This is a genomic window from Streptomyces sp. NPDC020747 (assembly GCF_044334695.1).
GTDB lineage: Bacteria > Actinomycetota > Actinomycetes > Streptomycetales > Streptomycetaceae > Streptomyces.
Genome location: NZ_JBIRTJ010000021.1, coordinates 113603 through 171273, shown reverse-complemented (window position 1 = coordinate 171273; position 57671 = coordinate 113603). Strand labels below are relative to the sequence as shown.

Below are 57671 nucleotides of genomic sequence, written 5' to 3'. Positions count from 1 at the left end.
CGGGCCAGGAGCCGGGGACCGCGCGCTCCGCCGTACGGCGACAGTGAGGGCAGTCGTCGACGTGCCGGACCAGTTCGCGGCGCAGGGCCGTGCTGAGGACGAGGTGGTTGTCGCCGGTGAGCCGGGTGACTCCCGGGCAGGTGCCGGTCTCGACGACGGCGAGCGCCGCGCGCGTGCGCTCGACCTCGCAGGCGGCCGTGGCGAGGAGTTCGCGGGCGGCGGCCAGGTCCATGCCGAGGACCGCGGCGACCTCGTGCGCGGCGAGCTGGTGCCGTACGGCCAGTTCGAGCGCCTCACGCTGCTCGGGCGTCGTGCCGGCGGCCTCCGGCCAGGCCAGCAGGGCGAGTTCACGACGGCGGCGGTCCTCCTCGGCGGCGGCGAGGAGGTCGGCGTTCGGGTCGGCGGCCTGGTCCGGGATCCGGTCGGCCGTCCGGCCGCCGGGGCGGTCGGCGGCCACGGCGGTGGCGGCGCGGAGGACACCGCCGTACGCGCCCTGGGACCGGCCGTCGGCGTACGCGCCCTGGGGGCGGCCGGAGACGTGCGGGCCCTCGGAACGTCCCAGCGCATGGGCGCCATGACGTTTCTGCTTGGCCTCGGCGAGCTTGCGCAGGCACGACCAGCGGGCGAGGGCGTACAGCCAGGCCCTTCGGTCGTCGGGCGTCTCCGGGCCGCGCTGGCCGCGGCGCTCGGCCAGCGCGAGAACGTCTCCGAGGGCGGCGGTCGCCGTGTCGTGGTCGCACAGTACGGACAGGCAGTAGGTGAACAGACCGTCCAGGTACGGCTCGTAGCGCGGAGGCGGGCACTGCGCCAGCGTGCGCGCCGCCGCCCGGTCGCGCGCCTCACGGTGCGCCCGGTGTGCGCTGGTGGTGCGGGTCGAGGTCTCGGGACTGCGGCTCATCACCCGTGCGACCGTAGGGGCCCTGTGGTGGCCCCTACTTGTTGCTTGAGCACATTTAATCCGTACGGGTGAAACGATCCCTCATAAGGGGACAGGAGCCCTGAATTCCATGGCGTGTCCCTGACGAGCTGTGACCGCTTTGCGAAGCGTGCCCGGTTATCGGCACCGGGCACGGAACTGACCGGCACCGCGCTGTCAGTGGCGGCGGTTACGGTTCGTGTCATGGCTGCCCGTACGAAGACCGCGAAGGACCGGCCGTCCTACCGCTGCACCGAGTGCGGCTGGCAGGCGGCCAAGTGGCTCGGTCGCTGCCCCGAATGCCAGGCCTGGGGGACGATCGACGAGTACGGCGTGCCCGCGGTGCGTACGACGGCCCCCGGCCGGGTCACCACGTCCGCGCTGCCCATCGGCCAGGTCGACGGCCGGCAGGCGACCGCCCGCTCGACCGGCGTGCCCGAGCTGGACCGGGTGCTCGGCGGCGGCCTCGTACCGGGCGCGGTCGTGCTCGTGGCGGGCGAGCCGGGCGTCGGCAAGTCCACTCTGCTGCTGGACGTGGCGGCGAAGGCGTCCAGCGACGAGCACCGCACGCTCTACATCACGGGTGAGGAGTCGGCGAGCCAGGTCAGGCTGCGCGCCGACCGCATCAAGGCGATCGACGACCACCTGTATCTGGCGGCGGAGACCGATCTGTCCGCGGTCCTCGGCCACTTGGACGCGGTGAAGCCGTCCCTGCTCATCGTCGACTCCGTACAGACGGTGGCCTCGCCGGAGATCGACGGCGCCCCCGGAGGCATGTCCCAGGTCCGCGAGGTGGCCGGCGCCCTGATCCGCGCCTCCAAGGAGCGCGGCATGGCCACCCTGCTGGTGGGCCATGTCACCAAGGACGGCGCCATCGCGGGACCGCGGCTCCTTGAGCACCTCGTGGACGTCGTCCTGAGCTTCGAGGGCGACCGGCACGCGCGCCTTCGGCTCGTACGGGGCGTCAAGAACCGGTACGGGACGACGGACGAGGTCGGCTGCTTCGAGCTGCACGACGAGGGCATCACGGGCCTGACCGACCCGAGCGGTCTGTTCCTGACCCGGCGTGCCGAGCCCGTCCCCGGCACCTGTCTGACCGTCACGCTCGAAGGCCGTCGCCCCCTGGTGGCCGAGGTCCAGGCGCTCACCGTGGACACCCAGATCCCCACCCCGAGGCGTACGACCTCCGGTCTGGAGACCTCCCGGGTGCAGATGATGCTCGCCGTCCTGGAGCAGCGCGGCCGGATCAGCGCCATCGGGAAGCGGGACATCTACACCGCGACGGTCGGCGGTGTGAAGCTCACCGAGCCCGCCGCGGACCTCGCGATCGCGCTCGCGCTGGCCAGCGCCGCGAGCGACGCCCCGCTGCCCAAGAACCTCGTCGCGATCGGCGAAGTGGGCCTCGCGGGCGAGGTCAGACGGGTCACGGGCGTCCAGCGCAGACTCTCCGAAGCCCATCGTCTGGGCTTCACCCACGCCCTCGTTCCGGGCGATCCGGGCAAGATCCCTGCCGGCATGAAGGTCCTGGAAGTCGCCGACATGGGGGACGCGCTGAGGGTCCTCCCGAGGTCGCGTCGGCGAGAGGCCCCACGGGACGAGGAGGAGCGCCGGTAGACTTTGCCCAGGTCTCGCCCGTCCGTACGAACTCAGGGCGCCCCCCAGACACCTGCGACCGGAGGAGTGCAGTGGCAGCCAACGACCGGGCAGCAGTTCCCGGCAAGTCCGCCGGGAGTTCCGGTGCCGATGGCCTGATGCGCACCTCACTCAGCGCCGTGGCACCCGGCACCGGGCTGCGTGACGGCCTGGAGCGAATTCTCCGCGGCAACACCGGCGGGCTCATCGTGCTCGGCTGGGACAAGACCGTCGAGGCGATGTGCAGCGGCGGTTTCGTGCTGGACGTCGAGTTCACGGCGACCCGGCTGCGTGAGCTGTGCAAGCTCGACGGCGGCATCATCGTCGACAAGGACATCACCAAGATCCTGCGGGCCGGTGTGCAGCTGGTGCCCGACCCCACCATCCCCACGGAGGAGACGGGCACCCGGCACCGCACGGCGGACCGGGTGAGCAAGCAGGTCGGCTTCCCCGTCGTCTCCGTCTCCCAGTCCATGCGGCTGATCGCGCTCTACGTGGACGGGCAGCGGCGGGTCCTGGAGGACTCGGCCGCGATCCTCTCCCGCGCGAACCAGGCCCTGGCCACCCTGGAGCGGTACAAGCTCCGGCTCGACGAGGTCGCCGGCACGTTGTCCGCGCTGGAGATCGAGGACCTGGTCACCGTCCGGGACATCTCGGCGGTCGCCCAGCGGCTGGAGATGGTGCGCCGGATCGCCACCGAGATCGCCGAGTACGTGGTCGAGTTGGGCACGGACGGGCGGTTGCTCTCGCTTCAGCTGGACGAGTTGATCGCCGGGGTCGAGCCCGAGCGGGAGCTTGTCGTGCGGGACTATGTGCCCGAGCCGACGGCCAAGCGGTCGCGGACCGTCGACGAGGCGTTGTTCGAGCTCGACGCGCTCACCCATGCGGAGCTTCTCGAACTGCCCACGGTGGCTCGGGCCTTGGGGTACACGGGGTCGCCCGAGGCGCTCGACTCCGCCGTTTCGCCCCGCGGGTTCCGGTTGCTGGCGAAGGTGCCGCGGTTGCCGGGGGCCATTATCGACCGGCTTGTCGAGCACTTCGGTGGGCTGCAGAAGCTGCTCGCCGCGAGCGTGGATGATCTGCAGACCGTGGACGGGGTGGGGGAGGCTCGGGCTCGTAGTGTGCGGGAGGGGCTTTCCCGGTTGGCCGAGTCCTCGATCCTGGAGCGGTACGTGTAGCCGTCCGGCGGTTTGGCGGGGCCGGGGGGCCTTGTGTTTTGGGTGGGGGTGAGTGGGGGCTGAGTGCGCCCACTCGGCGGAGCCGCACAATGTCACAGCCCCGCGCCCCTGGGTGAGTGGGGGTCGGCCGTGTGATGTGGGTGCGGCTCTGTGGGGGTTGAGCGCGCCGTTCCCCGCGCCCCTAAAAGACTGCGCAGTTCCCCGCGCCCCTTATGGGGCGCTAGTCCTTCTTCAGGACGAAGGACGTCTGGGTCTTTGTGAAGCCCGGGGCCTTGGCTTCCACCAAGTAGGTGCCGGCTGTTGCCGCGATGGCCGGTGGGGTGGCGCACTCGGGGGCGCTGGACTTGCGGTTCCACTGGACGGTGTGGGTCACGCGGTCGTCGGCCGGGATGCGGATGAGGATGGAGGCGGCGCCTGTCGGGCAGTCGGCCGAGGACCAGATCTCGTCGTCGCTGTCCGCCTGGGTGATGGTCAGGACCGCGTTCTTGGGGCCGAGATCGAGCTTGCAGTCGCTGCCGGAGGAGTTCCTGGCGATCAGTTCGAAGGTGGGCTTCTCGCCGGGCGCGTACGCGTTGTTGACGCTGCGCAGGGTCAACTTCACGGCACCGGCGGTGCAGTTGGGCAGGCTGGAACCGGCCGGGAGCGTGTCACCGGAGCCTCCGCCGCCCGCGCCGTCGTCCACGCCGCCACCGCCCGAGGCGGATCCCCCGGACCCCTCGGACCCCCCGGAGGCCGAACCGTCCGAGTCCCCGGAGCCCGCCGAGCCGCCGGAGGCGCCGTCGCCTTCGTCGCCCGACTCGTCGCGCCCGCCCGGGGCTTGGCTGATCGCGGGATCCGAGCCGGAGGGGCCCGGTGTGATCGAGGCGGTGGGGTTCTTGTCGTTGGACCCGTCGGCGCCGTTCTTGCCGCCGCCTCCGCCGCCCGAGGTCACCACCCACGTGACCAGCAGCGCCAACACCGCGACCATGGACACGAGAATTGCCCTCCGTCGCCAGTAGATGGAGGAGGGAAGCGGCCCGACCGGATTGCGCATAGATCCCACGGCGCAAACTCTACGAGAGATCGGGGAGTTCACCGTCCCCACCCGCCGCCATGACCATCATCTTTTACAGATCATCGGCCCGCCGCACACGCATCGCGACGCCCAGCCCCGCCAAACCGCCGCAGGCGCCGCCTCATGGGAGGATCGGAACTGCCATGACTGCGCCCACGAAACCCACATCCCACGCCCAGGCCGACGCGCGAGAAGCCGTCGGCGACGACCTGCACGCCCCTGTCATCGACTGGTTCGAGGACAACGCGCGCGACCTGCCATGGCGGCGGGCCGACGCGGGACCGTGGGGAGTGATGGTCAGCGAGTTCATGCTGCAGCAGACGCCGGTGAGCAGGGTGCTGCCGGTGTACGAGCAGTGGCTCGCCCGCTGGCCGCGCCCCGCCGACCTCGCCGAGGACGCGCCGGGCGAGGCCGTCCGCGCCTGGGGCCGCCTCGGCTACCCGCGCCGCGCGCTGCGACTGCACGGCGCCGCGGTCGCCATAACGGAGCGCCACGGCGGCGACGTACCCACGGAGCACGCCCAGTTGCTCGCGCTGCCCGGGATCGGCGAGTACACGGCGGCCGCGGTGGCGTCCTTCGCGTACGGGCAGCGGCACGCCGTGCTCGACACGAACGTGCGGCGCGTGTTCGCGCGGGCCGTCACCGGTGTCCAGTACCCGCCGAACGCCACGACCGCCGCCGAACGCAAGCTCGCCCGCGCCCTGTTGCCCGACGACGAGCGCACGGCCTCGCTCTGGGCCGCCGCGTCCATGGAGCTGGGCGCGCTCGTCTGCACGGCGAAGAACGAGAGTTGTGTGCGGTGCCCGATCGCGGCCCAGTGCGCGTGGCGGCTGGGAGGCAAGCCCGCGCACGAGGGGCCGCCGCGGCGCGGGCAGACGTACGCGGGCACGGACCGGCAGGTGCGCGGCCGGCTGCTCGCCGTGCTGCGCGAGGCGGTCTCGCCGGTCCCGCAGTCGGTCCTGGACCGGGTGTGGGACGAGCCGGTCCAGCGCGCCCGGGCCCTGGACGGGCTGGTCGCCGACGGACTCGTCGAGCCCCTCGCGGGCGGTCTGTACCGGCTGCCGCTGAGCTGACTCACAGGTTCCACCGGGGTCAGTGACAGTTCGTCTTGACAACTCCCGGTGGGCAAAACGCCCCATACCCTCCCCAGTGGTCACCCCGCCTTACCCATTCCCTACTTCCGTTACACAACCGACGGACAGCCGAGCGCTTCCCGCAGGCTCGTTCGGACAGCCCCGTGACAACTGCTCCGTAACTTCATTGCCGTACCGCGGACCAGCGGTACGGCAGGCAACGGAGAACCGGCAGCACACAGGCCGGAAAACGGGGACGGAGGCGGTTGGAATGGCGCATGGCGAGGTGCTCGAGTTCGAAGAGTACGTACGCACCCGGCAGGACGCGCTGCTGCGCAGCGCACGCCGCCTGGTCCCCGACCCCGTCGACGCGCAGGACCTGCTGCAGACCGCGCTGGTCCGCACGTACGGCCGCTGGGACGGCATCGCCGACAAGCGTCTCGCCGACGCCTATCTGCGCCGCGTCATGATCAACACACGTACGGAGTGGTGGCGGGCCCGCAAGCTGGAGGAGGTCCCCACCGAGCAGCTGCCGGACGCGAGCGTGGCCGACTCCACCGAGCAGCACGCCGACCGCGCGCTCCTGATGGACATCATGAAGGTGCTCGCTCCGAAACAACGCAGTGTCGTCGTGCTGCGACACTGGGAGCAGATGTCCACGGAGGAGACCGCCGCCGCCCTCGGTATGTCGGCCGGTACGGTCAAGAGCACACTGCACCGGGCGCTCGCCCGGCTCCGCGAGGAGCTGGAGCGCCGGGCGTCCGACGAACGCGACCAGTTCGGCGCGGGTGTGCCGGAGGGTGAGGAGCGGGAGCGTTGCGCGGCGTAGGCACGACGGTTCCACGGCCCGGCGGGGCCTTGAAGGCGGTGATCGCGGCGGTGGCCGTGCTCACCGCCCTCGGCCTTTTGGTGTCCGGCTGCGGCACGGGCGGCACCGGCGCCCGGGACGAGGGCCCCGCCTCCGACTCGGTGACCGCGGGCGCCGCGGAGGCCGGCACCCCCTCCGCCTCCCCGACCAAGGAACGCGCGGACGCGATCAGGCTCGTCCGGACCGACCCGGGTGTCAGCGCGGCGGTCAAGCGCGACCTGAAGCCCTGCTTCGGCGACGAGTACCCGGTCGACGTGTCGTACGGGAACCTCACCGGCGGGACCGCGGACGACGTCCTGGTCAACGTGATGACCTGCGGCGACGCGGTCGGCGTCGGCTCGTACGTGTATCGCGAGCAGGGCGACACGTACAAGAATGTCTTCCGGGCGGAGGAACCTCCGGTCTACGCGGAGATCGACCGGGGCGACCTGGTGGTCACCCAGCAGGTGTACGGGAAGGGCGACTCGCTGGAGTATCCGTCCGGCGAGGAAGTGATCACGTACCGCTGGACGACGAACCGCTTCGCGGAGCGGGCCAGGACGACGAACGACTACAGCAAGGTGGTGGGCGGCGAGACGCCGGTCCCGACCACGAACTAGACCGGCCGCATCCGCAACCGACCCGACCGACCGAGAAACTGAGAGCACCGGATGGCAGAGCAGACCCACGTCCTGTTCGTCGAGGACGACGACGTCATCCGCGAGGCCACCCAACTCGCGCTGGAGCGCGACGGCTTCGTGGTCACCGCGATGCCCGACGGTCTGTCGGGGCTGGAGGCGTTCCGCGCCGACCGGCCCGACATCGCGCTGCTCGACGTGATGGTGCCGGGGCTCGACGGTGTGTCGCTGTGCCGTCGGATCCGGGACGAGTCGACCGTGCCCGTGATCATGCTGTCGGCCCGCGCCGACTCGATCGACGTCGTCCTCGGCCTTGAGGCGGGCGCCGACGACTACGTGACCAAGCCGTTCGACGGGGCCGTCCTGGTCGCGCGGATCCGTGCCGTGCTGCGGCGCTTCGGGCACGCGAGCGGGCCGCGGGCCGCCGGGGAGTCGGAGGGCGGCTCGTCCGTCCCCGCCGACGGCGTGCTGTCCTTCGGTGACGGTGACGGCGTACTGGAGATCGACACCGTGGGCATGGAGGTGCGCAGGGGCGGTGCGCCGGTGGCGCTGACCCCCACCGAGATGCGGCTGCTCCTGGAGTTCTCGTCGGCGCCGGGTACGGTTCTGTCGCGCGACAAGCTCCTGGAGCGGGTCTGGGACTACGGCTGGGGCGGTGACACCCGCGTCGTCGACGTCCATGTGCAGCGGCTGCGTACGAAGATCGGCCAGGACCGGATCGAGACGGTCCGCGGCTTCGGCTACAAGCTCAAGGGATGAGGCGCCCGGTGCTGCCCAGAGGGCTGCGGATCGGGCTGCGTTGGAAGCTGAGTGCGGCGATCGCGCTGGTCAGCGCGCTGGTGGCGCTGGTGCTCAGCATCGTCGTGCACAACGCCGCCTGGGTCACCATGCTGGACAACGCCCGCGATGTGCAGGACGAGCGGCTGCAGATCGCGGCGCGGTACTACGACACCTCCAGCGGGGCGGCCCGGCTGGGCACCAGGGTGGACGATCCGGACATACCCCAGGAGCTGCTGCGCAAGGTCAAGGCCGGACGGCGGGCCACCTTCGTGCAGGACAACGCCGACGGGGTGCCCGACATCTGGGCGGCCATGCCGATGCGGGACGGCCGGACCCTGTCGCTGCACACCCGTTTCACGGACCGCAGCGCCAACGTCATGGCGGACCTCGACCAGGCCCTGTTCATCGGTTCGATCGCGGTCATCTTCGGCGGCTGCGCCCTCGGCGTGCTGGTCGGCGGCCAGCTCTCGGGCCGCCTCCGCAAGGCGGCGAGCGCCGCGAACCTGGTCGCGCAGCGGCAGAGCGATGTGCGGGTGCGGGACGCCATCGGCGGTGTCGTACGGGACGAGACCGACGACCTCGCGCACGCGGTGGACGCGATGGCGGACGCGCTCAAGCAGCGGTACGAGGCCGAGCGGCGGGTCACCGCGGACATCGCGCACGAGTTGCGCACGCCGGTGACCGGGTTGCTCACCGCGGCCGAACTGCTGCCGCCTGGGCGGCCGTCCGAGCTGGTCAGGGACCGGGCCCAGGCGATGCGTACGCTCGTCGAGGACGTGCTGGAGGTGGCGCGGCTCGACGGGGCGTCCGAGCGGGCCGAGTTGCAGGACCTCAACCTCGGCGAGTTCATCAGCCGACGGGTCGCCTCGACGTATCCGGACATCGAGGTGAGGGTGGTGCACGAGTCCGAGGTCACCACGGATCCGCGCCGGCTGGAGCGGGTTGTCGGCAACCTCATCGCCAATGCCGCCAAGCACGGCAAGCCGCCCATCGAGATCTCCGTCGAGGGGCGGGTCATCCGGGTCCGCGATCACGGGCCCGGCTTTCCGGCGGATCTCCTCGCCGAGGGGCCCAGCCGCTTCCGCACGGGCAGCAGCGACCGGGCGGGGCACGGTCACGGGCTCGGCCTCACCATCGCGGCGGGCCAGGCCCGGGTGCTCGGCGCCCGGCTGACCTTCCGCAACGTGGGGCTCGATGTGGGCGCGGGGCCGGTCGAGGGCGCGGTCGCCGTCCTGTGGCTGCCGGAACACGCGCCTACGAACACGGGGAGCCATCCGATGCTTCCTTAGCTCCGCTGGGGGGCGTGGGGTAGGTGCGGGGTGTGTGATGGCGCGGGTTCGTTTGGGCTGGGTTCGTTTGGGCTGGGTGCGCGGTTCCTCGCGCCCCTGGGTGAGTGGGGGTTCGGGTGTGTGTCGACTACGGGTTCGCTCGGGCTGAGTGCGCAGTTCCCCGCGCCCCTGGGTGAGTGGGGCTCGGCTGTGAATGGGCTGCGACCCGCATTGAGCTGAGCGCGCCGTTCCCCGCGCCCCTGGGGGAGTTGAGGTTCGGGTGTGAATGGACTGCGGGCCGCATTGGGCCGGGTGCGCGGTTCCTCGCGCCCCTGAAAGGACGGCCCGCCGCTCACCGGGTGCGCCATCAGCCGTGCCCCGTAAGGGGCGCGGGGAACTGCGCAACCAACCACAGATCGTCCGCACGCAGAGCACAACGCGAGGCCCCGCGACTCAGGGGCGCGGGGAACTGCGCACCCGGGCACGGACCACCCGCACGCAGCACATGCCGCAAGGCCCCACTCCCCAGGGGCGCGGGGAACTGCGCAACCAACCCGAGCGAACCCGCAACCGGCGAACGGCCCGCAGCCGGGAAGCGCTGCGGGCCGTTCGTCGGGGGCTCAGACCGTCTCGGTCACCGTTGCCTTCGGGGCCGGGGCCGACTTCGGGGCCGGGGCCGAGTCGCTCGGGGCGCCATCGCCGGAGGCGTCCGTGGACGGTCCCGCGCCCCGCAGGGGGACCTCCTTCACGAACACCGCCGCGACCAGGGCGACGACCGCGACCACCGCCCCGAGGAGGAACGCCGAGTGCGTACCGGCGGACACCGCGTGCTGGTAGGCCTCCCGCGCCGCCGCCGGCAGCTTCGCGAGGCTCGCCGCGTCCAGCTGGGCCGACTGCTCGGTGACCTTCGAGCCCAACGCCCCGGCCCGCTCGGCCATCACGCCCTGGACCCGGTTGTTGAAGAGCGCGCCCATGATCGCGACCCCGAAGGACGACCCGAGCGTACGGAACAGCGTGGTGGTGGACGACGCGACGCCCATGTCCTTCATCTCGACGCTGTTCTGCGAGACCAGCATGGTGATCTGCATCAGACAGCCCATGCCGGCACCGAGCACGGCCATGTAGACCCCGGACGTCAGTCGCGACGTATCCGTGTCCATGAGCGACAGCAGATACAGCCCGACGGCCATCAGCGCACTGCCCACGATCGGGAAGACCTTGTAGTGCCCGGTGTTGGTGGTGACCCGCCCGGCGACCATCGAGGTGACGAGCATCGCGCCCAGCATCGGCAGCAGCAGCAACCCGGAGTTGGTCGCGGACGCACCCTGCACTGACTGCTGGTAGAGCGGCAGGAACAGCACCGCGCCGAACATCACGAACCCGGTGATGAACCCGACGACCGACATCAGCGAGAAGTTGCGGCTCCGGAAGATGTGCAGCGGCACGACCGGCGCGGCGGCCCTGGTCTGCCAGAACACGAACCCGACGAGCGCCGCGACCCCGATCCCGATCAGCTCCATGATCATGGCGGAGCCCCAGGAGTACTCACTCCCGCCCCAGGTGGTGACCAGCACGATCGAGGTGATGCCCACGGTGAGCAGCCCGGCCCCGAGGTAGTCGATCCGCGCCTGCGCCCGCTTCCTGGGCAGATGCAGTACGGCACTGATGGCGATCAGCGCCACGACACCGAGCGGCAGGTTGATGTAGAAGGACCAGCGCCAGCCCCAGTGGTCGGTGATGGTGCCGCCGACCAGCGGTCCGCCGATCATGGCGAGGGCCATCACACCGGCCATCATGCCCTGGTACTTGCCCCGCTCCCGCGGCGGAATCAGGTCCCCGATGATCGCCATGACGCCGACCATCAGACCGCCGGCGCCGAGCCCCTGGATCGCCCGGAACCCGATGAGCTGGCCCATGTCCTGGGCCATTCCGCTCAGGGCCGACCCGATCAGGAAGAGCACGATCGAGGTCATGAAGACGCCCTTGCGCCCGTACATGTCACCGAGCTTGCCCCAGATCGGGGTGGAGGCGGCGGTCGCGAGCGTGTAGGCCGTGACGACCCACGACAGGTGTTCGAGCCCGCCCAGTTCTCCCACGATGGTCGGCATGGCAGTGCCGACGATCATGTTGTCGAGCATCGCGAGGAGCATCGCGATCATCAACGCGAGCAGGACGACCCGTACGCTCCTGGGCTGCTTGCCCTCGACCTCGGCCGCTCCCTGTTCCGCTCCTGGCTCCGCCCCCGCTTCTGTCACTGCCTCGGCTGCGTCAGCCGCCTTGGTGTCCGCCACTGTCCCCACTCCCCTGGGTCCTGCCCTGCTTACTTACTTGCCGACCGCGCTACTTACTTGCCGACCGGCAAGCTGGCTACACTGGGGAAAGTAGACCCGTAACTAGCCGGGCGTCAAGTAAGTTTTTCTTTACCCAACGACGGCGAGCACCTACGACACGTAGGGACGAAAAGGACGAGGAGCGGCCACGATGGGCGGCAGCAGGCAGCGGCGGCGCGGGGACACCCGTCAGCGCATCCAGGACGTGGCCATCGAACTCTTCGCCGAGCAGGGTTACGAGAAGACGTCACTGCGGGAGATCGCCGAACGGCTGGACGTCACGAAGGCGGCGCTCTACTACCACTTCAAGACCAAGGAAGACATCCTCATCAGCCTCTTCCAGGATCTGACGAGGCCGATGGACGAGCTGATCGAGTGGGGCAGGGGCCAGCCGCACACTCTGGAGACCAAGCAGGAGCTGCTGCGCCGCTACAGCCTGGCGCTCACCGACGCGGCCCCCCTCTTCCGCTTCGTACAGGAGAACCAGGCCACGATCCGCGAGCTGAGCATCGGCGACTCCTTCAAGGACCGCATGCTCGGGATGCTGGACATCATCAGGGAGTCGGACGCCGCACTGACGGACCAGGTCCGGTGCGTGAGCGCCCTGTTCACGATGCACGCCGGGATGTTCGCCCTCAAGGACATCGAAGGCGACCCCGAGGACAAGCGGAAGGCCGTCCTGGAGGTCGCCATCGATCTGGTCACGCGGGCACACGCCGGCGCCGCCGCCGAGTCGCACTGAGGCCTGAAAGCCTGGAAGCCTGGAAGCCTGGAAGCCTGGAAGCCTGGAAGCCTGTTAGAGGCTCACGCCCTTCGAGCGCAGGAAGGCGACCGGGTCGACAGCCGAGCCGTAGCTCGCCTTCGTGCGGATCTCGAAGTGCAGGTGCGGCCCGCTGGAGTTGCCGGTGTTGCCGGACAGGGCGATGCGCTGGCCGGTCTTCACTATCTGGCCGGCCTTCACGTCCACGCGGGACAGGTGCGCGTACTGCGAGTACGTACCGTTGCCGTGCTTGATCACGACGGCGTTGCCGTACGCGGGTCCGTCACCGGCGCCGTTGCCGCCGGCCTTCACCACGGTGCCGCCGTGCGCGGCGACGACCTGCGTGCCGGAGGCGACGGCGAAGTCCTGGCCGGAGTGGGTGGACGACCAGAGGTTGCCGGCCTGGGCGAACTTCGCGGAGAGCTTGTACTTCTTGACGGGGTCGACCCAGGAGGCGGCCTTCTTCGCCGCGACGGGCTTGGCGGCGGCCTTCTTGGCCGCTGCCTTGCTCTTGGCCTTCGTCTGGGCGGCGGCCTTGGCCTGCGCGGCGGCCTTGGCCTGCGCGGCGGCCTGCTGCTGCACCGAGACGGCGGCGGAGCCCGGCAGCGCGACTGCGCCGGCCTTGGCGTCGGCGGCGACCGCGACCCCGGCTCCGAGCGCGGCCGAGGCTCCCAGGCCGAGAGCCATGGCGGCCGCCCGGACACGGAGCTTGGGCGTGCCGGGAAGGTGGGACGTGATGCGCTGCGACATGGGGCTACCTCCGGGGGACGGACTTCGGGGGACGGGCATCAATTCACCCGGCGCGCTGTCGGCGCACCGGGCGAGGCATCCCTTGGTAACCCGCTCCCCCGCCATCCCACAAAGGCCCCATCTACGATCTCAAGTCGTACTTGACACCGAAACTTCCGACTCCTTGACAAGAGAAACCTCTGGGACGAAATCCTCCGCCTTCCATAGGTGAAGTCGGGTTTATCCCCACTTCAGGGCCGTCCGCCGCAGCCCCGGACCCATCACTCCCGACCCGCGCCCCACGGCCTCCGCGCCCGTCACCACCCCCGGGCCAAAGGTCCTTTTTGCCCGTTTCCACTCCACCACTACTCGCCCTAGTACCGGACAAATCGCCTGTGCGTCATGTCACCGGAGGGCATGATCCAGGGGCCGGGGAATGTGGCGGGGGCTACACAAGGGCCCAGGTGGTTCGCCTACGCTCGGTGCATGGTCGACGCCGGAGTGCTCGGAGCCCGTATCGCGTCCAGCGCGGTCGCACCGCTCGTGAAGAAGCTCTTCGTGAAGGACCAGCCGGGGGCCGGGCTGGTGAGCAGACCGGTACGGATATCGGCGCTGGTGTCGTTCGGCCGGGAGAAGCGGAGCGTCACGCCGAAGGACGTCGAGAAGGTCGCGGCGGAACTGGTCCGCAGGGCCCTCAAGACGGCCGGGCCGGGAGAACAGCCGGTGACGGCCGAGGAGGCCACGGCGGTCACCCACGCCCTCGGGCATTCACTCGCCTCGCTCGGGACGCTCACGATCGAGGACTACGAGGCCGTGGACCTCGGACCCGAGGAGTTCGCGCGCGCACTCCGTTCCCACGCGGCCGTCATCTCGTACGGACTCAGCGGTGACGGCGAGCTCTTCTACGAGCAGCTGCTGCACACGGCCGCGCTGCACATCCTGAACTTCTTCACCCAGCGCTCCACCTACATCGCCCGGCAGCAGACCGCGCAGAGCCGGCAGCTGGCCCGGCTGGTGCGGGCCGTGGACGTCCTGCTGGGGCGCCTGCCCTCGCAGTCGGCCGAGGACGCGGGGTTCGAGGCGCGGTACGCGGAGCACATCACCGGGCGGTACGGAACGCTGACCATCTACGGCCTGGACGCCGGCACGAGCGAGTGGTCGCTCGACACCGCGTACCTCAGCCTGGAGGCGACCCGGGAGCGCGACGGGCAGGACCGCGGACTCCAGGTCCCCGCCGAGCAGGTCCTGGCGCAGCACGACCAGGTGCTGCTGCGCGGGGTGGCGGGCTCGGGGAAGACGACCCTCGTCCAGTGGCTCGCGGTGACGACGGCGAGCCGTACGTACGACCACGGCCTGACGCATCTCATCGGACGGGTGCCGTTCGTCCTGCCGATGCGCAGGATCGTGCGCCCGGGGACGGAGTTCCCCATCCCGGGGGACTTCCTGAAGGCGGTCGGCTGCCCGGTCGCCGGGGAGCAGCCGGCCGGCTGGGCGGAGCGGGTGCTCCGGGCCGGGCGGGGTGTGCTGCTCGTCGACGGGATAGACGAGATCGCCGGTGACCGCCGGGACGCGGCCCGGCGCTGGCTGCGCGAACTGACCCGGACCTTCCCGGGAAACCTGTGGCTCGTCACCTCCCGCCCGTCGGCCGTGCCGGAGAGATGGCTGGAGGCGGCCGACTTCCACGAACTCACGCTCTCCCCGATGGCACGCGACGACGTCGCCACGTTCGTACGGCGCTGGCACCGCGCCGCCGGAGCGGACGAGAGCGAGGGGCTGTCCCTGCTCCAGGCCGTGCGGACCACGTCCGAGCTGAACCGGCTGGCCACCAACCCGCTGATGTGCGGCATGCTCTGCGCACTCCACCGCGACCGGCGCGGCTTCCTCCCCCAGGACAGGAAGTCCCTGTACGAGGCCGCCCTGACCATGCTCCTCGAACGGCGGGACCGGGAACGGGAGTTGGACCACCCCGACGGACTGCGCATCCCGTACGCGACCCAAGTGCAGCTGCTGCAGAAGCTGGCGTGGTGGCTCATCCGCAACAGCCGCGCGGAGATGGACCGTTCGGACGCGCTGCACATCATCGGGCAGGCGGTCCCCGCGGTGAATCTCGACGGGACCGCCGAGGACGTCTACCACTCGCTGCTGCTGCGGTCCGGCCTGCTGCGGGAGCCGGCGGAGGCCCGGGTGGACTTCCTGCACCGGACCTTCCAGGACTACCTGGGGTCCCGACTGGCCGTGCAGGAGCTGGACTTCGACCTGCTCGTGAACAACGCGGAGAAGGACGACTGGGAGGACGTCATCCTTCTCGCCGTCGCGCACGCCCGGCCGAAGGAGGCGGAGCAGATGCTGCGGCGGCTGGTGGGGCTGGACACCTCGCGCGGGAAACTGCTGGCCGCGGCGGGGCTGCGGTATGTGGCGGAGGTGGAGCCTTCGGTACGGGGGCTCGTGGAGCAAGGGGTGGAGTCGCTGGTGCCTCCCCGCGAGCGCTCGGAGGCCGAGGAACTGGCACGCGCCGGTGGCGATCTGGTGCTGGCCCTTCTGCCGGGTCCGGAAGGAATCGACAACGAAACCGCATACCTGGTGGCGTGGGCGGCCGCCCAACTGGGCAGCGACGCGGCACTGCACTTCCTGACCGGCTTCCGCGATCACCGTGACGCACAGGTCCAGTACGTCCTGGCCAGCTCCTGGCACTACTTCGACCGGGAGCTCTACGCGCGCGAGATCCTCGCGCACATGGTTCGGCAGACCACGGTGACCGTCCGCAACCCCGAGGAACTCCGCATCCTCCGTTCCATCGGCGGCTGGGCGCACATCGAGGTCCTCGGCGCCTACCGGGTCAAGGACCTCACGGAACTCATCGTGCCCGAGCAGCTCACCGCTCTCGTGCTGGAAGCACCGCATCCGGTCGAGGGGCTGGCCTGGCTCTCGGCCTTCCCCAACCTTGAGCGGGTCCTCCTGGACACGGAGGCAAGCGAGACCGAGCTGCAACAGGTACCCGCCGGGATAGTCGTCACCACCCTCTGATCCAGCCCCAGTTGACCTACCCTTGACTCCCACAACTGCCCCACCCCACAGGGACCTTGATGCCCATGGAGCCCGTTGTCCGCATCCCCTCCCCCCACGCCGCACCCCTCGTACAACGGCTCTTCCGCACACCGGAGACCCAGCTCTCCCCCGCCCCCGGACTGATCGCCGCGTTCACCACCTGGCGCGGCGCCGACGCCCCCGTACCCCCGGACGAAGTCCACCGCACGGCCGCCGAGTTCATCCAGCTGGCCGCCGAGAAGCACACCACGCCGACGTCCGAACTGCCCGCCGTGGTCGACGTCCTGGCCCGTACGCTGCTCGCCGTCGGGGAACTCGACCTCACCGACGTGGACGCCGTACGACTGGGGCCGCAGGACTACGCGCGCCGGCTGCGCGGGGCCGTGCCGGGCGCGGACCGGGGGCTGTCGCCCGACGCCGCGTGGTTCCACGACGCGCTGCTCGTGAACGTGTGTCTGCACGTGCTGAACCACTTCATCGGACGCTCGCCGCACATCCAGCAGCACATGCCGGAGCGCGCGAGCCGTATCCGTCAGCTCGTCGATCTCAACGACACCGAGGCGGCGGCCCGCCGGCCCGAACGCTCCCGGCAGGACGCGGAGTTCGAGGCCCGTTACGCCGAGGAGGTCGTGCGCCAGCACGGCTGGCTGACCATCGTCGGTGTCGACTTCCCGAACGCGCCGGACCGCTGGCTCCTGGAGGACACGTATCTGAGCCTGGAGGCCGAGGAGAGCACCGACGGCGGGGAGGCGGGCGCTCAGCGGACCGTGCTGCTCGCGGACCGGGCGCTGGAGGGGCACGAGCGGGTGCTGCTGCGCGGGGTGGCGGGCTCCGGGAAGACGACCCTCGTCCAGTGGCTCGCCGTGGCGACCGCCCGCGAGGGTGCGCGGGTGCCGTTCGTGCTGCCCGTACGCCGTTTCGCCCGCGAGGGCTTTCCCGCTCCCGACGACTTCCTGCGCGCCGTCCGCCACCCGCTCGCCGACCGGGCGCCGGAGGGCTGGGTCGTACGGACGCTGCTCGCGGGCCGGGCCCTGCTCCTGGTCGACGGGATCGACGAGGCCCCGGAGGCGACACGCGGCGAGCTGCGCGACCAGCTCCGCCGTCTGCTGCGCGTGTTCTCCGGCAACGGCTGCCTGGTCACCTCGCGCCCCTCCGCCGTGGCGGACGGCTGGCTCGCGGAGGAACGTCTCGCGGAGGAGGGCTTCGCCGAGCTGTCGCTCGCGCCGATGTCCCGGGACCAGGTGACCCGGTTCGTCCGGGACTGGCACACCGCGGCGATGGGCGACGACAACTGCCGTGAGCAGCGCGACCGCGACGAGCTGAAGGAGTACGAGCAGCGGCTGCTGCACTCCGTACGTATCTACCGGGAGCTGCGCCAGCTCGCCACCAACCCCCTGATGTGCGGCCTCATATGCGCACTGAACCGGGACCGCTCCGGCTCCCTCCCGCACGGCCGCAAGGAGTTGTACGAGGCTGCCCTGGAGATGCTCCTGCAGCGCCGCGACCCCGAGCGGGACGTGCTGTACGCGGACGACGTGCGCCTCCAACAGGAGCCGCGGGAACGGCTGTTGCAGAAACTCGCGCACGCCATGCTGGAGGACGGCGTCTCGGAACTGCCGCGCCGGCGGGCGGTCTCCATCCTGGAGGGCGCGCTGCCCGCGATCCCCGCCGCGCGCGCGGCGGGCGACGGGGAGAAGATCTTCGGCCATCTGCTGCACCGCACCGGGCTGCTGCGCGAACAGGCGGGCCTCTCGGTGGACTTCGTGCACCGCACCTTCCAGGACTATCTGGCCGCCAAGGAGATCGTGGCGCGCGGGCGGCTGCGCGATCTGGTCGACCACGCCCACCAGCCCGAGTGGGAGGAGGTCATCCGGATGGCCGCCGCCCACGCCCGCCCCGAGGAGTGCGGCGACTTCCTGGAGCGCCTGCTGTCCGCCGCGCCCGCGCTGCGCAGACCCCAGGTCAACCACCGCCGGCTGATGGCCGCGGCCTGCCTGGACCATGTCACCGAGCTCGACCCGTCGGTCCGGCGGCTCGTCCACGACCGTACGAAGAACCTCGTGCGCCCCACGAGCGAGCTCGGCGCCCGCAGTCTGGGCTGGGTGGGGCCCATCGTCCTGGAGCTGCTGCCCGACCCCGAGCAGGTGCCGAGCGACCAGCAGGCGCTGCTGCTCGCCCTCACGGCGACCCGGGTCGAGGACGACGCCGCCATCGACTACCTGGCCCGGCTTCGGGGGCGTTCCTCGCTCGCGGTGCGGACCGAACTCGCCCGGCCCTGGAGGCACTTCGACACCGAGCGGTACGCGCGCGAGATCATCGCCCACCTGGATCCCGACGGCGTGTACTTCCCGGTCTCCGACACCGCCGAACTCGCGGCCCTGCGTCACCTCGGCGGCCGCCCCAGCGTCCAGGTGGCCGGTGTCATCCCCGTCACCGACCTCATGGACGGCCTGGACCGCGACCGGCTCACCCATCTCTGGCTCAACGCCGAACCCACCGACCCGGACATGTCCTGGCTGTCGCTCTTCCCCAACCTCCAGGTCCTGCGCGTAAATCCACGCCTGCCACGCGTACGGAACGTGCCGGAGGGGGTGACGATCACGGCGTAGCCCAAGGCGCCCTCTGTCTTCGGTCTGCGGTCTGCGGTCTGCGGTCTGCGGTCTGCGGTCAGGGGGCACCCACCCGCCCGTCACCGCACGCGCCATCAGGCCCGAGGATGTGTGGGTGTGAAGGCGAATTCCGGGTGCGGCGTGGCACGGTCCCGTGGTCGGATGCGCCGCATGAGCGACTAGCTGCGTGCCCATATCGAGCAGTACTACGCCACCGTGCCCTTGCTGTTCTCCGACGCCGAGGAGTTCGGTTCCTTGCGGCTGTTCGTGCGCAGGAAGCCAGGTGCCCCGTACTACGGCGGCCCCAGCCATGCTCAGCCCGCTGCTGAGGGGGCGTCGTCCGTGACCGCCGCCGACATCGCCCGGGTGCGGGCTCGACAGCGTGAACTCGGTGTGCCGGAGGCTTTCGAGTGGCTGGCCGAGGCGGCTCCGACACTGCGTGCCGGCATGGAGGCCGCCGGTCTGCCAGTGGCGGAACGCCCGCTGATGGTTCTGGATCCGCATCGACAGGTTGATCCACAGCCTTTGCCGGAAGGCGTGGAAATCCGTGCGCTGACGGCTGATGATCCCGTGTTGCCCGCAGCCCTCGCCCTTCCGCGCCTGGCCTTCGCCGAAGAGGGCACCTCGGTGGGCTCGGCGGGCCGCGAGGAACTGTCGGTGGCCGCAAGGGAACTGACCGAGGACGGCACCGTGGAAACGGTCCGCCCCACGATCCGCGCCGGGCACAAAGCGCTCATCGCCGCCCTCGCCCTGGACGGCACCCCGCTGGCCGCCGGCCACTACCATCCGGCCGGCGGCACCACCGAGATCGGCGGCATCGGCACCCTTCCCGTCGCCCGCCGCCAGGGGCTGGCCGCAGCCGTCACGGCGGGCCTGGTCAGCCACGCCCGCGACCACGGGGTGAGCACTGTCTTCCTCGCCTACGCGGAGGACGGCGTCGCTCGCATCTACTCCCGCCTGGGCTTCCGCCCTGCCGACAGCACACTTCTCATCGCCAACCAGCCCGCACGATCGTGATTCCGCAGGCCGAGGAAGGGGCCCCGCCGGCTTCGTTGGAGGCAATGGCGACGCTGTTCTTGTCGAGTTCCATACCCGCTGCACCGCATGCGTTCGCTACGGACTGCGCCTGCCTAGTGCGGGCTCTCCTGTCGGCGCTCCTGCGAACGCCGTTGGTGAATCCGGTCAGCGGTCCAAGTGTCTTCACAGTCCCAGTGACACGCCGTGAACGCGGCGCGTCACTGGGACTGTGCGCACACTTGTCCTCACCCAACGCAATTCAGCCCCGATTGAGCTGAAACCACACCCCTTTGCCCTGACCTGTCGGCGTCACCCCGCACCGCTCCGACATCTGGCCAACGCCCCGCACGGCCGGTACGTCCTCGCGTGCCGGGTCGCGTTCGCCCACCGGGGCGGCGAGTGGGCGGACCGCGTGACGGCCAACCGGGCGATCGCCTACCGCCTCCACCTCGATGCCGGCCGGGACCGCTGGTACCTGACCGCGTCCTGGCAGATCACACCCACCCCCACCCTCCCCATCGAGGCCGCGCTCGCCCACGGTGTGATCGGCGTCGACATGAACGCCGACCACCTGGCCGCCTGGCGCCTTGACAGCCACGGCAACCCGACCGGCAGCCCGCGCCGCTTCTGCTACGACCTGACCGGCACCACCCAGCACCGCGACGCCCAGGTCCGCCACGCCCTCACCCGCCTCCTGCACTGGGCCCGCACCTGCGGCGTCAAGGCGATCGCCGTGGAGGACCTGGACTTCGCCGCCGAGAAGACCCGCGAGAAACACGGACGCAAAAAACGCTTCCGGCAGCTGATCTCCGGCATGCCCACCGGAAAGCTCCGCGCCCGGCCGGCGTCGATGGCCGACGCCACGGGTATCACGGTCATCGCCGTCGACCCGGCCTACACCAGCCGCTGGGGCGCCCAGCACTGGCAGAAACCCCTCACCAGCACGACCCGCAAGACCACCCGCCACGACGCAGCCGCCGTGGCGATCGGAAGGCGTGCCCAGGGACACCCGATCCGGCGACGGACGACACCGCCCCCTGCTCACCGGAGTGATGAGCAGGGGCATCGGACCGTCCAGGCCAGACCAGGAGTTCCCGGGCGTGAGGGAACCCGCCCCCGCATCCCCGGACCACGGACACGATCCGTGCCGCCCGGACGCGGAGCGAACGCGGGCAACCAGAACGCCCAACACCGTCCGGGGCGTTCGATTGAGCATGAGTCCTGGCAACAGGACTCACTCCCGCTCAGTCTCTAGGAACGGTGAACAGGGTGTAGCTGATTCCATGGCTGACGCCTCCAGGGCGCTGAACACTGGACGTGGACCGGGAAGAACTCGGAATGTCTGCGACTCGTCGACGGGCGCCGGTCGCGGTGGCTCCACCGCCCCCCATGGGTACGGGCCCACCCGGAATGGGCCCCGAGAATCCGGCGGTGCTCTTCCACGACACGGCACGTGCATGCGCATACGTCGACAGCGAGGCTTCCTCATCGGAACCCGGCACAACAGGACGGCCGTTCAGCTCGCTCTCGACGCCAGCAACAACCCGATCGCCGTGACGAACTACTCGACCCTGTCCGCCGCCGACCGCGAACTCGTCCCCACGGAAGAGGACTTGAGCCGAGTGGTCCAGAACGCCATCGACGCCGTACAGCCCTGAGCGTGCGGGTGAGTGTGCGCGGCGCACGAACTCCCTATCCGCCCAGCAGCGGCAGCGCCCCGAACACATGCTCGCGCCAGAGCTGCCGCGACGCCTCCTCCGGGTACGGGGCCACCGCGGGCTTCGCGTCGAAGAGCCGCACCTCCCGCCGCTCGGCGTCGTACGCGGGCCAGCCAAGGTCCTCCCCCGCCGCGAACCCCGTCCAGGCGGCGCGGACCAGCCGCGACAACTCCTCGGCCTCGGCGGGCGGTTCCTCCCCGAGGAGCAGCGCGGGCAGCCCCTCGCCGAGGTTGCCGAACACCAGCGGTACGTCGAGCCCGTGGCAGGCGCCCAGCATTCCGCCCATGCCCGGCGCCTCCCAGACCAGCTCGTAGACGTGCGCGCGACCGCCGCCCGCGATCTGAGCCTCGGCCAGCCGGAGCGAGGGCATACGGAACAGCCAGTCGGACTGGACGAGTTCGAAGAGTTCCTCGGCACTCGCGTCCGGGAAGGCGGCCCGGTAGGCGTCACCGCCCGCGGCCCCGCCGGGCCCGAACACCCGCAGCGCGACGGCGGCCTGATCCTCCGTCACCTCGCCGGTCAGGCCGCGGAGCAGCATCATCAGCCGGAACTCGTCACGGGTGTGGCCGACCACGAGTTCGACGTCCCGTCCCGCGCCGGAGGCCAGCGCCTCCCAGGGTGCGGCCGGCAGCACGTCGCCGTCGACGACGGGCGCGACCGGGATCAGCGCGTGGGCCGTCGGCCCCCACCGGTCCGCGAACGCCCCGCCCTTCGCGCCGACCGCGTCCGCCACCGCGGGCAGCCGTCGCGGGGCCACCTCCGCCAGCTCCTCCGCCGTCGGGCGCACGCCCAGCTCCGCGGCGAACTCCCGGGCGATGTCGGCGGCGAGTTCGGGCGAGAAGAACGTACCGGGCACGCTCTGTGCGACGGCCCGGCCGAAGAGCCCTGCCGCGCGCGGCATGGTGAGCAGCGCGGCCACCGAACCCGCGCCCGCCGACTGGCCGACGACCGTGACGCGGCCCGGATCGCCGCCGAAGGCGCGGATGTTGTCCCGCACCCACTCCAGCGCGGCGACCTGGTCGAGCAGGCCCCGGTTGGCGGGCGCTCCCTCGATGTGCGCGAACCCCTCGATGCCGACCCGGTAGTTGAGCGTCACCACGACGACGGCGCCCTCCCGCGCCAGCCGGCCGCCGTCGTACTCGGGCAGACCCGACATCCCGATGACGTACGCGCCGCCGTGCATCCACACGATCACCGGCAGCCCCGCGACGGGGTCCGGGTCGGGCGTCCAGACGTTGAGGGTCAGCCAGTCCCCCTCGTCCACCGCGTCGCCGGACACCAGGGCGTCCATGCCGAACGCGGCGGACTGCGGAGGCGGCGTCCCGTACGCGACCGTCTTCCGTACGCCGTCCCAGCTCCGCACGGGCACCGGCGCCCCGAACCGCAGTGCGCCGACGGGCGGTTCGGCGAACGGGATCCCCTTGAACACCGCCGATCCCGACACCTCTCCGGCTCCCCGCACCACACCTGCCGTCGTACGGACCTCGGGTTCGTCGGCACCCATCACGGCTCCCTCCGCAGACAGTCCGGTCATCGCGGATCATCCCGCCGAACCGGACGCGACGGCCACCGGTTTTAGCGCCTCAAGATCCACTGACAGGGCCTTCCTCGGCCACTAGGCTGGCCGGGCCTCCAGCGGAGCGTCAGCGCCGGCCGACCACCCACCATGCCCTCGGGGGAGCGCCATGGAACCAGCGACCGTCGGAGTGCGGCTGGCGTCCAGCGTGGCCACGCCGCTGATCAGGAAGCTCTTCGCGCCGGAAGGGCCGGGCGCGGGGCTGGTCGACAAGCCCGTACGCATCTCGTCCCGCGTCTCCTTCAAGGGCGAGCGGCGCACACTGGGCGGGAAGGACGTCACCAGGCTCGCCGCCGAACTGGTCGGACGGGCCCTGAAGGACGCCGACGAACGCCCCGTCCCCGCCGACGAGGCACAACCCGTCGTCCACGCCCTGGCCGACACCCTCCGCGCCCTCGGCGACATCACCATGACCGACGCCCAGGCCGTGGCGCTCGGCCACTCGGGCCTCGCGCTCCATCTCCGCCGTGCGGCCGGGAGCCCCGACCGGGACCTCGAACTCGACGCGGCCCTCTTCTACGAGCGGCTGCTCGACACGGCCTGTCTGCACATCCTGCACTTCTTCACCCAGCGCTCGACGTTTGTCCCCCGAACACTCGTCGAGCAGACTCGTCGGCAGGCCGAACTCATCGCCAAGGTCGACGAGTTGATCGCCCGGACCCCGCGACCGGGCGACGGAGACGGGGCGTTCGAGCGGCGGTATCTGGCGTACGCGGCGACGAAGCACAGCCAGCTCACCATCTACGGCATCGATCTGGCCAACACCCCGGACCGCTGGCCCCTGGATGCCGCCTACCTCACCCTCCAGGCCCTGCGCCCCGCCACCAGCGACGAGGACGGCCGGTACATCGCCTCACCCGGCACCCCGCTGCCCGCCGACGAGGCGCTGGCCGAGCAGGATCTGGTGCTGCTGCGGGGCGTGGCCGGCTCGGGCAAGACGACGCTGGTGCAGTGGCTCGCGGTGACGGCGGCACGGGGCGAGCGAGGGGACCGCATCCCGTTCGTACTGCCGCTGCGGACGCTCGTACGCCGCCCCGACGGGCTGCCGGCGCCCGCCGGTTTCCTCGCCGCCGTCCGAGTCCCGTTCCACGACACCGCCCCGGACGCCTGGCCGGACCGGGTGCTCACGGCGGGCCGCGGGCTGCTGCTCGTCGACGGCATCGACGAGATCCCGGAGTCGGACCGCGAGCGCACCCGCCGCTGGCTGCGCGACCTGATCGACGCCTATCCGGGCAACCAGTGGCTGGTCACCTCCCGCCCCTCGGCCGTACGCGAGGACTGGCTCGCCGCGGACGGCTTCACCGAGCTGGCGCTCTCCCCGATGAGTCGCGAGGACGTCACCGCGTTCGTCGAGCGCTGGCACAGGGCGGCCCGGATCGGCGCCCCGGACACGGAACGCCTCACCGCGTACGAGACATCGCTCCTGGACGCCGTCCGCACCAAGCCCGACCTCGGCCGCCTCGCCACCAACCCCCTGATGTGCGGCCTCATCTGCGCCCTGCACCGCGACCGGCGCGGCTATCTCCCGCACGGGCGGCAGGAGTTGTACGACGCCGCCCTCTCCATGCTCCTCTCGCGGCGCGACCAGGAGCGGGACATGCTCCCCCACGACGACATCCGGCTCACGGAACTCCCGCAGCTCCAGCTGCTCCAGCGCCTGGCCTACTGGCTGATCCGCAACAACCAGGCGGAGATGGACCGCGAGCGCGCCGAGCGCATCATCGCCGACGCGCTGCCCTCCCTCCCCGCGGTGGCCAGCCAGGGCGACGCTCCCGCGATCCACCGGTATCTCCTGATCCGCAGCGGCCTGCTCCGCGAACCCGCGGTGGGGACCGTCGAGTTCGTCCACCGCACCTTCCAGGACTACCTCGGCGCGAAGGCGGCGGTGGAGGACGGCGACTTCGGGCTCCTCGTCCGCAACGCCGCCGACTCCCAGTGGTCCGACGTGATCCGGATGGCCGTCGCCCACGCCCGCCCGCGCGAACGGGCCGGGTTCCTCCGTGACCTGCTCGCCGCAGCCTCCGACGAGCGCACCGATCCGTCCGCGAGCACCCGTATCCGCCTCCTCGCCCTGGCCGGACTGGAACACGCCACGGAACTCGACCCGACGGTCCGGGCGGCCGTGGAGGAACAGGCGGCGACGCTCATTCCGCCGCGTACGCCGGAGGAGGCACGCCAACTCGCCTCGGCGGGCCCGCTCGTCCTGGAACTGCTGCCGGGCCCCGAGGGCCTGTCCGACGCGGAAGCGCTGGCCGTAGTGGTCACCGCGTCCCTCATCGGCGGGGACGCGGCCGTACCGGTACTGGCCCGCTTCCGCACCCACCCCGCCGTGCCGGTGCGCGCCCAGCTCAGCTGGACCTGGCACCGGTTCGACTCCGACCGGTACGCGGCCGACGTCATCGCCCACCTCCCCCAGGGCGAGCTCTATTTCGCAGCCCATTCGGCGGCCCAGTTGCGCACTCTGAGTTCATTCGGCGGCCGTCCCCACCTCCAGCTGGTCGGAGACATCGAGGCGGCGGAACTGCACGCCTGCCTCGGCCCGGACACCACTCGGCTGCTCGTCATCCGGGACAACAACAAGCTGCTCGACCTGAACGTCCTCGCACGCCTTCGCCGACTCCAGCGACTGGCCATCAGCCGCAGTCCGTACGTCGACGACCTCACTCCCCTGACCGAATTGCCGCTGAAGCACCTGTCGCTGGACTACATGCCGGGCCTGGAAAGGCCGGGTGTGCTGGCGCCGCTCTCGGCCTCGGCCACACTGCGCGAACTCGACACCGGAGTACCACTCCAGGGCGAATCCCTCGATGTCGCACTCCCGGACCTGCCGCTGACATCTCTGCGATTCACCAAGAATGCCCTCCGGTTCACCGGACTGCGCGGCTTGCGTCATATGCGCTCGGTGAAAACACTGGCCCTGGGCACCCTCTTCGAACCGCTCACTCCCGAGGACTACGAAGAGGTCGCCCTGCTCCCCGAACTTGAGGAATTGCACCTCAAGTGGGCCACCCTCCCGTGGGGCGAAGGCCCCCTCCTGCCGGGCATTAAGCGGCTCTGGTTCAACAAATTCACCGGAAACGAAGATCTCACGGCGGTATCGGCTCTGTTTCCGGGGCTGCAGTCGGTCACATTCGTGCTCGCCCCGGATACGACACAGGTCCCGGAACACACCCTCGCGCTCTTCCCGGGCATCCACACCGTGACAAGGACGCACACCGTCCTCTAGCCCAACCCCACCTGGGCACCCTACAGTTACCGGCCAGTAATCCCTTCGCCTCCCTGTGGCCTCAGACGCACATGAGCATGCACCACGACCCACGTCCGCAGCGCTCCGACGCGAGAGGAACCCCCCATCCCATGACAGGAAGAAGCTGGCAACGCCTCATAGGCGTGACCGCCGCCGCCACCGCCGCCACCGCGGCCCTGGCGATCCCTGCCACCGCCGCGGCCCCGGCCGCCGCTCCCGCAGCGGCCACCACCGTCGCGACCGCCGCCTCTGCCGCCGCCGCGGAGGACGTGGACTACGACACCTGGCAGCAGGACTGCCGGGCCGTCATGGCCGACGCGCTGCCCCACCTGAAGGAACGTATCGCCGACGCGTCCGCCGGCGAGAAGCAGGCCATCGTCCTCGACATCGACAACACCACGCTGGAGACCGACTTCGGCTTCAGCTACCCGTCACCGGCCAACGCGCCCGTACTCGACGTCGCCAAGTACGCCCAGGACCGCGGCGTCGCCCTGTTCTTCGTCACGGCCCGCCCGGACATCATCAAGTCGGTGACGGAGTACAACCTCAAGCACGTCGGCTACAAGGTCTCCGGCCTGTACGTACGCAACTTCATCGACCTGTTCCGGGACGTGGCCGAGTACAAGACGGCCCAGCGCACGGCCATCGAGGCCAAGGGCTACACGATCATCGCGAACATCGGCAACAGCGCCACCGACCTGTCGGGCGGGCACGCCGAGAAGACGTACAAGCTGCCGGACTACGACGGCCAGCTGTCGTAACCACGGCCGGGCACGAGGAACGGGCACGACGAAGGGGCCGGTGCCTTGACGGCACCGGCCCCTTCGGCCGTTCTTCAGACGGAACCCCTCGGGGTCACGCCTCCTTGCTCAGGTTGGGACCGGCACCGCCGGCCGCCTGCTCGATCGGCGGGACGTCCGGCAGCGCGGACTTCTCCTCGCCGCGGAAGGTGAAGGTCTTGGCCTCACCCTCGCCCTCCGTGTCGACGACCACGATGTGGCCGGGACGCAGCTCACCGAAGAGGATCTTCTCCGACAGCGAGTCCTCGACCTCGCGCTGGATCGTGCGCCGCAGCGGACGCGCGCCGAGCACCGGGTCGTAACCCTTCTTCGCCAGCAGCTCCTTCGCGGACTGGGAGAGCTCGATGCCCATGTCCCGGTCCTTGAGGCGCTCGTCGACCTTGCCGATCATCAGGTCGACGATCGTGAGGATGTCCTCCTGCGTCAGCTGCGGGAAGACGACCACGTCGTCGACGCGGTTGAGGAACTCGGGCCGGAAGTGCTGCTTCAGCTCGTCCGAGACCTTGTTCTTCATGCGCTCGTAGTTGGTCTTCTTGTCGCCCGAGGCCGCGAAGCCCAGGTTGAAGCCCTTGGAGATGTCCCGGGTGCCGAGGTTGGTCGTCATGATGATGACCGTGTTCTTGAAGTCCACGACCCGGCCCTGGGAGTCGGTCAGGCGACCGTCCTCCAGGATCTGCAGCAGCGAGTTGAAGATGTCCGGGTGGGCCTTCTCGACCTCGTCGAAGAGGACGACGGAGAACGGCTTGCGGCGGACCTTCTCGGTCAGCTGGCCGCCCTCCTCGTAGCCCACGTAACCGGGGGGCGAGCCGAAGAGACGCGAGACCGTGTGCTTCTCGCTGAACTCCGACATGTCGAGGGAGATCAGCGCGTCCTCGTCACCGAAGAGGAACTCGGCCAGAGCCTTGGAGAGTTCCGTCTTACCGACACCGGACGGGCCCGCGAAGATGAACGAACCACCGGGACGCTTCGGGTCCTTCAGACCGGCGCGCGTACGACGGATCGCCTTCGACAGTGCCTTGACGGCGTCGACCTGGCCGATGACCCGCTTGTGGAGCTCGTCCTCCATGCGCAGCAGACGCGAGGACTCCTCCTCGGTCAGCTTGAAGACCGGGATGCCGGTGGCGGTCGCGAGGACCTCGGCGATGAGCTCGCCGTCGACCTCGGCCACGACGTCCATGTCGCCGGCCTTCCACTCCTTCTCCCGCTTGGCCTTCGCGGCGAGGAGCTGCTTCTCCTTGTCACGGAGAGAGGCGGCCTTCTCGAAGTCCTGCGAGTCGATCGCGGACTCCTTGTCACGGCGGACGCCGGCGATCTTCTCGTCGAACTCGCGGAGGTCCGGCGGCGCGGTCATCCGGCGGATACGCATCCGGGAGCCGGCCTCGTCGATCAGGTCGATCGCCTTGTCCGGCAGGAAGCGGTCCGAGATGTACCGGTCGGCGAGCGTCGCCGCCTGCACCAGGGCCTCGTCCGTGATGGACACACGGTGGTGCGCCTCGTAGCGGTCGCGCAGACCCTTGAGGATCTCGATGGTGTGCGGCAGCGACGGCTCCGCGACCTGGATGGGCTGGAAGCGGCGCTCGAGCGCGGCGTCCTTCTCCAGGTGCTTGCGGTACTCGTCGAGCGTGGTGGCGCCGATGGTCTGGAGCTCGCCGCGCGCCAGCATGGGCTTCAGGATCGAAGCCGCGTCGATGGCGCCTTCCGCGGCACCCGCACCCACGAGCGTGTGCAGCTCGTCGATGAACAGGATGATGTCGCCGCGGGTGCGGATCTCCTTGAGGACCTTCTTCAGGCGCTCCTCGAAGTCACCGCGGTAGCGGGAGCCGGCGACCAGGGCGCCGAGGTCCAGGGTGTAGAGGTGCTTGTCCTTGAGGGTCTCGGGCACCTCGCCCTTGACGATGGCCTGCGCGAGACCTTCGACGACGGCGGTCTTGCCGACGCCGGGCTCACCGATCAGGACCGGGTTGTTCTTCGTACGCCGGGACAGCACCTGCATGACCCGCTCGATCTCCTTCTCGCGCCCGATGACCGGGTCGAGCTTGGACTCACGAGCGGCCTGGGTGAGGTTCCGGCCGAACTGGTCGAGGACCAGGGACGTCGAGGGGGTGCCCTCGGCGGGACCGCCACTGGCGCCGGCGGTCTCCTTGCCCTGGTAACCGGAGAGCAGCTGGATGACCTGCTGCCGCACCCGGTTGAGATCTGCGCCCAGCTTGACGAGGACCTGGGCGGCGACGCCCTCGCCCTCGCGGATCAGGCCGAGCAGGATGTGTTCCGTGCCGATGTAGTTGTGGCCCAGCTGAAGGGCCTCGCGGAGCGACAGCTCCAGGACCTTCTTGGCACGGGGGGTGAAGGGGATGTGCCCGGACGGGGCCTGCTGGCCCTGCCCGATGATCTCCTCCACCTGCTGGCGGACCGCCTCGAGCGAAATCCCGAGGCTCTCCAGGGCCTTAGCGGCGACACCCTCACCCTCGTGGATCAGGCCCAGGAGGATGTGCTCGGTGCCGATGTAGTTGTGGTTGAGCATCCGGGCTTCTTCCTGAGCCAGGACGACAACCCGCCGCGCGCGGTCGGTGAACCTCTCGAACATCGTTAATCGCTCCTCAGAGCGGTCAGGCAGTAAGGGGACGCTCCCCTCCCTGTCCTTCCGCAGCTTAGTCCCGCAAGCGGGGACCGCTCATTCCAACTGCCGACACCGTCCTTGGCCTCCTGACCCCGAACGCCGACATCTGCTCCAACCTGATGGTGCGAGACGATGTTCCCGCAGGCCAGGCAGATACCCCCACCATCTGTACGCCGATGGCGAACGTGAGATGCCCGAGCCTTGCGTGTCGCCCCTCCCACTAGGGATGTCTTACCCGTACGCACTGACAGTCCATGCCGAACGCACCGGTTCCCTCCGCTATGGGCGAACATCCTTGCGCCGCGGACCGCTTCGGAGCGCCCACTTTTCGGACACTCCGCGCACACGCGAAGCCACCCAGCGTAACTCGGACGCCGCTCTGACGGTTGGCCCTGCATGGTCCCCACGGTCCCTTCTCCCCGCCGGCCCCTCGACCCGAGCCACCTGAGCGACTCGGACCACCCGAGCCACACGAGTCGCACGGTCCGGCATTGGTACGAGAACGAACTGGGCTGGCCGACCGTGCCCGGCACTCCCGTGGACCTGCCGACGGGGCTGCGTTTCGACGTACTGGACGCACCGGTGGAGGCGGGGTACGCGGCGCTGCGGCATCTGGGGCCGGGCTCTCCGGTGGCCGTGCGGGCGGACCGGATGCGGATTCTGGTGGCGGCCGGAAGCGCGGACGAACTGCCCGGGCTGCTCGACTGGCTGGAGTGGGGGGCTCTCGCGCTGGATCTCAGGGCGATCGGCGAGGGCGGGCGCATCGAGGCGCCGCTGCCGCCCGGTACACGGGCGTCCGGCACAGGGGCGTCCGGCGCGCGGCCACCCGGCGCTCCGCGACTCGCAGGGACCCCCGTACATATCCCTGCGCGTACGTCACACAGGCCCGTGAACACCGCCGCGCCTGCGGATACCGCCGCGGACGGCTCGCAGGGGGCCGCCGTCTGGCTGCGGCCCCCTGAGCCTGGCCGCGAGGTGGAGCCGTCGCTGCCGACACTGTCGGCGCTCGGTGGGGGCGTTGGGGGCGCCCCCGATCTCGTACGACTCGTGGACACGATGGCGACGGAATGCCATCGCATCCGGCTGCGCCGTTCCTGTGCTCAGCCTTTGGCCTTGTCGTAGGCCTCTCTCAGCCGTTGGCCTTCTCGTAAGCCTCACGAATGGACGCCGGAACGCGACCGCGGTCATTGACCTCGTAGCCGTTCTCCTTCGCCCACGCGCGGATCTGCGCGGTGTCCTGGCTGCCACCGGAAGCGGCGCGCGCCTTTCCACGGCTCCCCGAGGCGCGGCCTCCGGTACGACGACCGCCCTTGACGTAGGGCTCAAGAAGTCCACGGAGCTTGTCCGCATTGGCAGTCGTGAGATCGATCTCGTACGTCTTGCCGTCCAACGCGAACGTCACGGTCTCGTCCGCCTCGCCACCGTCGAGGTCGTCGACAAGAAGGACCTGAACCTTCTGTGCCACCGGATTTCCTTTCATCGATATCTTCAGGGACGGGGTCCGCGGCGGCCGCCGCTGTTTCAGTCCCTGTTATATGCACTACTGCAGTACGTCGGAAAGCAAACCGCTTTTGCTGGAAAAACACAAACCCCTGGCGGAGACCGACGGACCCGGGAAGACCGGAAACGTGCGCGTTTCGGACATAGGGCCCGCGGGCAAGGGCCGCCGGGGTAGTGGCAGGGGTATGCCACGGGTATTACGGGTCGGCGATCACAGATGCAGAAGCATCCGGCTGTTGCCCAAGGTGTTCGGTTTCACTCGTTCGAGACCGAGGAACTCGGCCACGCCCTCGTCATAGGAACGCAACAGCTCGGCGTAGACATCGGTGTCAACAGGTGTCTCACCGATCTCCACGAAGCCGTGCTTCGCGAAGAAGTCGACTTCGAAGGTCAGGCAGAATACGCGGCGAACACCGAGCCAGCGGGCGGTCTCCAGCAACTTCCCCAGCAACTGATGTCCGACGCCGGCGCCCTTCATCGAGCCGTCCACGGCGAGAGTGCGGACTTCCGCGAGGTCTTCCCACATGACGTGCAGAGCGCCGCAGCCCACGACCTCCGAAGTTGAACCGGTGTCGCGTTCGGCGACCCAGAACTCCTGGATGTCCTCGTAAAGCGTCACCGTCGCTTTGTCGAGCAGGATGCCGCCGCGGACGTACGCGTCGAGGAGGCGGCGAACCGCCGGGACATCGCTGGTCCTGGCCCGGCGGACGGTGAGGGCATTAGTGGCGGCTTCGGGCTGCTCTGCTGGCATGAGCGGACGCTATCGCCCGGTCTCGCCCCCAGCGGCGGCGGGGTTCTCGACTGCAGGGTTCTCGGCCACCGGCTTCTCGGCCGTCGGGTTCTCCGCCGTCGGGTTCTCGGCCGTCGGGTTCTGTGGTGCGAGGGTTTCCTCCGGTCCTTGGACCATACGCACGGCATCGCGCAGTGCTTCGCGCTGTTCCGGGGACATCATGCCGAAGAAGGCGACGAGAGCGGCGGCCGGGTTGTCGCTCTGGGTCCAGGCTTCGTTCATCAGTGCCGCCGCGTAGGCGGCCCGGGTGGAGACCGCCTCATATCGATAGGCCCGGCCTTCGGCTTCGCGACGTACCCAGCCCTTCTGATGGAGATTGTCCAAAACGGTCATCACCGTCGTGTACGCGATGGACCGCTCCTGCTGAAGGTCTTCCAGGACTTCCCGAACGGTCACCGGGCGGTTCCACTTCCACACCCGCGTCATGACCGCGTCTTCGAGTTCTCCCAATGGGCGAGGCACAGCTCAGAACAATAGGGGGAGATGTCACCGATCACGTGGTGGACGTGGCTTTGGATGACAAACAGCAACAAAAAGGGCGTACGACTCGAAAAACTGATGAGTCGTACGCCACGGGCGTGGACGTCGTCAGGCGCCCGGGTGAAGCTCAGGCGCCGGTGTCGCGGGAGGCCTGGCGGGCGCTCTCGGCGCGGGCGAGGGCCGCGTCGACGACCGCGTCCTCCTTGGCCTTGTTGGCGCCGCCCTGGGTCTTCACGATCGTCACGATCAGACCGGTGAAGAACACGGCCATCACTACCGGGGGCACGAGCGCGGAGACGTATTCCATGCCGTCCAGAGTAGCCAGGGGCCGCGGGGCGGGTGAGGGGTGGGGGTGGCGTGGACCGCCCCCGGGTGCGGCTAGACCGCGGCGAGCTGCCGCGGCGCGTTCGTGGGCGGGGCGGCCGGTTTGCGCCTCGGGGGGAAGACCTCGCCGGGGGTGGGGATGGGACGGTCGCGGCGCGGGGACTGCGGTTTGGGCTGGGGGGCGGCCGGTTTCTCGGCGGGCTTTTCCGCCGGCTTCCTGCCCGGTTCCTCCGTGGCGGCGAGGCCACCCTGGAGGGCCGTCAGACGGGTGCGCGCCCGACCGCGGGAGGCCGGGACCGTACGGAGGGCGAGACGCAGGCGTACGTCCTGCTCCGCGAGGTCGTGGCAGCGGTCGAGGAGGGTGGCCGCGACGGGGTTGCCGCGCAGGGCTCGCAGCGCGGCGAGGTCGTCGGGGACCGGGCGGTAGCCGACCACGAGGGCCTCCTCAAGGAGCGTCAGGTAGCCGGCCGCCGTGCCGGGGAGCGCGGCGCGGTAGCGGGCGAGGTCGGCCAGCAGGAAGGCGCGCAGCCGGGCGCCCTCGTGGGCCGCCTCGTCGACTGCCTCCGCCAGGCGGAGGCAGTCCTGGACGTCCTCCGCCGAGGCGGGGCGGGGGTGGAGGGCGAGAGCGAGCGCACGTCGGAGCACACGCAGCTCCTCCGCACCGAACGCCATGCCGCCGCGGGATCCATAGGGCGTGGGCATGCTCGCGACGATACGCGCTAATCAGACAAAATCCGTAGATCGGGTGCCGGTGTGGCGTGGCTTCGCCTCGCCGTACCGACGGGGGTGGCTCCGCCGGTTCGGTTGTCGGCTGCGGGTGGGCGGGACCGGGGGACGCGCGTTGTCCGCGGGTCGTTCCGGGTTGCTCGCGCCCACGCGGCCGAGCCGCGAATCGGCACAGCCCCGCACCCCTGTCGGGGCGCCTACGTGCGGGACACGTTTCGTTCGTAGACCAGGCGGAGGCCGATCAGGGTCAGCCACGGTTCGTGTTCGTCGATGACCGAGGCCTCGCCCAGGACCATGGGGGCCAGGCCGCCGGTCGCGATGACCGTGACGTCATCGGGGTCGTCGGCGAGTTCTCGGGCCATGCGGTTGACGACTCCGTCGACCTGGCCCGCGAAGCCGTAGATGATGCCCGACTGCATGGCCTCGACGGTGTTCTTGCCGATGACGGTGCGGGGGCGGGCGATCTCGATCTTGCGGAGCTGGGCGCCGCGGACGCCGAGTGCCTCGACCGAGATCTCGATGCCGGGGGCGATGACGCCGCCGGCGTACTCCCCGCGCGCGGAGACCGCGTCGAACGTCGTCGCCGTGCCGAAGTCGACGACGATGGCCGGTCCGCCGTAGAGCTCGACGGCCGCGACCGCGTTGATGATGCGGTCGGCGCCGACCTCCTTGGGGTTGTCCATCAGGATCGGGACGCCCGTCTTGATGCCCGGCTCGACGAGGACGGCGGGTACGTCGCCGTAGTAGCGGCGGGTCACCTCGCGCAGCTCGTGCAGGACCGAGGGGACGGTCGAGCAGATCGCGATGCCGTCGATGCCGTCGCCCAGCTCGTCGCCGAGGAGCGGGTGCATGCCCATCAGGCCCTGGAGCAGTACGGCCAGCTCGTCCGCGGTGCGGCGCGCGTCCGTGGAGATGCGCCAGTGCTCGACGATGTCCTCGCCGTCGAAGAGGCCGAGGACGGTGTGCGTGTTGCCTACGTCGATCGTGAGCAGCATGCCTACTCAGCCTCGCTCGTCGTCGACGCGCCGGAGGCCTCGGACGTCTCGGGGACTTCGGACGTCCCGGAGGGCTCGGTGGCCTCGCGCAGGTCGAGGCCGATGTCGAGGATGGGCGAGGAGTGTGTGAGGGCGCCCACCGCGAGGAAGTCGACGCCTGTCTTCGCGTACGTCGGGGCGGTGTCCAGGGTGAGGCGGCCCGAGGCCTCCAGGAGTGCGCGGCCGTCGACGATGGCGACGGCCTCCTCGCACTCGCCGGGTGTGAAGTTGTCCAGGAGGATCAGGTCGGCGCCCGCGTCCACGACCTCGCGGAGCTGGTCCAGGGTGTCGACCTCGACCTCGATCGGCACGTCCGGGAAGGTCTCCCGTACGGCTTTGAAGGCCTGGGCGACGCCGCCGGCGGCGACCACGTGGTTGTCCTTGACGAGGGCCGCGTCCGAGAGGGACATGCGGTGGTTGACGCCGCCGCCCGTGCGGACCGCGAACTTCTCCAGGGAGCGCAGTCCCGGCGTCGTCTTGCGGGTGTCGCGCACGCGCGTGCCGGTGCCCTCCAGAACGTCCGCCCACGCGCGCGTGGCCGTCGCGATGCCGGAGAGACGGCACAGGAGGTTCAGGGCGCTGCGCTCGGCCGTCAGCAGGTCGCGGGTGCGGGTCGTGACGCTCAGGAGCTTCTGGCCCGCTTGGACACGGTCGCCGTCGTCGACGTGCCGCTCGACCTCGAACTCGTCCGTGCAGACCACGGAGACGACCGCCTCGGCGACCCTGAGGCCCGCGACGACACCTGCCTCGCGGGCGGTGAAGTCGGCGGTGGAGACGGCCTCTTCGGGAATGGTCGCGACCGTGGTCACGTCCACGCCGTGGTCGAGGTCCTCCTCGATGGCCAGATGGGCGATGTCCTCGATCTCGACGGGGTCGAGCCCGGCATCGGTCAGGAGCTGTGCGAGGGCCGGGTCGAGCCCGCACTCGGCGTACGCCGCGAATTCGGGGGAGTCTGCGTCGTACTCCCCTGCGGCGCCGCAGCCGCAGCCGTCACCGCAGCCACCGCCGGTGAGGAGGGGAAGGTCGGGGGTGCTCACTTCTGTCACTGCTCCTGGGGACGGGACTGCTGTGTCGGGGGGAAGTCTGGGGTGTCGGTGGTGTGTACGGCGAGTGTCCGGTCGGGATTCAGCCGTACGACGATGTGGCGGCGCCAGTTCGTGTCGTCCCGTTCACCTTTGTCCTCGCGCCAGTGGCAGCCGCGGGTCTCCTCGCGCAGCCGGGCGGCGGAGACGAGGACGCGGGCCACGCACAGGAGGTTGGTGGCCTCCCAGGTGTCGACGCCGGGCTCGGCCGTCTTGCCGTTCACGTCGAGGGCGTCGCGGGCGTCGGTGTGCAGCCGCTGGATGCGCTCGGCCGCGGTCTCCAGGGAGGCGGCCGAGCGCAGGACTCCGGCGCCGTCGGTCATGATCCGCTGGATCGCGAAGCGTGCCTCGGGGGCGAGCAGTGGGTGGGCGGGCTTCTCCGGGTGGGCGACCGGCGCGGGCACGCGCGCGTGGAGGCTGTTCTCCTCGTGGCCGCCCACGATGTCGGCGGCGATGCGCTCGGCGTAGACCAGGCCCTCCAGGAGGGAGTTGGAGGCGAGCCGGTTGGCGCCGTGGACGCCGGTGCAGGCGACCTCGCCGCACGCGTACAGGCCCGGGACGGTCGTACGGCCCCGGGAGTCCGTGCGGACGCCTCCGGAGGCGTAGTGGGCGGCCGGGGCGACCGGGACGGGCTGGGTCACCGGGTCGATGCCGTGGGCGCGGCAGGCGGCGAGGATCGTCGGGAAGCGGTGCTCCCACATGTGGGCGCCGAAGTGCCGGGCGTCCAGGTACATGTGCTCGGCGTCCTGCTCCTGCATGCGCCGCGTGATGCCCTTGGCGACGATGTCGCGGGGGGCGAGCTCGGCCAGTTCGTGCTGGCCGGCCATGAAGCGCACGCCGCCCGCGTCGACCAGGTGGGCGCCCTCGCCGCGGACCGCCTCGGAGACCAGCGGCTGCTGGCCCTCGGCGTCCGCGCCGAGGAACAGCACGGTCGGGTGGAACTGCACGAATTCGAGGTCGCTGACCTCGGCTCCGGCGCGCAGCGCGAGCGCCACGCCGTCGCCGGTGGAGACGGAGGGGTTGGTGGTCGCCGAGAAGACCTGGCCCATGCCGCCGGTGGCGAGGACCACGGCGGGGGCGTGGACGGCTCCCACGCCGTCGTGCTGGCCCTCTCCCATGACGTGCAGGGTCACACCCGCGGTGCGTCCGTCGGCGTCCGTGAGGAGGTCCAGGACGAGCGCGTTCTCGACCGTACGCAGGCCACGCGCGCGTACCGCCTCGACGAGGGCCCGGGAGATCTCGGCGCCGGTGGCGTCGCCGCCCGCGTGGGCGATGCGGCGGCGGTGGTGGCCGCCCTCACGGGCCAGCGCCAGGCCGCCCTCTTCGGACTCGTCGAAGTGGGCGCCGGTCTCGATGAGCCGGCGTACGGCGTCGGGGCCCTCGGTGACGAGGATGCGGACGGCGTTCTCGTCGCACATGCCCGCGCCCGCCACCAGCGTGTCGTCGAGGTGCTGCTCGGGGGTGTCGCCCTCGCCGAGGGCCGCGGCTATGCCGCCCTGGGCCCAGCGGGTGGAGCCGTCGTCGAGGCGTGCCTTGGTGACGACGACGGTGCGCAGGCCGGCGGCGTCGCAGCGCAGGGCCGCGGTGAGTCCGGCGACTCCGGAGCCGACGACCACGACGTCGGCGGTGACGGCCCAGCCGGGTGCGGGCGCGTGCAGACGTATGCCTGTGCTGGTGCCTGTGCTGGTCACGAGGCGGCTCCGAAGGTCAGAGGAATGTTGTCGATCAGCCGGGTCGTCCCGACCCGGGCGGCGACGGCGAGGACCGCCTCGCCGGTGTGGTCGTCCGGGATCTCGGTGAAGTCGGACGGATCGACCAGCGCGAGGTAGTCCAGCGCGAGCGGCGGCTTGAGGCGGGCCGCGTCGTCGAGGACCAGGCGGGCGGCGGCGCGGACCGCGGCGGGGCCGCCGGGGGCCGCCTTGGCGACGGCGTGCGTGTCGGCCGCGGCGCGGGACTCGCCGATGGCGCTGAGGGCCGCGGCACGCGCGTGCGTGGCGGGCACCTCACGGGCACGCGCGCGCAGGGCCTCCTGCGCGGCGTGCCGGTCGCCGCCCGCGAACAGGGCCTGGGACAGGGCGAGCGCGGTACGGCGCTCGGTGGCCGACAGATAGCGGTTGCGGCTGGACAGGGCCAGGCCGTCCGCCTCGCGCACCGTCGGGACGCCGACGATCTCCATGCCGAAGTTCAGGTCGCGCACCATGCGGCGGATCAGGGCGAGCTGCTGGGCGTCCTTCTGCCCGTACAGCGCCACGTCGGGGCGGGTGAGGTGCAGCAGCTTGGCGACGACGGTGAGCATGCCGTCGAAGTGCCCGGGTCGCGTCGAGCCCTCCAGGCGTTCGCCCATGGGGCCCGCGCTGATGCGGACCTGGGGTTCGCCGCCCGGGTAGACCTCGTCCACGGCAGGGGCGAACACGACGTCCGCGCCCGCCTGTTCGGCGATCTTGACGTCGGCGTCCAGGGTGCGCGGGTAGCGGTCGAGGTCCTCGCCCGCGCCGAACTGGAGGGGGTTCACGAAGACGGTGACGACGACCTCGCCGTCGCCCGCGAGACCGTCGCCCGCGATCTCACGGGCGGTGCGGATCAGCGTCGCGTGCCCCTCGTGCAGGGCGCCCATGGTCATCACGACGGCACGGCGGCCGGTGCGCACGCGCGCGTGGAGCTCGTCGGCGGTGCGCAGCACGGTGGTGGTCATCGGGTGGCTCCGTTCTCGGCACCTGCGCGCGTCATCGGGCGTCTCCTTCGGGTCCGTCCGGTCCGTCTGATCCGTCTGATCCGTCTGATCCGTCGAGTCCGTCGAGTCCGTCGGCTGCGTTCGTTCGGCCCGGGCCGGCGGTTCCAGCTGTCCCGGCCGTCCCGTTGGCGAGTACCCCGAGGAGGTCCTCGGCGAGTTCCGGCTTGAGCAGGCCGTGGGCGAGGGCCCGGTCGGCGGTCGCGCGGGCCATCGCCAGATAGCCGGCGACGGTCTGGGGGGCGTGCTTGCGCAACTCGGCGACGTGCACCGCCACCGTGCCCGCGTCACCGCGCGCCACCGGTCCCGTGAGGGCCGCGTCGCCCGACCTCAGCGCGTTGTCCAGGGCCGCGCCCAGCAGCGGGCCCAGCATCCGGTTCGGGGCCTCGACGCCCGCCGCGCGCAGCAGCTCCATGGACTCGGCGACCAGTGTCACCAGGTGGTTGGCACCGAGCGCGAGGGCCGCGTGGTAGAGCGGCCGGGAGGCCTCGGCGATCCACTCGGGCTCGCCGCCCATCTCGATGACCAGGGCCTCGGCGGCCAGCCGCAGCTCCTCGGGCGCGGTGACCCCGAAGGAGCACCCGGCGAGACGCTGCACGTCCACCGGGGTGCCGGTGAACGTCATCGCGGGGTGCAGCGCGAGCGGCAGCGCACCGGCGCGCAGCATGGGGTCCAGGACCCTCGTGCCGTACCGCCCGGAGGTGTGCACGATGAGCTGTCCCGGCCGTACGGCACCGGTCTCGGCGAGGCCCTCCGCCAGTCCCGGCAGGGCGTCGTCCGGGACGGTCAGGAGCACCAGGTCGGCCCGCTCCAGGACCTGCTCGGGGGTCACCAGCGGCACGTCGGGCAGCAGCTGCGCCGCTCGTCGCCTGGAGGCGTCGGAGACGCCGGAGGCGGCCACCGGGCGGTGTCCGGCGAGCTGCAGCGACGCGGCGAGGGCGGGGCCCACGCGTCCGGCGCCGACCACACCGACGGTGAGCCGCGCGGGGCGGTCCTTGGGGTCTGGCTGGGGGAATGTACTCACTCGACGGCGGCCTTCCGTTCCAGTCCGCTCGGGGTACCGGACGATTTCTCGTCATGTTAACGCGATTGGTCCGAGGGTCGTTTTGTTGTCCACAGGCTGTGGGGAATTCACATGCCCTGCCGCCGTGGTGTCCTGCATGATCCGGGCATGGGCGATAGGGCGGGGCAAGCGGTGGAGCGGACAGCGGAACAGGCGGAACAGGTGGCCGGGCGGGCGGCGGAACAGGCGGTGGACGGTTCGGCGGGGCGGCCCGCCGAAGAGACGGCCGAAGAGACGGCCGAAGAGACGGCAGAGCAGCGGCGCGAGCGGCGCCGGGTCGCCTGGCGAGGGGCGCGGCGGGTGCTGTGGCGGCCCGGTTTCCGCGCCACGGTCGGTGAGCTGCTGGCCCGGCTGACGGACGCGGCACCGGACGTGTACGACCTGGACAAGCCGGTGGACATGTACGGCGACGGGATCGTCGAGACCCTGGAGGAGCGGGTCGCGGCTCTGCTCGGCAAGGAGGCCGCCGCCTTCTTCCCCTCGGGCACCATGGCCCAGCAGGTCGCGCTGCGCTGCTGGGCGGGCCGTACGGGCAGTACGACGGTGGCGATGCATCCCCTCTCCCACCCGGAGGTCCACGAACGGCACTCCCTCAGCACGGTCAGCAATCTGCGGACCGTCCATCCGACACGCGAGCCGCGGATGCCCTCCGCCGAGGAGGTGCGCGACCTGGAGGAGCCCTTCGGGACGCTGTTCCTCGAACTGCCCCTCAGGGAGGCCGGTTTCGTCCTGCCCTCCTGGGAGGAACTGGTCGCCGTCACGGACGCGGCGCGCGAACGCGACGCCGTGGTGCACATCGACGGGGCCCGCCTGTGGGAGTGCACCACCCGTCTCGGCCACTCCCTGGCCGAGATCGCGGACCTCGCGGACAGCGTCTACGTCTCGTTCTACAAGTCGCTCGACGGATTCGGCGGTGCCGCCCTCGCGGGCCCGAAGACGCTCGTCGACGAGGCGAAGGCCTGGCGCCACCGCTACGGCGGGCAGATCCTCCAGCAGTTCCCCACCGCCCTGTCCGCGCTGATCGGACTGGAGAAGGAGCTGCCCCGGCTCCCGGAGTACGTGGCCCACGCGCGCGTGGTCGCCGCGGCACTGCGCGAGGGGTTCGCCGGGGCGGGGGTGCCCTGGGCCCGGGTCCACCCCGAGGAGCCGCACACGCACCAGTTCCAGGTCTGGCTGCCGTACGACGCCGATGTCCTCACCGACGCGGGGACGCTGCAGGCCGAGGAGACGAAGACCGGCCTGTTCCCGCAGGTCTGGCAGCGGGGTGGACCCGGTCTGGCGTTCACCGAGGTCACGGTGGCCGCGTCGGGGCTGGAGTGGACCGCGGAGGACGTCCGCGCGGCGGTCGCCGACTTCGTGGCACGGCTGCCGCGTTGAGGGGCCGGGCCGTCCGGTGCCCGAGGAGTCGGCCCCTCAGTGTGCGTCAGTGCGCCTCGGTGCCCCTCGGTGCTGCCCGAGCAGCCGGGTCAGCATCGCCCGTATGCGGCCCCGGGCCTGACGTCGGGTCAGGCCCGCGCGGAAACGGCGGTGGTCGGCCAGTTCGCGCATGACCTGCCAGTCGTGGGTGCCGGGGGCCGGCGGGGTCGGGTCGCCGTGCTGCCGGGCGCGGTAGGTGTCGATGAGGTACTGCTGGGTGATGCTCATGGCGGATCGCCTCTTCGGGACTGGGTACGGACGTGAACTCCGTGGGCCCCGCGGTTGCCCCGGTCTGTGATCCCAGCTTGCGCACGCCCCGGCCGGGGCGTCGCGTCGATTGACCGGCGTCGTCAATCGACGGCCGCGTTGTCAGTGGCGGGGTGCACCATGAGGTCATGAGCGTGACCATCGACATTTCCGGGCTCCGTAGGGAGCGGGTGGCCGTCGTGCCCTCGCCCCTCGCCGAGCTCTGCATGGCGCTGCACGCGCTGGCCGAGCCGGGGCACCACCCCGGGCTGCAGGGCTGGGCGACCGGAGTGACCGCGCGGCTCGACCCGCATCTGGCGGACCGGATGTGCGAGGCCGACTTCCTGTGGCGTACGACCTTCTCGGACCTGTTCCTGCCGTATGCGGGGGTGGGCGGCGGCACCGCGCTCCCCGGCGCCACCCTCGCCGAGGACCTGGACCTGCTCGACAAACTGACGGACGACCAGTTCGTGGACGCGGCCCTCGAATTCACCTGCGCGCTGCCCTACGACGCGCAGGGCGCGGGCGCGCTCACCGATGCCGGGGCCCGTCGGCGCGCGCTGGAGCTGGCCGCCGCGCGCGGACCCCGGCCGGCGGAGTTCACCGCGCGGCTGCTGGAGGACCCGCCCAGGATCCGCGCCTGGCTGCGCCAGTTCCTGGAGGACTGCGACGAGGCCTTCTTCGCGGAGACCTGGTCCCGGCTGCGCCACCAGCTCGCCGCGGACGCCCGCCGCAAGACGGACCTGCTCAGACGCAGGGGCCTGGCCGAGGCGCTGGCCTCGGTGTCGCCCGCGGTGACACTCGACGAGGCGGCCGGCCGCGTCACCGTCGACAAGCTGGGCAGCGGCCACACCACGGTCCGGGACAGCAGCCTGCTGCTGGTGCCGACAAGCCTCGGCTGGCCCCACCTCATGGTGCTGCACCGGTACGGCTGGCAGCCGGTGCTGCACTACCCGGTCGGCTCCCCCGAGCCGGCGGCCCCGCCGTCCGTCGAGCAGCTGACGCTGCGGATGACGGCCCTGTCCCACCCGGTGCGGATGCGCCTGTGCCGCAGCCTGGCCCGCAGCGCCTTCACCACGAGCGAGCTGGCCCAGACGCACGGCATGACGGCGCCCGAGATATCCCGGCACCTGAGTGTCCTGAAGAAGGCGGGCCTGCTCACCACCCGCCGCCGCGGACGGTACGTCCTGCACCAGCTGGACGTCACGATGGTGGCCCGCCTGGGCAGCGACTTCCTGGAGGGCATCCTGCGCTGAGCGCCACCACGGACCGGGGGCACCCGCGGCCGCCGTACGCCCCAAGAGGCGCGCGGCCGAACGGGATCAGCCGCGATGCGGTCGGCCCTCCTGGCGGCCGTGGTCTGGTCGGTCGGTCCACAGCTGCTCCGCCCGCCCCCGGACGGTGGTCAGCCCTGTCCCCCGCCCCCGGCCCGCACCAGACCCGTCTCGTAGGCGAGAACGACGACCTGGACGCGGTCGCGCAGGCCCAGCTTGGTGAGGATGCGGCCCACATGGGTCTTGACCGTCGCCTCGGAGAGGACGAGCAGGGCCGCGATCTCGCCGTTCGACAGGCCCTGCGCGACCAGGATCATCACCTCGCGCTCGCGCCCGGTGAGCCGCTCCAGCTCCTTGTGCTGGGGGTCCTTGCCGGCGCTGGGCAGCATCGGCGCGAACCGGTCGAGCAGGCGCCGGGTCGTGGAGGGCGCGACCACCGCGTCGCCGCTGTGCACGGAACGGATCGCGGTGAGGAGCTCACCGGGCGGCACGTCCTTGAGCATGAAGCCGGAGGCACCGGCCTTGAGCCCCGAGAAGGCGTACTCGTCGAGGTCGAAGGTGGTCAGGATCAGCACCTTCGGCGGGTTCTCGTCCTGACAGATGCGACGGGTGGTCTCCACGCCGTCCAGCTTCGGCATGCGTACGTCCATGAGCACCACGTCGACCCCGGTCGCGCGCAGCACCTGGAGGGCCTCGACGCCGTCGCCCGCCTCCGCCACGACCTCCATGTCCGGCTGGGCGTCGAGCACCATCCGGAACCCGGTGCGCAGCAGCACCTGGTCGTCGACGAGCATCACGCGGATCGGCATGGGAAGGTCCTCCGGTCGGTTCGTGGAGCTGAAGCGTGCACGTGTCAGTGGGCCGGCTTGAGCGGAAGCAGGGCGCTGATGCGAAAACCGCCGCCCGGCCGCGGCCCGGCGTCCAGGGTGCCGCCGACCATACCGACGCGCTCGCGCATCCCGATCAGGCCGTGGCCCCGGCCGTCGGCGCCGCCCTCCTCGTACAGCTCGTGCGGGGCGCCCTGGCCGTCGTCCTCGACGAGCAGGCCGAGACCGTCGTCGAAGTAGACCAGGCGCACGCTCGCACCCGTGTTCGGCCCCCCGTGCTTGCGGGTGTTGGTGAGGGCCTCCTGCACGATGCGGTACGCCGTGAGCTCCACGCCGCTGGGCAGGGGGCGCGGAGTCCCCTCGATCTTGAAGTCGACGGGGAGTCCGGAGGTGCGGCACTGCTCGACGAGGTCGTCGAGCTGCTCGACGTCGGGCTGCGGCACGTACTCGCCGGACTCCTGGTGTTCGCCGGTGCGCAGTACGCCCAGGAGGCGGCGCATCTCGGCGAGGGCCTGCCGGCCCGTCCCGGAGATGGTCTCCAGGGCCTTCTTGGCCTGGTCGGGAGCGGAGTCGAGGACGTACGCCGCGCCGTCGGCCTGGACCACCATCACCGAGACGTTGTGCGCGACCACGTCGTGCAGCTCGCGGGCGATCCGGGCGCGCTCGGCGGCGACGGCGACCTTGGCCTGCGCCTCGCGCTCCTTCTCCAGACGGGCGGCCCGCTCCTCCAGCTGCGCGAAGTAGGCGCGGCGGGTGCGCAGGGAGTCGCCGAGCACCCAGGCGAGGGCGAACGGGACCATCTGGAAGACCACTATCGCGACGTGGCCGGCGCCGCTCGTGTTCTCGTCCGGCCAGCGCAGCTGCGAGAGCGGCGCCGCGAACAGACCTGCGGTCAGGGCGAGCCGGGAGGCCCAGCGCGTGCCGTTCGACGCCACGGTGAAGCTGATCACCAGCAGCGCGAAGTCGGCCGGCACCACCGCCACGTCCAGTGCCAGCTGTGCCACGCCGACGGCGACGGCCAGCAGCAGCATCATCTCGGGCATGCGCCTGCGCAGCGCGATCACCAGGCAGAGGAGCAGGGTGACCGGGACGACGACGACCGGGAGGTCGGTCCCGGTGGCCTCCTGGTTCACGGTTCCGCCCACGACAGAGATCCCGAGCAGGAAGACGGCCCAGAAGCTGTCGACCCACATCGGGTGCCTGCGGAGAAAGTCATAGAGGCGCTGCACGTAACCCAGCGTAGGGAAGCGTGCTGTGTGCAGGGGTCAACCGGAGGGTCGATCCGTAACCGGTGCTCGTACTCCCCAAGGTGGAGGCCCGATTCGACTTGGCGCTTAACCTGACGCGGTGGAAGCGGTCGGGAGCAGTGGTGGGCGCAGTGAAGCGTGAGAGCGCGGGCGGGGTGCGCGGGTGGCGCCCGGCGACCGAGGAGGCGCTGTACGGGCCCTCCGGTTTCTATCGCCGCCCGGAGGGGCCCGCGGGCCATTTCCGCACCTCGGTGCACGCGTCACCGCTGTTCGCGGGGGCCGTGGCCCGGCTCCTGTTTCTCGTCGACGAGGCGCTGGACCACCCCGCCGAACTCGCCTTCGTCGACATGGGCGCGGGCCGCGGCGAGCTGGTGACCGGCGTCCTGAAGGCGCTCCCCGCCGAAGTGGCCTCCCGCGCGCGCGGGTACGCCGTGGAACGGGCCGCCCGCCCCGCCGGACTCGATCACCGGATCGAGTGGCTCCCGCAGCCCCCGCCGGGCGTCACGGGCCTCCTGTTCGCCAACGAGTGGCTCGACAACGTGCCCCTGGACGTGGCCGAGGTGGACACGGAGGGGACGGCACGGCTCGTTCTCGTACGGGAGGACGGGACGGAGTCCCTCGGGGAACCGGTGACCGGGGCGGAGGCGGAGTGGCTGGCGAGGTGGTGGCCGCTCACCAGGACTCCGGGCAGCCCGCTGCCGCTCCCTGGAGCCCCGGACGGCCCGCCCCCGCCCGAGGACCCGCCCGAGGAGGTCCGCCCGCCCGCAGCGGGCCTCCAGGGCCCCGCTCAAGGCCTTCACGGACTTTGCGGCCCTCACGGTCAGGCTGCCGACGGCCTCCGCGCCGAGATCGGGCTTCCCAGGGACGACGCCTGGGAAGCCGCCGTGGCCTCCCTCGGGCGGGGTCTCGCCGTCGCCGTGGACTACGCGCACTTCGCGGGGGCGCGGCCGCCCTTCGGGACGCTGACCGGGTTCAGGGAGGGCAGGGAGACCGCACCCGTGCCCGACGGCTCCTGTGACATCACCGCGCATGTGGCGCTGGACGCGTGCGCCCTGCCCGGGGCACGGCTGCTGAGCCAGCGGGAGGCGCTGGGAGCACTCGGGGTGAGCGGGGGGCGGCCGTCCCTGAGCCTGGCCTCCACGGACCCGACGGCGTACGTACGGGCCCTCGCGGGCGCGGGCGAGGCCGCCGAGCTGACCGCCCGGGGCGGACTCGGCGACTTCGGGTGGCTGCTCCAGCCGGTTGGAATTCCGAACCCGCTCTCCCGCGGAAAACAGCCCTCTACGTAGAGCACGATTTTCCCGGAGCCCCGACAGCGGCCTACTTGTCGATGTCCCCGACCACGAAGAACAGCGACCCCAGGATCGCCACCATGTCCGCGACCAGCGTGCCCGGCAGCAGTTCCGCCAGCGCCTGGATGTTGTTGTACGACGCCGAGCGGAGCTTCAGCCGGTACGGGGTCTTCTCGCCCTTGCTGACGAGGTAGTAGCCGTTGATGCCGAGGGGGTTCTCGGTCCAGGCGTACGTGTGGCCCTCGGGGGCCTTCAGGACCTTCGGGAGCCGTTGGTTGATGGGGCCGGGGGGCAGCTCCGCGAGCCGGTCCAGGCAGGCGTCGGCGAGGTCGAGCGCGACGTGGGTCTGCTCCAGGAGGCACTCGAAGCGGGCCAGGCAGTCGCCCTCCTGGCGCGTGACGACCCTCAGGGTGTCCTGGAGCTCCCCGTAGGCGAGATACGGCTCGTCCCGGCGCAGGTCGAAGTCGACGCCGGAGGCGCGGGCGATGGGACCGCTCACTCCGTAGGCGTGCACGGCCGCCTGGGAGAGGACGCCCACATCCCTCGTACGCCCGCGGAAGATCTCGTTGCCGAGGACCAGGTCGTCGAAGCGGTCCATGCGGGAGCGCACTCCGGCGACGGACGCACGCGCGCGAGTGGTCCATCCGGCGGGCATGTCCTCCTTGAGGCCGCCGACCCGGTTGAACATGTAGTGCATGCGCCCGCCGGAGATCTCCTCCATGACGTGCTGGAGTTCCTCGCGCTCGGTGAAGGCGTAGAAGATCGGCGTGATCCCGCCCAGTTCCAGGGGGTACGAGCCCAGGAACATCAGGTGGTTCAGGACCCGGTTCAGCTCCGCGAGCAGTGTGCGCGTCCATACCGCGCGCTCGGGGACCTCCATGCCGAGCATCCGCTCCACGCCGAGGACCACGCCCAGCTCGTTGGAGAAGGCGGAGAGCCAGTCGTGGCGGTTGGCCAGCATGATGATCTGGCGGTAGTCGCGCGCCTCGAAGAGCTTCTCCGCGCCGCGGTGCATATAGCCGATCACCGGCTCCGCGTGCTGGATCCGCTCACCGTCGAGGACGAGCCTCAGCCGCAGCACGCCGTGTGTGGACGGGTGCTGGGGCCCGATGTTGAGCACCATGTCGGTGCTCTCCGCGGCGCCGCCGATACCGACTGTGGTCTCCGTGGGACCCAACGCAGGAGTCATGGGAACAGTGTCGCGTACGTACGCTTGCGGCATGGAGACCGGGACCTCGGACAACGCGGGGCGGACAGCGGGGCAGGCGGCGGGCGAGCCGGTGTGGATCGGACTCCCGCCGGGGCTGCTGAGAATGCGACGGCTGCTGCTGGTGGTGTGGCTGGGGCTGCTGACCATCGGTACGGGCCTGCTGCTCGGCCTGCTCGCCGGGCCCGGCTGGGCCGCCTTCGCCCTGCTTCCGCTCACGCTGCTGCTGTGGGGCTGGCCGATGCTGGGCCGGAACTGGCGGTCCTGGCGGTACGCCGAGCGCGCGGACGACCTGCTGATCAGCCGGGGTGTGCTGTGGCGCGAGGAGACCGTCGTGCCGTACGGGCGCATGCAGCTGGTCGAGGTCACCTCCGGCCCCGTCGAGCGGCACTTCGGGCTGGCGAGTGTGCAGCTGCACACGGCCGCCGCGGCGACGGACGCCCGCATTCCGGGGCTGGACCCGGCCGAGGCCGAACGGCTGCGCGACCGGCTCACCGAGCTGGGCGAGGCCCGATCGGCGGGACTGTGACGACGCCGGGCGCCTCCAAGGACGTACGGGACGAGCCCCGGCCCGTACCGGAGGAGGCGCCCGCGCCCGGCGAGGTGTCCGTACCGGACGAGGCGGCCGAGGGCGTGCGGAAGGACACGACCGGGCCGACCGAGCGGCGGCTGCACCCCGTGACGCCGCTTCGGCGCGCGTGGGCGCCCGTCGCCGTGATCGCCGGCTGGGCCGTGCACGACCCCGACCAGGCGCAGCGGCAGCTGACGCGGCTCACCACGATGACGCTGACGGCCGTCCTGGTCGCAGCCGTCCTGGGGGCCGCCCTCTACGGCTTTCTGAGCTGGTGGTTCACGCACTTCGCGGTGACCGACACCGAACTGCGCATCCGTACGGGCCTGGTGTTCCGGCGCACCGCGCACATCCGGCTCGAACGGCTCCAGGCGGTCGACGTCACCCAGCCGCTGCTGGCCCGCGTGGCCGGTGTCGCCAAACTCAAACTCGACGTCGTCGGCACCGACAAGAAGGACGAGCTGGCCTATCTGGGCCAGGAGGAGGCCCGGGTACTGCGGGCCGAACTGCTCGCCCGGGCCGCCGGTTTCGCGCCCGAGACCGCGCACGAGGTGGGCGAGGCGCCGGTGCGGCGGCTGCTCCACGTGCCCGCCGGTGTCCTCGCCGTGTCGCTCGTCCTGACCGGCGCCACCTGGGGAACGCTGGCCGCCGCCCTCGTCGTACCGCCGCTCCTGTGGTTCGCCACCCACAGCGTGTGGACGGTACTCGCGACGGCGCTTCCGCTGCTCGGCGCTGCGGGCGCGAGCAGCGTGGGACGGTTCGTCGGCGAGTACGACTGGACCGTGGGCGAGTCCCCCGACGGCCTCCGCATCGACCACGGGCTCCTCGACCGTACGCACGAGACGGTGCCGCCCGGGCGCGTCCAGACCGTACGCATCGTCGAACCGCTGCTCTGGCGGCGGCGCGGGTGGGTCCGGGTCGAGCTGGACGTGGCGGGCTCGTCCAACTCCGTACTCGTACCGGTCGCTCCGCGCGAGGTCGCCGACGCGGTCGTCGCGCGGGTGCTGCCGGGGGTGACCGTGCCCACCTCACTGTCGCGTCCGCCGCGCCGGGCGGGCTGGTGCGTGCCGTTCTGGTGGCGGGGTTACGGACTCGCCGTGACCGACACCGTCTTCGTGGCCCGGCACGGGCTGCTGCGCCGCAGCATCGCGCTCGTGCCGCACGCCAAGGTGCAGAGCGTGCGCCTGGAGCAGGGGCCGTGGCAGCGCCGCAAGGGGCTGGCCGACGTCCGCGTGGACACCGGCGCCAACAAGGCCGTGACGGCCCGGCTGCGGGACGCCTCCGAGGCGGCGGAGCTGCTGTACGGACAGGCGGACCGCTCGCGCACGGGGCGGCGGGAGGCCCGGCCGGACCGGTGGATGGCCTGAGCGGCGCGACGGGCACGACTCGCTCGACCGGCTCGTGAGGAGCCTGGGGAGCGAACGGCGTGAGGGCAGTGGCGGGTTGGTCGCCACTGCCCTCATCGCGTACGCGAAGCCCTACGGGTTGTACGAGTCCTTCGGGTTCTACGAAACCGCGCTGCGCAGTTCCGCCAGGTCGATCTGTTCCGTCTCGTCGTGCGCGGTCAGGTCGATGACCTGGCCGACACCGCGGGACTCCTCGCTGATGGGCTTGAACTCGGACTCGGACTCGGCCTTGTGGAGCGCGAGCGCCTCCTGGCCCACCACGTCGGCGAGGTCCTCGTTCTGTACGGCCTCCAGCGCCTCGGCGCCCTTCTGCGTACCGAAGAAGTCGAACCCGCCCTCCACGGAGGGGCGTCGCGCGGGCGAGGCCGGCGCGACCGCGACGGCCGTCGGCACGGTGAAGTGCCCGGCGGGGCGCGCGGCGGGGGTGAGGGCGGCCGCGCTCGTCGGGGAGTGGGTCGTCGCTCCGGTCTCGGGCCGCCGCTGCACACGGGCCACTTCGGACGGGGTGGGCCGCGCGAGGGCGGTACCCGGCGACGGCTCGGGGGCGGGCGCGGTGCGGGTCGCCGTGGACTGAAGGGGCGTCACGTCGATCGCCGTGGCCTGCGCGTGCGGCCGTACCGTCTCCGCGGGTTGCGTGGCCTGAGCGGGCCTCGCTGATATCGGTGCGGTCGCGGCGGCCGTGCGCTCATGCCCGCCGACCGCCTCGGACTTCCCCCGCGTCTCGCCCTCCTGCCCGGCGTCACCCTTGGCCGGGGCACCCGTTACGGTGCTGCCGGCCGCGGAGGCGCCCTTGGCGGAGCCGTTCGGCGAACCGTTCGGCCGCGGCGCCCGCTTGCCGGGGCCGCCCGGAGAGGGCGAACCCTTGGGGCCACCGCCCTTCGTGGTGGCCCGCTTGACCGGACCGCCCTTCACGGAGGGGCTCGGGGCGGAGCCGCCCGTGACCGCCGGGGCGTCCTGGCCGGAGCCGTCCGTCGCCGTGTCGTCCTGAGCGGAACCGTCCTCGACGGAGTCGGAATCGGAGTCGGAGACCGAGTCGGCCGCCGCGGGGGCGGTGTCCTCGGGGGCGGCCTCGGCTTCAGAGGAGTCGTCCATCGCCGAATCCGTCGCGGAGTCGGCCGTCGCGGAGTCGGCCGTCGCCGAACCGTCCTCCGCCGTGGCGTCCTCAGCAGGCGTGCCGTCCTCGGACACGTCCTCCGCGGAGTCGCCGGCCGAACCCGCAGAACCCGCGACCTCGGCCGCATCGACCACATCGGCCGCATCGACGACCGCGGCCTTCGCGAGCCGGTCCAGCGCCGCGTTGGCCTTCACATAGAGGACCGAGGCCGCCGCGGACGCCGCGAGGGCGGCCTGGACGGTCGCCGCGGTCGCCTCCGGAACCGTGTCCTGGGCGGAGCCGGACGCCGTCTCGTCGGTGTCCGGGGGTATCGAAGCCGCCGCGGGCAACGCCACCCGGGCCGGAGCCGTCGCCTCTATCTCAAGGAGCCGGCGGCCCTCCAGCGCGGTGGCACGCTCGGTCTCCGCCGTGGCGTATCGCCGCAGCAGCGCGGCGTGTTCGTTGCGCAGGCCCTGCAACTCGGCACGTTTCGAACGGAGTCGCTGCTCCAGCTTGGTGCGCAGCTCGCGCGACTCGTCGAGATCGGTCTCCAGCTCGGCGGCCCGCTCCTCGTGACGCCACTCGTCGCTCGCACGCGCGCGCGTGAGGTCCGCGACGCGTTTGCCCGCCGACGCGTCCCAGCGGCGCATGACGACCGCGCCCGCGACAGCCGTCGCCGCGGCACCCGCGGCCAGCCCTCGGAGCACCGGCGTTTCGGAGAACAGCCATGGCCCCGCGGCGCAGACGGCGGAGACGCCTGCGATCGCCGAGGGGGGCAACAGCCGGTGCAGAGGTGGGGAATGGCGGTGACGTCCTCGTGGCATGGCCAGAAACTTACCGCGCGTAGGCGAATCGTGGTGCCCCGCGGTGCAAAAACACAGCCACACCGAGACCTTCTCACCGCACCATCACCGGGCAATCTCCGCACCGGCCGCTCGACGACCACGACTTCGGTCCCTCATCGGCCGCCCCAACCGCCGCCGCGCGGCCGCTGTTTCTTGATCGCCCTTCTCCCGAATCGACCCTTCTCCCGCGGATCGCGAATTCCGAGCGGGGTTCTCGACGCTTTCTCCCGGCGTCCGGCGGCCGACGTCCGGGAAAGGACGCCGGCCGGGAAAAGCCCGTCAGCGATCGCTCATCGGTCGCTCAGCCGCCCGCTGATCCACTGCAGGGTCCCCGGGATCTCGCGCCGCCAGGTGTTGAAGTTGTGCCCTCCGCTGTCGAGGATGATCGACGAGATCCGGGTCGGCTTCTTCGCCTGCAACAGGTCGATGAACCGCAGCGTCTCCTGGTAGTTGCTCTCGCCGTTCCTGCTGCTGCTGACGAGCAGGGAGGTGTCGGGCGCGGGCTTGTGCTTCAGGTACCACATAAGGTCGGCGCGGTTCTTCAACTCCTCGTTCCCGTGGAAGAGATCGCCCGTCGTGGGGTCGCTCGGCGCCCTGTAGTAGGGGGAAAGGCCGGCCCCGGCGGCGTATGTCTCCGGGTGGTGGATCGCGAGCTTCAGCGCGCAGTAACCACCCGTGGAATCGCCGACGATTCCCCAGCTCCCGGGCTTTTTACCCACCCTGTAGTGGTGCGATACCGCGTCGGGCAGGTCCTTGGCGAAGAACGACTCGGTCTTCGGGCCGCCAGGAACGTCCACGCATTCCGTGTCGCGAGGCGGCGCGACGGTCGGCCGCATCATGACCAGGATCATCGGCTGCATCGTGCCGTTCTTGGCCAGCCGGTGGGCGGTCTGCGGATAGTGCAGTCCCTTGATGAGTGCCTCCGCGGTACCCGGATAGCCGGTCAGCACGACAGCCGCCGGGAACGTACGGGTGCGGTACTGCGGTTGGAAGTACTCCGGAGGCAGATAGACGTACGCGGGGGACGCGATATGGGTCCGCCTGCCCACGATGTCGACCTTCTGGATCTGGCCGCCGATCTGCGGCCGCGTGCCGCCGGAGACGTTCACCTGTCGGGTGTCGACCACCTGGAGCGGACCGTTCGTGCCCGCGGCGTCGTGGTCGACCACGATGCCCTGGCCCGACTCCTGGCCGAGGAGGTCGGCCCAGCTGGCGTAGAACCCGAATGCCTGGTTGGCGCCGAGGCCGATCGACGCGAAGATCGCGACCTGCGTGGCCAGGAGGAGGCCGATCCGCCCGGACACGGCACGCCAGTTGCGCCGCGCGAGCCGCGGCCACCACCACACCGTGCCGACGAACAGCAGCACCGCGAAGAGGACCGCGAATGCCAGCACCTTGTTGCTCGTGAGACCCATGGGCTGTTCCTGCCTGCGCTTTCCGGCCGGTGACCGGCGCCGCCTCCTTGACCGCGCCTTGTCCCGGTCTTTCCTTGCCCTTTAAAACCGTTTTCCGATGGGGAGTGAACCTGCCTCCCCAAGACACCGTCCTAGAGGGCGCAATGTCGCCGGATGCCGGATTGGCACCGGATTCAAGGTCTCTCGCGGAACTACGGGATGCGATGTCTGTCAGGATAGATGGGGAATTGTCGGGTGAGGTTCCGGCTCGAACGGGCCGACTGCGGGGCGTACTCCGCGGTCCGCGCCCCGAGGCCGTTCCCGCCCTGGTCGCCAGGGCCTGCACGCTCGTAGGGCTGCTGGACATCGCGGCGGGTGTCTTCCCGCGCTTCCGCCACAGCCGTATGCACACACTCGCCGAGGTGCTGCCGGGCGCGTTCGGTCCGTTCGCGGCCGCCCTGTCCCTCAGCGCGGGCGTCCTGCTGCTGCTCCTCGCCCACGGTCTGCGCCGGCGCAAACGGCGGGCGTGGCGGGCCGCCGTGGTACTGCTCCCGCTGGGCGCCCTCGCCCAGTTCAGCTACCGGCACTCGCTCATCGGGGTCCTCATCTCGGTGGCGCTGCTGGCCCCGCTGCTGCGCCACCGCAGTGAGTTCGAGGCGCTGCCCGACCCGCGCAGCCGCTGGCGGGCGCTGGCCAACTTCGTCCTCATGGGCGCGGGTTCACTCCTCCTCGGCCTGCTGATCGTCAGCGTCCACTCCAACCGGATGGTCGGCAACCCGAGCATCGCGGACCGCATCAGCCATGTGCTGTACGGCCTGTTCGGCTTCGAGGGGCCGGTCGACTACCAGGGCAACACGTCCTGGACGGTGGCCTTCTCCCTCGGCGCCCTCGGCCTGCTGACCGCCGTGACCACCATCTACCTGGCCTTCCGTCCCGAACACCCGGCCGCACGCCTGACGGAGGACGACGAGACACGGCTGCGCGCCCTCCTGGAGAAGCACGGCGGCCGCGACTCGCTCGGCCACTTCGCGCTCCGCCGCGACAAGGCGGTCGTCTTCTCGCCGAGCGGCAAGGCGGCGGTGACGTACCGCGTCGTCTCCGGGGTGATGCTCGCCAGCGGCGACCCGATCGGCGACGTCGAGGCCTGGCCCGGCGCCATCGAACGCTTCATGGACGAGGCGAAGGCCCACTCCTGGACGCCCGCCGTCATGGGCTGCTCCGAGACGGGCGGCGAGGTCTGGACCCGCGAGACCGGCCTCGACGCCCTAGAGCTGGGCGACGAGGCGGTGGTGAAGGTCGCGGATTTCTCCCTGGCCGGACGCGCGATGCGGAACGTACGCCAGATGGTGAAGCGCATCGAGCGAGCCGGTTACGAGACCCGCGTACGGCGCATCCGTGACCTGAGCGAGGGCGAGCTGGACCGGATCCGGCGGGCCGCGGAGGCCTGGCGCGGCACGGACACCGAGCGCGGCTTCTCCATGGCGCTCGGCCGCATCGGCGACCCGGAGGACGGCGACTGTCTGATCGCGACGGCCCACAAGGAAGACACCGATCCGGGCCCGTACGGCGATCTGAAGGCCGTGCTCCACTTCGTCCCCTGGGGTGCGGACGGGGTCTCCCTCGACCTCATGCGCCGCGACCGCTCGGCGGACCCCGGCATGAACGAACTCCTCATCGTGGCGGCCCTCCAGGCGGCGCCCCGCCTGGGCATCACCCGCGTCTCCCTGAACTTCGCGATGTTCCGCGCGGCCCTGGCCCGCGGCGAGAAGATCGGCGCGGGCCCCGTCCTGCGGGCCTGGCGGGGTCTGCTGGTGTTCCTCTCCCGCTGGTTCCAGATCGAGTCGCTCTACAAGTTCAACGCGAAGTTCCGCCCCTACTGGGAGCCCCGTTTCGTCGTCTACCGCTCCTCCCGCGACCTCCCCCGCATCGGCTTCGCCGCCATGCAGGCCGAGGGCTTCGTCAACCTCGCCCTCCCCCGCCTCCTGCGCCGCCGCGCATCGGCCCCGCGCCCCTGCGCCCACGCCGTGACGGAACGAGACGTACGAGCGGCGTAACCGCCTCCGCACCCCGTCCCCACACCCACACCAAAGACCCCGACCGCCACGCGACGCCCACCCCCGCGCCGCGCGGCGGTCGGTTGCTTTCTGGGGTCGTCGGGGGGCCGAGGCCTTGAACCCGAACCTTGAAGCCCGATCCACGAGTGGGTGGGCGGGAAACCAGCCGCGAAGCGGCAATAGGCCCCAGCCACAGACAACGATCAGCCGCCGAACAGGACGAGCCCCCCACCACCAAGCGCGACCAACCGCCAACCGCCGGGGGCCTAGGCTGGGCACATGAGCAAAAGGAGCGGGCGCAGCCAAGTCGCGGGCCTCCCGGAGTGGGACCGCTGCGCGGTCATGGGCGTGGTGAACGTGACCCCCGATTCCTTCTCGGACGGCGGCCACTGGTTCGACACGACCGCCGCTGTCAAGCACGGCCTCGACCTGGTCGCGGAGGGCGCGGACCTGGTCGACGTAGGCGGCGAGTCCACCCGCCCCGGCGCCGCGCGTGTCGACGAGGCGGAGGAGCTCAAGCGCGTCATCCCCGTGGTCCGGGGCCTCGCTTCGGAGGGCGTCACCGTCTCGGTCGACACGATGCGCGCCTCCGTGGCCGAGCGCTCGCTCGCCGCGGGCGCCGTCCTCGTCAACGACGTCAGCGGCGGCCTCGCCGACCCGGCGATGATCCCGGCCGTCGCCGCCGCGGGCGCCCCCTTCGTGGTCATGCACTGGCGCGGCTTCCTCCAGGGCAGCACCGTACGGGGGTCGTACGAGGACGTCGTCTCCGAAGTCGTCGCCGAGCTGCACGCACGCGTGGAGGCCGTTCTGGCGGGCGGTGTCGCCGCGGACCGCATAGTCGTCGACCCGGGCCTCGGTTTCTCCAAGGAGGCCGAGCACGACCTGATCCTGCTCGCCCACCTCGACCGTCTCCGGGAGCTCGGGCACCCCGTGCTGGTGGCGGCCTCCCGCAAGCGGTTCCTGGGCCGCGTTCTGGCGGGCCCCGAGGGCGCCCCGCCGCCCGCCAGGGAGCGGGACGCCGCCACCGCGGCCGTCTCCGCGCTCGCCGCGCATCAGGGCGCGTGGGCCGTCCGCGTCCACGAGGTACGGGCCACCGCCGACGCCGTCCGGGTCGCCCGGGCCGTGGAGGGCGCACGAGCCGCAGAGGGAGACCGGTGAGCGCCCCGCACACGGACGTCGAGCAGGTCGAACTCGCCAACACCGCCTTCTACGAGGCGATGGAGCGGGGCGACTTCGAGGTGCTGTCGTCGATCTGGCTGACCCCGTCCGACCTGGGCCACGACGAGGAGTACCACGACCCCGCACAGGCCGGCGAGGTCTCCTGCGTCCACCCCGGCTGGCCGGTGCTCAACGGCCGCGGCGAGGTCCTCAGGTCGTACGCCCTGATCATGGCGAACACCGAGTACATCCAGTTCTTCCTGACCGACGTGCACGTTTCGGTCACCGGCGACACCGCCCTGGTGACCTGTACGGAGAACATCCTCAGCGGCGGCCCGTCGCCCGAGGACAGCGACGAACTCGGTCCGCTCGTGGGCCAGCTCGTCGTCGCCACGAACGTGTTCCGCCGCACACCCGAGGGCTGGAAACTCTGGTCGCACCACGCCTCTCCCGTACTGGCCGAATCCGGCGAGGAAGAAGAGGACGAGTCGCCCGCTTGAGTGGGTAGGGGCCAAGCGGAGGTTGAGATCACCAGTCCGGGGTATGGGCGGCTACCAGCCCGTGAGCCGTCGCACACCCCGAAGAAAACACTCGATGAATCCTCCTTGCCCTCTGGCGGGGCGAGCCCCCTGCGGGCGAGCGCTGTCAGTGCTCGCAGGTAGATTCGAATGAGGCTGGTGTTGCCGACCGCACTCGGGAGAGCCCGCCGTTACCGACGACTGCAGGAGTGATTCGCGTGGATCGTGTCGCGCTGCGCGGCCTCAGGGCCCGTGGGCACCACGGTGTCTTTCCCAAGGAACGCGAAGAGGGCCAGACCTTCATCGTGGACCTCACGCTGGGCCTGGACACCCGGCCCGCCGCGGCCGACGACGACCTCACGAAGACCGTGCACTACGGCATCGTGGCGGAGGAGGTCGTGGCCGTCGTCGAGGGCGAGCCGGTGAACCTCATCGAGACGCTCGCCGAGCGCATCGCCCAGGTGTGCCTCAAGCACGAGGGGGTCCAGGAGATCGAGGTGTGCGTCCACAAGCCGGACGCCCCGATCACGGTCCCCTTCGACGACGTGACCGTCACCATCATCCGGAGCCGAGTATGACCGCGTTCACCGAGGGCCAGAGCGACCCGACCGTCCAGCCGGTGCCCGCCTCCGTGGTGGAGCGCGTGGACGCCGCCGACACGACCCTGCAGAACCCCAGGCGTGCCGTGCTCTCCCTCGGCTCGAACCTCGGCAACCGTCTGGAGACCCTCCAGGGCGCCATCGACGCCCTGGAGGACACCCCCGGCGTCCGCGTCAAAGCGGTCTCCCCGGTGTACGAGACGGAGCCGTGGGGCGTGGCCCCGGGCAGCCAGCCGACGTACTTCAACGCGGTGATCGTGCTGAAGACGACCCTCCCGCCCTCCTCGCTCCTGGAGCGCGCCCACGCGGTCGAGGAGGCCTTCCACCGCGTCCGGGACGAGCGCTGGGGCCCCCGCACGATCGACGTGGACATCGTGGCGTACGCGGACGTGGTCTCCGACGACCCGGTCCTGACCCTCCCCCACCCCCGGGCCCACGAGCGCGCCTTCGTGCTCGCGCCCTGGTACGACGTGGAGCCCGAGGCCCAGCTCCCCGGCCGTGGCCCCGTGGCGCACCTGCTCGCCGACGTTCCCAGGGAAGGGGTCGCGCCCCGCGCCGACCTGGAACTCCAGCTGCCCGAGTAGTCGTTAAGGTCGAGACGCACACAGGCGGGTCGATCGAAGGGGCAATGTGAAAGAGCTGCGCATCAGGACGCTGGCCGCGGTGTTCTTCGTCGCCGGGGTGCTGTCCTGGGCGGGTGCCCGCCTGTGGAACTCGGTCGGGACGCTCCCCCGGGTCCCGCTGGCCGCCCCGATCGTCCTCGCTCTGATCGCCGTCGTGCTGCTGGCCACGGCGCTCTCCCTGAGGGCCCGTCTCAAGGCCCAGCGCGAGCGCCGCCCCGACGCGAAGGGCGTCGACCCGATGATGGCGGCCCGAGCGGTCGTTTTCGGCCAGGCCAGCGCCCTCGTGGCCGCCCTCGTCGCCGGTATGTACGGCGGCACGGGCGTCTTCCTACTGGAGTCC

General features: G+C 71.2%; 47 protein-coding genes and 2 pseudogenes (2 of these 49 running past the window's edge). 27 read left to right on the top strand and 22 right to left on the bottom strand.

Annotated elements, in window-relative coordinates; genetic code table 11:
- Positions 1-898, bottom strand: partial view of a hypothetical protein gene (locus ACH4YP_RS41945; RefSeq protein WP_398496415.1) — the start only. 971 nt of this gene lie to the left of the window's left edge; the window shows 898 of its 1869 coding nt (coding positions 1-898); it begins with the start codon at positions 896-898; the stop codon falls past the left edge of the window.
- Positions 899-1120: 222 nt separating this feature from the next.
- Between ACH4YP_RS41945 and radA the strand changes: the two genes are divergently transcribed.
- Together radA and disA are read left to right on the top strand one after the other, a co-directional pair.
- Positions 1121-2530, top strand: a complete 1410-nt coding sequence (gene radA / locus ACH4YP_RS41940) for a DNA repair protein RadA (protein WP_361049982.1) — start codon at positions 1121-1123, stop codon at positions 2528-2530.
- A 71-nt stretch (positions 2531-2601) separates the two neighbouring features.
- Positions 2602-3726 (top strand): DNA integrity scanning diadenylate cyclase DisA, encoded by a 1125-nt coding sequence (disA, locus tag ACH4YP_RS41935; RefSeq protein ID WP_361049986.1) that lies wholly within the window; start codon positions 2602-2604, stop codon positions 3724-3726.
- 220 nt (positions 3727-3946) lie between these two features.
- Here the strand turns inward: disA and ACH4YP_RS41930 are convergent, their stop codons facing one another.
- Complete coding sequence (locus tag ACH4YP_RS41930) at positions 3947-4768, bottom strand: hypothetical protein (protein ID WP_361049989.1); 822 nt, start codon at positions 4766-4768, stop codon at positions 3947-3949.
- Positions 4769-4923: 155 nt separating this feature from the next.
- Here ACH4YP_RS41930 and ACH4YP_RS41925 point away from each other — a divergent pair, with 155 nt between their 5' ends.
- The 5 genes from ACH4YP_RS41925 (at position 4924) to cseC (ending at position 9407) form a co-directional block, all read left to right on the top strand.
- Positions 4924-5853, top strand: a complete 930-nt coding sequence (locus tag ACH4YP_RS41925) for an A/G-specific adenine glycosylase (protein WP_361049992.1) — start codon at positions 4924-4926, stop codon at positions 5851-5853.
- 271 nt (positions 5854-6124) lie between these two features.
- On the top strand, positions 6125-6682 hold the full coding sequence (locus tag ACH4YP_RS41920; RefSeq protein ID WP_398496413.1) for a SigE family RNA polymerase sigma factor: 558 nt from the start codon (positions 6125-6127) through the stop codon (positions 6680-6682).
- Positions 6670-7320 (top strand): hypothetical protein, encoded by a 651-nt coding sequence (locus ACH4YP_RS41915; protein ID WP_361049998.1) that lies wholly within the window; start codon positions 6670-6672, stop codon positions 7318-7320. Before ACH4YP_RS41920 ends, ACH4YP_RS41915 begins: the two co-directional genes overlap by 13 nt.
- 51 nt (positions 7321-7371) lie before the next feature.
- Positions 7372-8097 (top strand): two-component system response regulator CseB, encoded by a 726-nt coding sequence (gene cseB / locus ACH4YP_RS41910; RefSeq protein ID WP_361050000.1) that lies wholly within the window; start codon positions 7372-7374, stop codon positions 8095-8097.
- Complete coding sequence (cseC, locus tag ACH4YP_RS41905) at positions 8094-9407, top strand: two-component system sensor histidine kinase CseC (protein WP_361050003.1); 1314 nt, start codon at positions 8094-8096, stop codon at positions 9405-9407. Before cseB ends, cseC begins: the two co-directional genes overlap by 4 nt.
- 599 nt (positions 9408-10006) lie before the next feature.
- On the opposite strand, the gene ACH4YP_RS41900 is transcribed toward cseC, so the two are convergent.
- Entirely contained in the window at positions 10007-11641 is a 1635-nt protein-coding gene (locus tag ACH4YP_RS41900) for an MDR family MFS transporter (protein WP_398496445.1), read from the bottom strand.
- 226 nt (positions 11642-11867) lie between these two features.
- Here ACH4YP_RS41900 and ACH4YP_RS41895 point away from each other — a divergent pair, with 226 nt between their 5' ends.
- Positions 11868-12458, top strand: a complete 591-nt coding sequence (locus ACH4YP_RS41895) for a TetR/AcrR family transcriptional regulator (protein WP_398496410.1) — start codon at positions 11868-11870, stop codon at positions 12456-12458.
- Positions 12459-12512: 54 nt separating this feature from the next.
- On the opposite strand, the gene ACH4YP_RS41890 is transcribed toward ACH4YP_RS41895, so the two are convergent.
- Positions 12513-13226 (bottom strand): M23 family metallopeptidase, encoded by a 714-nt coding sequence (locus ACH4YP_RS41890; RefSeq protein ID WP_398496408.1) that lies wholly within the window; start codon positions 13224-13226, stop codon positions 12513-12515.
- 465 nt (positions 13227-13691) lie between these two features.
- Here ACH4YP_RS41890 and ACH4YP_RS41885 point away from each other — a divergent pair, with 465 nt between their 5' ends.
- The 5 genes and pseudogenes from ACH4YP_RS41885 to ACH4YP_RS41865 all read left to right on the top strand — a co-directional run bounded on the left by ACH4YP_RS41885 (position 13692) and on the right by ACH4YP_RS41865 (position 21534).
- Positions 13692-16229, top strand: coding sequence for an NACHT domain-containing protein (locus tag ACH4YP_RS41885; protein WP_361050012.1), 2538 nt, complete (start codon positions 13692-13694; stop codon positions 16227-16229).
- Between the two features lie 65 nt (positions 16230-16294).
- The gene (locus ACH4YP_RS41880; protein WP_361050014.1) at positions 16295-18859 is read left to right on the top strand and encodes an NACHT domain-containing protein; all 2565 of its coding nucleotides are present in this window, start codon (positions 16295-16297) and stop codon (positions 18857-18859) included.
- A 183-nt stretch (positions 18860-19042) separates the two neighbouring features.
- Complete coding sequence (locus ACH4YP_RS41875) at positions 19043-19876, top strand: GNAT family N-acetyltransferase (RefSeq protein WP_398496443.1); 834 nt, start codon at positions 19043-19045, stop codon at positions 19874-19876.
- A 313-nt stretch (positions 19877-20189) separates the two neighbouring features.
- Positions 20190-21131 (top strand): annotated as a pseudogene (locus tag ACH4YP_RS41870) (IS200/IS605 family accessory protein TnpB-related protein); the annotation flags it as partial.
- 202 nt (positions 21132-21333) lie between these two features.
- Positions 21334-21534 carry a hypothetical protein gene (locus ACH4YP_RS41865; RefSeq protein WP_361050020.1) on the top strand — a complete coding sequence of 67 codons (201 nt, stop codon included), beginning with the start codon at positions 21334-21336 and terminating at the stop codon, positions 21532-21534.
- Between the two features lie 34 nt (positions 21535-21568).
- On the opposite strand, the gene ACH4YP_RS41860 is transcribed toward ACH4YP_RS41865, so the two are convergent.
- Complete coding sequence (locus tag ACH4YP_RS41860) at positions 21569-23128, bottom strand: carboxylesterase family protein (RefSeq protein ID WP_361050022.1); 1560 nt, start codon at positions 23126-23128, stop codon at positions 21569-21571.
- A gap of 151 nt (positions 23129-23279) precedes the next feature.
- Between ACH4YP_RS41860 and ACH4YP_RS41855 the strand changes: the two genes are divergently transcribed.
- Positions 23280-26396 carry an NACHT domain-containing protein gene (locus ACH4YP_RS41855; RefSeq protein ID WP_361050025.1) on the top strand — a complete coding sequence of 1039 codons (3117 nt, stop codon included), beginning with the start codon at positions 23280-23282 and terminating at the stop codon, positions 26394-26396.
- Between the two features lie 131 nt (positions 26397-26527).
- Positions 26528-27178 carry an HAD family acid phosphatase gene (locus ACH4YP_RS41850; RefSeq protein ID WP_398496405.1) on the top strand — a complete coding sequence of 217 codons (651 nt, stop codon included), beginning with the start codon at positions 26528-26530 and terminating at the stop codon, positions 27176-27178.
- 94 nt (positions 27179-27272) lie between these two features.
- Here ACH4YP_RS41850 and ACH4YP_RS41845 read toward each other — a convergent pair whose 3' ends face one another.
- A complete protein-coding gene (locus ACH4YP_RS41845; RefSeq protein ID WP_307523552.1) occupies positions 27273-29801 on the bottom strand; it encodes an ATP-dependent Clp protease ATP-binding subunit in 2529 nt (842 codons plus the stop codon).
- A 429-nt stretch (positions 29802-30230) separates the two neighbouring features.
- Between ACH4YP_RS41845 and ACH4YP_RS41840 the strand changes: the two genes are divergently transcribed.
- A complete protein-coding gene (locus ACH4YP_RS41840) occupies positions 30231-30956 on the top strand; it encodes an SCO3374 family protein (RefSeq protein WP_398496403.1) in 726 nt (241 codons plus the stop codon).
- A gap of 7 nt (positions 30957-30963) precedes the next feature.
- Here the strand turns inward: ACH4YP_RS41840 and ACH4YP_RS41835 are convergent, their stop codons facing one another.
- The 10 genes and pseudogenes from ACH4YP_RS41835 to ACH4YP_RS41790 form a co-directional block, all read right to left on the bottom strand.
- Positions 30964-31299: an Lsr2 family protein gene (locus tag ACH4YP_RS41835; RefSeq protein ID WP_055618215.1), complete on the bottom strand. Its 336-nt coding sequence runs from the start codon at positions 31297-31299 to the stop codon at positions 30964-30966.
- Between the two features lie 246 nt (positions 31300-31545).
- Entirely contained in the window at positions 31546-32085 is a 540-nt protein-coding gene (locus tag ACH4YP_RS41830) for an amino-acid N-acetyltransferase (RefSeq protein WP_361050035.1), read from the bottom strand.
- 9 nt (positions 32086-32094) lie between these two features.
- Positions 32095-32550 carry a BlaI/MecI/CopY family transcriptional regulator gene (locus tag ACH4YP_RS41825; protein ID WP_398496441.1) on the bottom strand — a complete coding sequence of 152 codons (456 nt, stop codon included), beginning with the start codon at positions 32548-32550 and terminating at the stop codon, positions 32095-32097.
- Positions 32551-32731: 181 nt separating this feature from the next.
- Entirely contained in the window at positions 32732-32911 is a 180-nt protein-coding gene (locus ACH4YP_RS41820; RefSeq protein ID WP_361050041.1) for a hypothetical protein, read from the bottom strand.
- 71 nt (positions 32912-32982) lie between these two features.
- Positions 32983-33600: a hypothetical protein gene (locus ACH4YP_RS41815; protein ID WP_361050327.1), complete on the bottom strand. Its 618-nt coding sequence runs from the start codon at positions 33598-33600 to the stop codon at positions 32983-32985.
- Positions 33601-33851: 251 nt separating this feature from the next.
- Positions 33852-34649 (bottom strand): type III pantothenate kinase, encoded by a 798-nt coding sequence (locus ACH4YP_RS41810; RefSeq protein ID WP_306939291.1) that lies wholly within the window; start codon positions 34647-34649, stop codon positions 33852-33854.
- Positions 34650-34729: 80 nt separating this feature from the next.
- Positions 34730-35725: pseudogene (gene nadC / locus ACH4YP_RS41805) on the bottom strand (carboxylating nicotinate-nucleotide diphosphorylase); the annotation flags it as partial.
- A 5-nt stretch (positions 35726-35730) separates the two neighbouring features.
- On the bottom strand, positions 35731-37461 hold the full coding sequence (locus ACH4YP_RS41800) for an L-aspartate oxidase (RefSeq protein ID WP_398496401.1): 1731 nt from the start codon (positions 37459-37461) through the stop codon (positions 35731-35733).
- Positions 37458-38462, bottom strand: a complete 1005-nt coding sequence (gene panC / locus ACH4YP_RS41795; RefSeq protein ID WP_398496399.1) for a pantoate--beta-alanine ligase — start codon at positions 38460-38462, stop codon at positions 37458-37460. The genes ACH4YP_RS41800 and panC overlap by 4 nt, the downstream gene beginning before the upstream one ends.
- A 31-nt stretch (positions 38463-38493) precedes the next feature.
- The gene (locus ACH4YP_RS41790) at positions 38494-39522 is read right to left on the bottom strand and encodes a DUF2520 domain-containing protein (protein WP_361050050.1); all 1029 of its coding nucleotides are present in this window, start codon (positions 39520-39522) and stop codon (positions 38494-38496) included.
- A gap of 147 nt (positions 39523-39669) precedes the next feature.
- On the opposite strand from ACH4YP_RS41790, the gene ACH4YP_RS41785 reads away from it, so the two are divergent.
- Positions 39670-40938, top strand: coding sequence for a threonine aldolase family protein (locus ACH4YP_RS41785; RefSeq protein ID WP_398496397.1), 1269 nt, complete (start codon positions 39670-39672; stop codon positions 40936-40938).
- A 36-nt stretch (positions 40939-40974) separates the two neighbouring features.
- Here the strand turns inward: ACH4YP_RS41785 and ACH4YP_RS41780 are convergent, their stop codons facing one another.
- Complete coding sequence (locus tag ACH4YP_RS41780) at positions 40975-41205, bottom strand: hypothetical protein (RefSeq protein WP_398496395.1); 231 nt, start codon at positions 41203-41205, stop codon at positions 40975-40977.
- 167 nt (positions 41206-41372) lie between these two features.
- On the opposite strand from ACH4YP_RS41780, the gene ACH4YP_RS41775 reads away from it, so the two are divergent.
- Positions 41373-42479 carry a DUF5937 family protein gene (locus ACH4YP_RS41775; RefSeq protein WP_398496393.1) on the top strand — a complete coding sequence of 369 codons (1107 nt, stop codon included), beginning with the start codon at positions 41373-41375 and terminating at the stop codon, positions 42477-42479.
- 149 nt (positions 42480-42628) lie between these two features.
- Here ACH4YP_RS41775 and ACH4YP_RS41770 read toward each other — a convergent pair whose 3' ends face one another.
- Both ACH4YP_RS41770 and ACH4YP_RS41765 read right to left on the bottom strand, forming a co-directional pair.
- The gene (locus tag ACH4YP_RS41770) at positions 42629-43306 is read right to left on the bottom strand and encodes a response regulator (protein WP_398496391.1); all 678 of its coding nucleotides are present in this window, start codon (positions 43304-43306) and stop codon (positions 42629-42631) included.
- Between the two features lie 44 nt (positions 43307-43350).
- Positions 43351-44553, bottom strand: coding sequence for a sensor histidine kinase (locus ACH4YP_RS41765; protein WP_361050065.1), 1203 nt, complete (start codon positions 44551-44553; stop codon positions 43351-43353).
- Between the two features lie 149 nt (positions 44554-44702).
- Here ACH4YP_RS41765 and ACH4YP_RS41760 point away from each other — a divergent pair, with 149 nt between their 5' ends.
- Positions 44703-45860: an SAM-dependent methyltransferase gene (locus tag ACH4YP_RS41760; RefSeq protein WP_398496439.1), complete on the top strand. Its 1158-nt coding sequence runs from the start codon at positions 44703-44705 to the stop codon at positions 45858-45860.
- A 31-nt stretch (positions 45861-45891) separates the two neighbouring features.
- Here ACH4YP_RS41760 and ACH4YP_RS41755 read toward each other — a convergent pair whose 3' ends face one another.
- Positions 45892-47052 (bottom strand): NADH-quinone oxidoreductase subunit D, encoded by a 1161-nt coding sequence (locus tag ACH4YP_RS41755; RefSeq protein WP_398496388.1) that lies wholly within the window; start codon positions 47050-47052, stop codon positions 45892-45894.
- A 31-nt stretch (positions 47053-47083) separates the two neighbouring features.
- Between ACH4YP_RS41755 and ACH4YP_RS41750 the strand changes: the two genes are divergently transcribed.
- Positions 47084-47599 (top strand): PH domain-containing protein, encoded by a 516-nt coding sequence (locus ACH4YP_RS41750; protein ID WP_361050071.1) that lies wholly within the window; start codon positions 47084-47086, stop codon positions 47597-47599.
- Positions 47596-49008, top strand: a complete 1413-nt coding sequence (locus tag ACH4YP_RS41745; RefSeq protein ID WP_398496386.1) for a PH domain-containing protein — start codon at positions 47596-47598, stop codon at positions 49006-49008. The genes ACH4YP_RS41750 and ACH4YP_RS41745 overlap by 4 nt, the downstream gene beginning before the upstream one ends.
- A 138-nt stretch (positions 49009-49146) precedes the next feature.
- Here ACH4YP_RS41745 and ACH4YP_RS41740 read toward each other — a convergent pair whose 3' ends face one another.
- A complete protein-coding gene (locus ACH4YP_RS41740; RefSeq protein ID WP_398496384.1) occupies positions 49147-50964 on the bottom strand; it encodes a hypothetical protein in 1818 nt (605 codons plus the stop codon).
- Positions 50965-51275: 311 nt separating this feature from the next.
- Positions 51276-52400 (bottom strand): alpha/beta hydrolase-fold protein, encoded by a 1125-nt coding sequence (locus ACH4YP_RS41735; protein ID WP_361050076.1) that lies wholly within the window; start codon positions 52398-52400, stop codon positions 51276-51278.
- A 227-nt stretch (positions 52401-52627) separates the two neighbouring features.
- On the opposite strand from ACH4YP_RS41735, the gene ACH4YP_RS41730 reads away from it, so the two are divergent.
- The 6 genes from ACH4YP_RS41730 to ACH4YP_RS41705 form a co-directional block, all read left to right on the top strand.
- On the top strand, positions 52628-54433 hold the full coding sequence (locus ACH4YP_RS41730; protein ID WP_361050079.1) for a phosphatidylglycerol lysyltransferase domain-containing protein: 1806 nt from the start codon (positions 52628-52630) through the stop codon (positions 54431-54433).
- Positions 54434-54712: 279 nt separating this feature from the next.
- Complete coding sequence (gene folP, locus ACH4YP_RS41725; RefSeq protein WP_143640407.1) at positions 54713-55591, top strand: dihydropteroate synthase; 879 nt, start codon at positions 54713-54715, stop codon at positions 55589-55591.
- Positions 55588-56091, top strand: a complete 504-nt coding sequence (locus ACH4YP_RS41720; protein ID WP_200397460.1) for a nuclear transport factor 2 family protein — start codon at positions 55588-55590, stop codon at positions 56089-56091. Before folP ends, ACH4YP_RS41720 begins: the two co-directional genes overlap by 4 nt.
- A gap of 236 nt (positions 56092-56327) precedes the next feature.
- A complete protein-coding gene (gene folB / locus ACH4YP_RS41715) occupies positions 56328-56687 on the top strand; it encodes a dihydroneopterin aldolase (RefSeq protein ID WP_361050084.1) in 360 nt (119 codons plus the stop codon).
- Entirely contained in the window at positions 56684-57292 is a 609-nt protein-coding gene (gene folK / locus ACH4YP_RS41710; RefSeq protein WP_361050087.1) for a 2-amino-4-hydroxy-6-hydroxymethyldihydropteridine diphosphokinase, read from the top strand. The genes folB and folK overlap by 4 nt, the downstream gene beginning before the upstream one ends.
- A 46-nt stretch (positions 57293-57338) precedes the next feature.
- Positions 57339-57671 carry the 5' portion of a DUF3180 domain-containing protein gene (locus tag ACH4YP_RS41705; RefSeq protein ID WP_361050090.1) on the top strand. The gene runs 153 nt beyond the window's last position, so only the first 333 of its 486 coding nucleotides appear in the window; its start codon is at positions 57339-57341; the stop codon falls past the right edge of the window.

Coding starts and splice junctions, on each gene's coding strand:
- ACH4YP_RS41750 (WP_361050071.1), top strand. CDS start 47,084: ATGGAGACCGGGACCTCGGACAACGCGGGGCGGACAGCGGGGCAGGCG.
- ACH4YP_RS41785 (WP_398496397.1), top strand. CDS start 39,670: ATGGGCGATAGGGCGGGGCAAGCGGTGGAGCGGACAGCGGAACAGGCG.
- ACH4YP_RS41830 (WP_361050035.1), bottom strand. CDS start 32,085: ATGCCAGCAGAGCAGCCCGAAGCCGCCACTAATGCCCTCACCGTCCGC.
- radA (WP_361049982.1), top strand. CDS start 1,121: ATGGCTGCCCGTACGAAGACCGCGAAGGACCGGCCGTCCTACCGCTGC.
- ACH4YP_RS41780 (WP_398496395.1), bottom strand. CDS start 41,205: ATGAGCATCACCCAGCAGTACCTCATCGACACCTACCGCGCCCGGCAG.
- ACH4YP_RS41820 (WP_361050041.1), bottom strand. CDS start 32,911: ATGGAATACGTCTCCGCGCTCGTGCCCCCGGTAGTGATGGCCGTGTTC.
- ACH4YP_RS41775 (WP_398496393.1), top strand. CDS start 41,373: ATGAGCGTGACCATCGACATTTCCGGGCTCCGTAGGGAGCGGGTGGCC.
- folP (WP_143640407.1), top strand. CDS start 54,713: ATGAGCAAAAGGAGCGGGCGCAGCCAAGTCGCGGGCCTCCCGGAGTGG.
- ACH4YP_RS41920 (WP_398496413.1), top strand. CDS start 6,125: ATGGCGCATGGCGAGGTGCTCGAGTTCGAAGAGTACGTACGCACCCGG.
- ACH4YP_RS41925 (WP_361049992.1), top strand. CDS start 4,924: ATGACTGCGCCCACGAAACCCACATCCCACGCCCAGGCCGACGCGCGA.
- ACH4YP_RS41815 (WP_361050327.1), bottom strand. CDS start 33,600: ATGGCGTTCGGTGCGGAGGAGCTGCGTGTGCTCCGACGTGCGCTCGCT.
- ACH4YP_RS41850 (WP_398496405.1), top strand. CDS start 26,528: ATGACAGGAAGAAGCTGGCAACGCCTCATAGGCGTGACCGCCGCCGCC.
- ACH4YP_RS41735 (WP_361050076.1), bottom strand. CDS start 52,400: ATGGGTCTCACGAGCAACAAGGTGCTGGCATTCGCGGTCCTCTTCGCG.
- panC (WP_398496399.1), bottom strand. CDS start 38,462: ATGACCACCACCGTGCTGCGCACCGCCGACGAGCTCCACGCGCGCGTG.
- ACH4YP_RS41755 (WP_398496388.1), bottom strand. CDS start 47,052: ATGACTCCTGCGTTGGGTCCCACGGAGACCACAGTCGGTATCGGCGGC.
- ACH4YP_RS41810 (WP_306939291.1), bottom strand. CDS start 34,649: ATGCTGCTCACGATCGACGTAGGCAACACGCACACCGTCCTCGGCCTC.
- ACH4YP_RS41860 (WP_361050022.1), bottom strand. CDS start 23,128: ATGACCGGACTGTCTGCGGAGGGAGCCGTGATGGGTGCCGACGAACCC.
- ACH4YP_RS41885 (WP_361050012.1), top strand. CDS start 13,692: ATGGTCGACGCCGGAGTGCTCGGAGCCCGTATCGCGTCCAGCGCGGTC.
- cseB (WP_361050000.1), top strand. CDS start 7,372: ATGGCAGAGCAGACCCACGTCCTGTTCGTCGAGGACGACGACGTCATC.
- ACH4YP_RS41840 (WP_398496403.1), top strand. CDS start 30,231: ATGGTCCCCACGGTCCCTTCTCCCCGCCGGCCCCTCGACCCGAGCCAC.
- ACH4YP_RS41770 (WP_398496391.1), bottom strand. CDS start 43,306: ATGCCGATCCGCGTGATGCTCGTCGACGACCAGGTGCTGCTGCGCACC.
- ACH4YP_RS41855 (WP_361050025.1), top strand. CDS start 23,280: ATGGAACCAGCGACCGTCGGAGTGCGGCTGGCGTCCAGCGTGGCCACG.
- ACH4YP_RS41880 (WP_361050014.1), top strand. CDS start 16,295: ATGGAGCCCGTTGTCCGCATCCCCTCCCCCCACGCCGCACCCCTCGTA.
- ACH4YP_RS41865 (WP_361050020.1), top strand. CDS start 21,334: ATGCGCATACGTCGACAGCGAGGCTTCCTCATCGGAACCCGGCACAAC.
- ACH4YP_RS41845 (WP_307523552.1), bottom strand. CDS start 29,801: ATGTTCGAGAGGTTCACCGACCGCGCGCGGCGGGTTGTCGTCCTGGCT.
- ACH4YP_RS41740 (WP_398496384.1), bottom strand. CDS start 50,964: ATGCCACGAGGACGTCACCGCCATTCCCCACCTCTGCACCGGCTGTTG.
- cseC (WP_361050003.1), top strand. CDS start 8,094: ATGAGGCGCCCGGTGCTGCCCAGAGGGCTGCGGATCGGGCTGCGTTGG.
- ACH4YP_RS41890 (WP_398496408.1), bottom strand. CDS start 13,226: ATGTCGCAGCGCATCACGTCCCACCTTCCCGGCACGCCCAAGCTCCGT.
- ACH4YP_RS41825 (WP_398496441.1), bottom strand. CDS start 32,550: ATGACGCGGGTGTGGAAGTGGAACCGCCCGGTGACCGTTCGGGAAGTC.
- folK (WP_361050087.1), top strand. CDS start 56,684: ATGACCGCGTTCACCGAGGGCCAGAGCGACCCGACCGTCCAGCCGGTG.
- ACH4YP_RS41895 (WP_398496410.1), top strand. CDS start 11,868: ATGGGCGGCAGCAGGCAGCGGCGGCGCGGGGACACCCGTCAGCGCATC.